The organism is Vibrio sp. 811, from assembly GCF_033339195.1.
In genome coordinates, this window is the sequence record NZ_JAWOUB010000003.1 from 115,343 (window position 1) to 173,013 (window position 57,671).

At 44.2% G+C, this 57,671-nt stretch carries 54 protein-coding genes (2 of these 54 running past the window's edge); 18 read left to right on the forward strand and 36 right to left on the reverse strand.

Features of this window, described 5'->3' with window-relative positions:
- Positions 1–216, reverse strand: partial view of a hypothetical protein gene (locus R7Q46_RS07400; RefSeq protein ID WP_318077424.1) — the 5' portion only. It extends 60 nt beyond the left edge of the window; the window shows 216 of its 276 coding nt (coding positions 1–216); its start codon is at positions 214–216; its stop codon lies beyond the left edge, outside the window.
- A 446-nt stretch (positions 217–662) separates the two neighbouring features.
- Between R7Q46_RS07400 and dapD the strand changes: the two genes are divergently transcribed.
- Complete coding sequence (gene dapD / locus R7Q46_RS07405) at positions 663–1,694, forward strand: 2,3,4,5-tetrahydropyridine-2,6-dicarboxylate N-succinyltransferase (RefSeq protein WP_025768219.1); 1,032 nt, start codon at positions 663–665, stop codon at positions 1,692–1,694.
- A gap of 70 nt (positions 1,695–1,764) precedes the next feature.
- On the opposite strand, the gene glpQ is transcribed toward dapD, so the two are convergent.
- Complete coding sequence (gene glpQ / locus R7Q46_RS07410) at positions 1,765–2,820, reverse strand: glycerophosphodiester phosphodiesterase (RefSeq protein WP_005380201.1); 1,056 nt, start codon at positions 2,818–2,820, stop codon at positions 1,765–1,767.
- A 56-nt stretch (positions 2,821–2,876) separates the two neighbouring features.
- Positions 2,877–4,241, reverse strand: coding sequence for a glycerol-3-phosphate transporter (gene glpT, locus R7Q46_RS07415; protein WP_005380199.1), 1,365 nt, complete (start codon positions 4,239–4,241; stop codon positions 2,877–2,879).
- Positions 4,242–5,138: 897 nt separating this feature from the next.
- Between glpT and R7Q46_RS07420 the strand changes: the two genes are divergently transcribed.
- From R7Q46_RS07420 to R7Q46_RS07440, 5 genes are all read left to right on the forward strand, one after another.
- A complete protein-coding gene (locus R7Q46_RS07420; RefSeq protein ID WP_005380195.1) occupies positions 5,139–5,993 on the forward strand; it encodes an MIP/aquaporin family protein in 855 nt (284 codons plus the stop codon).
- Positions 5,994–6,052: 59 nt separating this feature from the next.
- Complete coding sequence (glpK, locus tag R7Q46_RS07425; protein WP_005380193.1) at positions 6,053–7,570, forward strand: glycerol kinase GlpK; 1,518 nt, start codon at positions 6,053–6,055, stop codon at positions 7,568–7,570.
- A gap of 159 nt (positions 7,571–7,729) precedes the next feature.
- Positions 7,730–8,521 carry a DeoR/GlpR family transcriptional regulator gene (locus tag R7Q46_RS07430; protein ID WP_005380192.1) on the forward strand — a complete coding sequence of 264 codons (792 nt, stop codon included), beginning with the start codon at positions 7,730–7,732 and terminating at the stop codon, positions 8,519–8,521.
- 175 nt (positions 8,522–8,696) lie between these two features.
- A complete protein-coding gene (gene glpD / locus R7Q46_RS07435) occupies positions 8,697–10,256 on the forward strand; it encodes a glycerol-3-phosphate dehydrogenase (RefSeq protein ID WP_017636005.1) in 1,560 nt (519 codons plus the stop codon).
- A gap of 275 nt (positions 10,257–10,531) precedes the next feature.
- A complete protein-coding gene (locus R7Q46_RS07440; protein ID WP_005391702.1) occupies positions 10,532–11,485 on the forward strand; it encodes a CorA family divalent cation transporter in 954 nt (317 codons plus the stop codon).
- 73 nt (positions 11,486–11,558) lie between these two features.
- Here R7Q46_RS07440 and R7Q46_RS07445 read toward each other — a convergent pair whose 3' ends face one another.
- Positions 11,559–12,743, reverse strand: coding sequence for an NnrS family protein (locus tag R7Q46_RS07445; RefSeq protein ID WP_318077425.1), 1,185 nt, complete (start codon positions 12,741–12,743; stop codon positions 11,559–11,561).
- A gap of 182 nt (positions 12,744–12,925) precedes the next feature.
- On the opposite strand from R7Q46_RS07445, the gene R7Q46_RS07450 reads away from it, so the two are divergent.
- Positions 12,926–13,477 (forward strand): gamma-glutamylcyclotransferase family protein, encoded by a 552-nt coding sequence (locus tag R7Q46_RS07450; RefSeq protein ID WP_213871650.1) that lies wholly within the window; start codon positions 12,926–12,928, stop codon positions 13,475–13,477.
- Between the two features lie 39 nt (positions 13,478–13,516).
- Here the strand turns inward: R7Q46_RS07450 and R7Q46_RS07455 are convergent, their stop codons facing one another.
- Entirely contained in the window at positions 13,517–14,104 is a 588-nt protein-coding gene (locus R7Q46_RS07455) for an outer membrane beta-barrel protein (RefSeq protein WP_005391699.1), read from the reverse strand.
- Positions 14,105–14,532: 428 nt separating this feature from the next.
- Here R7Q46_RS07455 and ebgR point away from each other — a divergent pair, with 428 nt between their 5' ends.
- A complete protein-coding gene (gene ebgR / locus R7Q46_RS07460; protein WP_213871651.1) occupies positions 14,533–15,519 on the forward strand; it encodes a transcriptional regulator EbgR in 987 nt (328 codons plus the stop codon).
- A 169-nt stretch (positions 15,520–15,688) separates the two neighbouring features.
- On the opposite strand, the gene R7Q46_RS07465 is transcribed toward ebgR, so the two are convergent.
- Complete coding sequence (locus R7Q46_RS07465; RefSeq protein ID WP_404764677.1) at positions 15,689–16,606, reverse strand: LysR family transcriptional regulator; 918 nt, start codon at positions 16,604–16,606, stop codon at positions 15,689–15,691.
- A 112-nt stretch (positions 16,607–16,718) separates the two neighbouring features.
- On the opposite strand from R7Q46_RS07465, the gene chrA reads away from it, so the two are divergent.
- Both chrA and R7Q46_RS07475 read left to right on the forward strand, forming a co-directional pair.
- Complete coding sequence (gene chrA, locus R7Q46_RS07470; RefSeq protein ID WP_318077426.1) at positions 16,719–17,858, forward strand: chromate efflux transporter; 1,140 nt, start codon at positions 16,719–16,721, stop codon at positions 17,856–17,858.
- Between the two features lie 113 nt (positions 17,859–17,971).
- Entirely contained in the window at positions 17,972–19,087 is a 1,116-nt protein-coding gene (locus R7Q46_RS07475) for a phosphatase PAP2 family protein (protein WP_154205074.1), read from the forward strand.
- 99 nt (positions 19,088–19,186) lie between these two features.
- On the opposite strand, the gene R7Q46_RS07480 is transcribed toward R7Q46_RS07475, so the two are convergent.
- From R7Q46_RS07480 to R7Q46_RS07545, 14 genes are all read right to left on the reverse strand, one after another.
- Positions 19,187–20,200, reverse strand: a complete 1,014-nt coding sequence (locus tag R7Q46_RS07480) for a tetratricopeptide repeat protein (RefSeq protein WP_005386465.1) — start codon at positions 20,198–20,200, stop codon at positions 19,187–19,189.
- A 20-nt stretch (positions 20,201–20,220) separates the two neighbouring features.
- Complete coding sequence (locus R7Q46_RS07485) at positions 20,221–21,162, reverse strand: type II secretion system F family protein (RefSeq protein ID WP_005386462.1); 942 nt, start codon at positions 21,160–21,162, stop codon at positions 20,221–20,223.
- A 2-nt stretch (positions 21,163–21,164) separates the two neighbouring features.
- Positions 21,165–22,133: a type II secretion system F family protein gene (locus R7Q46_RS07490; RefSeq protein WP_046875024.1), complete on the reverse strand. Its 969-nt coding sequence runs from the start codon at positions 22,131–22,133 to the stop codon at positions 21,165–21,167.
- A gap of 9 nt (positions 22,134–22,142) precedes the next feature.
- The gene (locus R7Q46_RS07495; RefSeq protein WP_005386456.1) at positions 22,143–23,588 is read right to left on the reverse strand and encodes a CpaF family protein; all 1,446 of its coding nucleotides are present in this window, start codon (positions 23,586–23,588) and stop codon (positions 22,143–22,145) included.
- Positions 23,589–23,600: 12 nt separating this feature from the next.
- Positions 23,601–24,809 (reverse strand): AAA family ATPase, encoded by a 1,209-nt coding sequence (locus R7Q46_RS07500; protein ID WP_005386455.1) that lies wholly within the window; start codon positions 24,807–24,809, stop codon positions 23,601–23,603.
- A gap of 4 nt (positions 24,810–24,813) precedes the next feature.
- Positions 24,814–25,347 carry a TadE/TadG family type IV pilus assembly protein gene (locus R7Q46_RS07505; RefSeq protein WP_005386454.1) on the reverse strand — a complete coding sequence of 178 codons (534 nt, stop codon included), beginning with the start codon at positions 25,345–25,347 and terminating at the stop codon, positions 24,814–24,816.
- Positions 25,344–25,808, reverse strand: coding sequence for a TadE/TadG family type IV pilus assembly protein (locus tag R7Q46_RS07510; RefSeq protein ID WP_031781046.1), 465 nt, complete (start codon positions 25,806–25,808; stop codon positions 25,344–25,346). Before R7Q46_RS07510 ends, R7Q46_RS07505 begins: the two co-directional genes overlap by 4 nt.
- A gap of 1 nt (position 25,809) precedes the next feature.
- On the reverse strand, positions 25,810–27,129 hold the full coding sequence (locus R7Q46_RS07515; protein ID WP_137282334.1) for a pilus assembly protein TadG-related protein: 1,320 nt from the start codon (positions 27,127–27,129) through the stop codon (positions 25,810–25,812).
- Between the two features lie 25 nt (positions 27,130–27,154).
- Entirely contained in the window at positions 27,155–27,379 is a 225-nt protein-coding gene (locus R7Q46_RS07520; protein ID WP_031781045.1) for a hypothetical protein, read from the reverse strand.
- 13 nt (positions 27,380–27,392) lie between these two features.
- On the reverse strand, positions 27,393–28,856 hold the full coding sequence (locus R7Q46_RS07525; RefSeq protein WP_005386449.1) for a type II and III secretion system protein family protein: 1,464 nt from the start codon (positions 28,854–28,856) through the stop codon (positions 27,393–27,395).
- 7 nt (positions 28,857–28,863) lie between these two features.
- Positions 28,864–29,619: a Flp pilus assembly protein CpaB gene (cpaB, locus tag R7Q46_RS07530; RefSeq protein ID WP_005386448.1), complete on the reverse strand. Its 756-nt coding sequence runs from the start codon at positions 29,617–29,619 to the stop codon at positions 28,864–28,866.
- Positions 29,620–29,632: 13 nt separating this feature from the next.
- The gene (locus tag R7Q46_RS07535; protein WP_165401630.1) at positions 29,633–30,946 is read right to left on the reverse strand and encodes an AAA family ATPase; all 1,314 of its coding nucleotides are present in this window, start codon (positions 30,944–30,946) and stop codon (positions 29,633–29,635) included.
- Between the two features lie 62 nt (positions 30,947–31,008).
- Positions 31,009–31,497 (reverse strand): prepilin peptidase, encoded by a 489-nt coding sequence (locus R7Q46_RS07540; protein WP_031781044.1) that lies wholly within the window; start codon positions 31,495–31,497, stop codon positions 31,009–31,011.
- Complete coding sequence (locus tag R7Q46_RS07545) at positions 31,497–31,670, reverse strand: Flp family type IVb pilin (RefSeq protein ID WP_031781043.1); 174 nt, start codon at positions 31,668–31,670, stop codon at positions 31,497–31,499. Before R7Q46_RS07545 ends, R7Q46_RS07540 begins: the two co-directional genes overlap by 1 nt.
- A 336-nt stretch (positions 31,671–32,006) precedes the next feature.
- On the opposite strand from R7Q46_RS07545, the gene R7Q46_RS07550 reads away from it, so the two are divergent.
- Together R7Q46_RS07550 and R7Q46_RS07555 are read left to right on the forward strand one after the other, a co-directional pair.
- Complete coding sequence (locus R7Q46_RS07550) at positions 32,007–32,732, forward strand: helix-turn-helix domain-containing protein (protein ID WP_130545037.1); 726 nt, start codon at positions 32,007–32,009, stop codon at positions 32,730–32,732.
- Positions 32,733–32,880: 148 nt separating this feature from the next.
- Entirely contained in the window at positions 32,881–34,572 is a 1,692-nt protein-coding gene (locus R7Q46_RS07555; RefSeq protein ID WP_031779037.1) for an AMP-binding protein, read from the forward strand.
- Positions 34,573–34,640: 68 nt separating this feature from the next.
- Here R7Q46_RS07555 and R7Q46_RS07560 read toward each other — a convergent pair whose 3' ends face one another.
- The gene (locus R7Q46_RS07560; protein ID WP_005380156.1) at positions 34,641–34,850 is read right to left on the reverse strand and encodes a DUF1127 domain-containing protein; all 210 of its coding nucleotides are present in this window, start codon (positions 34,848–34,850) and stop codon (positions 34,641–34,643) included.
- A gap of 97 nt (positions 34,851–34,947) precedes the next feature.
- On the opposite strand from R7Q46_RS07560, the gene R7Q46_RS07565 reads away from it, so the two are divergent.
- Positions 34,948–35,895: a LysR substrate-binding domain-containing protein gene (locus tag R7Q46_RS07565; protein ID WP_213871655.1), complete on the forward strand. Its 948-nt coding sequence runs from the start codon at positions 34,948–34,950 to the stop codon at positions 35,893–35,895.
- A 96-nt stretch (positions 35,896–35,991) separates the two neighbouring features.
- Here the strand turns inward: R7Q46_RS07565 and fusA are convergent, their stop codons facing one another.
- A complete protein-coding gene (gene fusA / locus R7Q46_RS07570; RefSeq protein ID WP_005386444.1) occupies positions 35,992–38,082 on the reverse strand; it encodes an elongation factor G in 2,091 nt (696 codons plus the stop codon).
- A gap of 215 nt (positions 38,083–38,297) precedes the next feature.
- The gene (gene radA, locus R7Q46_RS07575) at positions 38,298–39,677 is read right to left on the reverse strand and encodes a DNA repair protein RadA (RefSeq protein WP_005386443.1); all 1,380 of its coding nucleotides are present in this window, start codon (positions 39,675–39,677) and stop codon (positions 38,298–38,300) included.
- Positions 39,678–39,813: 136 nt separating this feature from the next.
- Between radA and R7Q46_RS07580 the strand changes: the two genes are divergently transcribed.
- Positions 39,814–42,162: a PilZ domain-containing protein gene (locus R7Q46_RS07580; protein ID WP_318077427.1), complete on the forward strand. Its 2,349-nt coding sequence runs from the start codon at positions 39,814–39,816 to the stop codon at positions 42,160–42,162.
- A 63-nt stretch (positions 42,163–42,225) separates the two neighbouring features.
- On the opposite strand, the gene serB is transcribed toward R7Q46_RS07580, so the two are convergent.
- A complete protein-coding gene (gene serB, locus R7Q46_RS07585; protein WP_005386439.1) occupies positions 42,226–43,206 on the reverse strand; it encodes a phosphoserine phosphatase in 981 nt (326 codons plus the stop codon).
- A gap of 91 nt (positions 43,207–43,297) precedes the next feature.
- Between serB and R7Q46_RS07590 the strand changes: the two genes are divergently transcribed.
- Positions 43,298–43,903, forward strand: a complete 606-nt coding sequence (locus R7Q46_RS07590) for a YtjB family periplasmic protein (protein ID WP_005391677.1) — start codon at positions 43,298–43,300, stop codon at positions 43,901–43,903.
- 95 nt (positions 43,904–43,998) lie between these two features.
- Here R7Q46_RS07590 and deoD read toward each other — a convergent pair whose 3' ends face one another.
- The 4 genes from deoD to deoC form a co-directional block, all read right to left on the reverse strand.
- Positions 43,999–44,718, reverse strand: coding sequence for a purine-nucleoside phosphorylase (gene deoD, locus R7Q46_RS07595; RefSeq protein WP_005380140.1), 720 nt, complete (start codon positions 44,716–44,718; stop codon positions 43,999–44,001).
- Between the two features lie 143 nt (positions 44,719–44,861).
- Positions 44,862–46,082: a phosphopentomutase gene (locus tag R7Q46_RS07600; RefSeq protein WP_005386434.1), complete on the reverse strand. Its 1,221-nt coding sequence runs from the start codon at positions 46,080–46,082 to the stop codon at positions 44,862–44,864.
- Positions 46,083–46,150: 68 nt separating this feature from the next.
- Positions 46,151–47,479: a thymidine phosphorylase gene (deoA, locus tag R7Q46_RS07605; RefSeq protein WP_005380134.1), complete on the reverse strand. Its 1,329-nt coding sequence runs from the start codon at positions 47,477–47,479 to the stop codon at positions 46,151–46,153.
- A 97-nt stretch (positions 47,480–47,576) separates the two neighbouring features.
- Positions 47,577–48,353: a deoxyribose-phosphate aldolase gene (gene deoC / locus R7Q46_RS07610; RefSeq protein WP_005380133.1), complete on the reverse strand. Its 777-nt coding sequence runs from the start codon at positions 48,351–48,353 to the stop codon at positions 47,577–47,579.
- A 90-nt stretch (positions 48,354–48,443) separates the two neighbouring features.
- On the opposite strand from deoC, the gene R7Q46_RS07615 reads away from it, so the two are divergent.
- Positions 48,444–48,578 carry a hypothetical protein gene (locus R7Q46_RS07615; protein ID WP_005391675.1) on the forward strand — a complete coding sequence of 45 codons (135 nt, stop codon included), beginning with the start codon at positions 48,444–48,446 and terminating at the stop codon, positions 48,576–48,578.
- A gap of 358 nt (positions 48,579–48,936) precedes the next feature.
- On the opposite strand, the gene R7Q46_RS07620 is transcribed toward R7Q46_RS07615, so the two are convergent.
- The 6 genes from R7Q46_RS07620 to R7Q46_RS07645 form a co-directional block, all read right to left on the reverse strand.
- A complete protein-coding gene (locus R7Q46_RS07620) occupies positions 48,937–50,220 on the reverse strand; it encodes a NupC/NupG family nucleoside CNT transporter (RefSeq protein ID WP_005380131.1) in 1,284 nt (427 codons plus the stop codon).
- 204 nt (positions 50,221–50,424) lie between these two features.
- On the reverse strand, positions 50,425–51,198 hold the full coding sequence (locus R7Q46_RS07625) for a TatD family hydrolase (RefSeq protein ID WP_258497160.1): 774 nt from the start codon (positions 51,196–51,198) through the stop codon (positions 50,425–50,427).
- Positions 51,185–51,382, reverse strand: a complete 198-nt coding sequence (locus R7Q46_RS07630; RefSeq protein ID WP_213912225.1) for a DUF5363 family protein — start codon at positions 51,380–51,382, stop codon at positions 51,185–51,187. The genes R7Q46_RS07625 and R7Q46_RS07630 overlap by 14 nt, the downstream gene beginning before the upstream one ends.
- A 95-nt stretch (positions 51,383–51,477) precedes the next feature.
- Positions 51,478–53,067, reverse strand: a complete 1,590-nt coding sequence (gene prfC, locus R7Q46_RS07635; protein WP_005380123.1) for a peptide chain release factor 3 — start codon at positions 53,065–53,067, stop codon at positions 51,478–51,480.
- A 285-nt stretch (positions 53,068–53,352) separates the two neighbouring features.
- The gene (rimI, locus tag R7Q46_RS07640) at positions 53,353–53,808 is read right to left on the reverse strand and encodes a ribosomal protein S18-alanine N-acetyltransferase (protein WP_005386430.1); all 456 of its coding nucleotides are present in this window, start codon (positions 53,806–53,808) and stop codon (positions 53,353–53,355) included.
- A 12-nt stretch (positions 53,809–53,820) separates the two neighbouring features.
- Complete coding sequence (locus R7Q46_RS07645; protein WP_318077428.1) at positions 53,821–54,219, reverse strand: DNA polymerase III subunit psi; 399 nt, start codon at positions 54,217–54,219, stop codon at positions 53,821–53,823.
- Positions 54,220–54,378: 159 nt separating this feature from the next.
- Here R7Q46_RS07645 and R7Q46_RS07650 point away from each other — a divergent pair, with 159 nt between their 5' ends.
- Positions 54,379–54,825, forward strand: coding sequence for a hypothetical protein (locus tag R7Q46_RS07650; RefSeq protein WP_318077429.1), 447 nt, complete (start codon positions 54,379–54,381; stop codon positions 54,823–54,825).
- Between the two features lie 62 nt (positions 54,826–54,887).
- On the opposite strand, the gene R7Q46_RS07655 is transcribed toward R7Q46_RS07650, so the two are convergent.
- Together R7Q46_RS07655 and R7Q46_RS07660 are read right to left on the reverse strand one after the other, a co-directional pair.
- Positions 54,888–55,391, reverse strand: coding sequence for a GNAT family N-acetyltransferase (locus R7Q46_RS07655; RefSeq protein ID WP_005380119.1), 504 nt, complete (start codon positions 55,389–55,391; stop codon positions 54,888–54,890).
- Positions 55,375–55,902, reverse strand: coding sequence for a ubiquinone anaerobic biosynthesis accessory factor UbiT (locus tag R7Q46_RS07660; protein ID WP_053306794.1), 528 nt, complete (start codon positions 55,900–55,902; stop codon positions 55,375–55,377). Before R7Q46_RS07660 ends, R7Q46_RS07655 begins: the two co-directional genes overlap by 17 nt.
- Positions 55,903–56,265: 363 nt before the next feature.
- Between R7Q46_RS07660 and R7Q46_RS07665 the strand changes: the two genes are divergently transcribed.
- Positions 56,266–57,671: the 5' portion of a bifunctional diguanylate cyclase/phosphodiesterase gene (locus tag R7Q46_RS07665; protein WP_005380112.1), read on the forward strand. Its footprint extends 634 nt past the window's final position; 1,406 of the gene's 2,040 nt are visible here — the first part of the coding sequence; its start codon is at positions 56,266–56,268; its stop codon lies off the right edge, out of view.

The following is a 57,671-nucleotide window of genomic DNA, read 5'->3' on the forward strand; positions in this document are numbered from 1 at the left end:
ATGGGCCTTATTATGCTCCCACCTTATATGTTGATTAAGTAAAAGATCATCTTTGGATATCAACCCTCTCTTATACTTAATAGAATCTATCACTGAACCTGCATAAAATATTTGAAATTGCGAAGCTTGCTTGGAAGCGAATAACTTATCACCAGTCACATTAAACAAATCTCTTTCCAGCTCAGACGTTGTAACCGTAACGACTTTTTTACCCATACTGATCTCATTGAAAATGCTTAAAAACGTAGATCAACCTCAATATGAATAAAGGTGAGTATGAAGAATAATTTATCTCAAAACCGAACTGCCTCAAGCTTGCGCCAAATTTATTTTAACTTATACGACACCTTGTTCTAAACAATTAAAAACATACCTCGGTATCTCGAAAGAACTCGCCAGAATAGGAAAACGCCCTTTCTTTCTAGCTCCGAGACAAGAGACTGCCTTCTATCGTTTCAGCAAAACTCTCCCGATAGACCACCTCGTAGCCACATTTCTCATCAGACAAACATATCTCTAAAAAGACAAAAGGTATCCATCTACAGACTTTCTCCATTTCCCCTCTTTAAACTCCCTAGCACTCTCATTATGATGACTGACAACTTAATTATTTCTTGTCAGTGAACAGACGAGACACAAGACTCAACACATGGAGATCAACTATGGCTTTCTTCTCTCTAGCCTTTGGTACGGCAACTAAAAACCGCGACGGCAAAATCATCGAAGCGTTTTTCCCAAACCCAGTTCTTAACCCAAGCGAAGCGCTTGTTAACGCACTAGCAGCAGTAGCAGGTTACGAGCAAGGCAACCAAGCTATCGAGATCTCTGCAGCACAAAGCGCAGAACTGGCAGCAGCATTTGAAGCAAACGGCGATGCGGCAAACGCATCTTTCGCAGCAAAAGCAGCAGAATCAGCACAACCACTTGTACTGGTTATCCTTGCAACTGACGAGCAGCCACAAAGCGTTGCTGAAGGTTTCCTAAAACTTCAACTTATCTCTAACCGCCTAGTTCAACCGCACGGCACGGTACTAGACGGCATCTTCGGTCTACTACACAACATCGCATGGACTAACGAAGGCCCAATCGACTTACCTGAACTAGCAGAGCGTCAAATCGAAGCTCGCCTAGCGGGTCGTGCACTAAGCGTAGATTGCGTAGACAAGTTCCCTAAAATGGTGGACTACGTGGTACCAACTGGCGTTCGTATCGCTGATACTTCTCGCGTACGTCTTGGCGCACACGTTGGCGAAGGCACAACAGTAATGCACGAAGGCTTCATCAACTTCAACGCGGGTACAACAGGCGTGAGCATGGTTGAAGGTCGTATCTCTGCTGGCGTAGTGGTTGGTAACGGCTCTGACATCGGCGGCGGCGCATCTATCATGGGCACACTATCTGGCGGCGGTAAAGTTGTGGTTTCTATCGGTGAAAACTCTCTACTAGGCGCGAACGCAGGTCTTGGCTTCCCAATGGGTGACCGTTGTACTATCGAATCAGGTCTGTACGTAACTGCTGGTTCTAAAGTACGCATGCTAGATTCTGACGGTCAAGAAGTCGAAGTGGTGAAAGCACGCGATCTTGCTGGTGTTTCTGACCTACTGTTCCGTCGTAACTCTGTAACAGGTCAAATCGAATGTCTTGCTAACAAGAGCGCGGTTGAACTGAACAGCGAACTGCATAAAAACAACTAATAAATAGTTAAGAAAAATCCCCCAGCAGGAAACTGTTGGGGGATTTTTTAGCTTAAAGAAAAATGCGTGATTACTGATTTAAAAAGCTGACCGCTTTATCTGGGAAATCAGTAAACAAACCATCCACTTTTACTTGGTTGTAGTACACATCCATCATGCCTTCAAAGCTGTCAGTGTACGCTGGAATGCGTCCTGGATCGGCGCGGAACGTGTATGGATGCACTTGCAAGCCAGCGTCTTTTGCAGCCTTCATCAACGGCTTGATGATGATATTGTCTTTGGTTGACTTATCATCCACCAGCATCGGCTTCCAAGGTCCAATTCCTTCCGCGTAACTCGCTACTTTCTTCATTCCGTCGGCTTCGAACATCCAGTCATAACTGTATGGTGTTGCCTTGTCGCCTTTGTACACCATAGTTTCGTTCCAGTCCGTGTAAGCCATAAGCTGAACGAGCTTTAAGTCCATGTCCATTGCAGGCATGAGTTCACTGTTGATGCGTTGAAGTTCATTCGCATCAAAACACTGAAGGTAGACTTTGTCGTCTTGAGAGCCGTAACCGTACTGCTTCAAGACTTTAAGTACTGCTTTAGAAATGTCCTTACCTTCATGACGATGGAACCAAGGCGCTTTAATTTCTGGGTAAATACCGATGTCATAACCCAGCGTTTTGTTTAAGCCTTGGATCAGCTCAATCTCTTCAGCAAACGTCGGCACGGTGAAGTCAGATTTCCACATAGGGAATCGGGTTGGATAGCCCGCTACTTTGTTGCCTTTCTCATCGATGTTGAACCCTTCGGTAACTCGCAAGGATTTGATTTCCGCCAGAGTGAAATCAATCGCGTAATAACGACCATCTTTACGTGCACGATCAGGAAAACGCTCCGCAACATCCGTTACGCGATCGAGATAATGGTCATGCAACACGACCAACTGGTCGTCTTTCGTCATTACCACATCTTGCTCTATGTAGTCAGGTTTCATTGCGTAAGCAAGTGCTTTGGCTTCTAGCGTGTGCTCAGGCAAGTAGCCCGATGCGCCACGGTGCGCAATGACAAGCGGCTTCGCAATCGCACCAGCAGAGAGGCTAAGTGCTAAAAAAGTAAGACATACTGACTTTGTTTTCATTGTTATTTCCTTGATAAAGCGAAGAGGCAGTATTCCACTGCCTCTTTAAATAAATATTACGCTAGCGCTTCCTTCTCGCGCTCTTTTTGCTCGTGGTGCGCACGTTCACCTAAGAAGGCGTACATCAAACACACGATAGAAGTAATACAAGAACCCACTAAGATGATAAAGCCACCATCCCAGCCAAAGTGGTCTACGGTGTAGCCCAAAATCGCGTTTGCGGCAACTGCCCCACCCAGGTATCCAAACAAACCAGTAAGACCAGCGGCAGTACCTGCGGCTTTCTTCGGAGCGAGTTCAAGTGCGTACAAACCGATCAGCATAACCGGACCATAGATTAGGAAGCCAATTGCAATAAGCGCCATCATATCTACTGTTGGGTTGCCCGCAGGGTTAAACCAATAAACCATCACTGCAACTGTCACTAGCACCATAAATAAGATACCAGCAGGTGCACGACGACCTTTGAACAATTTGTCAGAGATCCAACCACACAATAGTGTTCCTGGAATGCCAGCCCATTCGTATAAGAAATAAGCCCATGACGATTTATCTACCGAGAAATCCTTCGCTTCTTTTAGGTAAACAGGTGCCCAGTCCAGTACGCCGTAACGAATTAGGTAAACAAATGCGTTTGCAATTGCAATCGACCAAAGAAGTTTGTTGTTGAAGACGTATTTGAAGAAGATTTCCTTCGCTGTCATTTCTTGTTCATGGGACTTGTCATAGTCATCTGGGTAATCGTCTTTGTACTCTTCAATCGGAGGCAGACCACAAGACTGAGGGGTATCGCGAACCGTCATCCAAACAAACACAGCAACCAACGTGGCGAAAAATGCAGGAACATAAAATGCAGTGCGCCAATCATCGTTAAATGCCCATAGGCCAAGAATAAATAGTGGACCAATCAAGCCGCCACCCACGTTGTGCGCCACGTTCCAAACCGAAACGATCTCACCACGCTCTTTACGTGACCACCAGTGCACCATGGTTCGGCCACAAGCAGGCCACCCCATCCCTTGGAACCAACCGTTCAAGAAAAGCAAAATGAACATCGCAGTGACGCTACCAGTCGCCCATGGCATAAAGCCAAAGCAAAACATCACTAATGCAGACATCAATAGGCCGCCACTAAGGAAATAGCGAGGGTTGGAGCGGTCTGAAACGCTGCCCATTAGAAACTTAGAGAGACCATATGCAATGGAAACAGCTGCCAAGGCGACACCTAAGTCTCCGCGGCTAAAGCCTTGCTCGATAAGATAAGGCATCGCCAAACTGAAGTTTTTACGAACTAGATAGTAACCGGCGTAGCCAACAAAGATACCGATAAAGAGTTGCCAACGGAGGCGAGAGTAGGTGCTATCGATGCTGCCAGGGGACAGACGATCAATGTGCGCCTTAGGTTTGAATATTCCAAACATAGGAACCTCATTATTTTGTATGCGATGGTAAAAACACAAAAGGAGCGAACGAAACAAAATAAATCTTCGTTCGAAAGTTCATGAATTGTATGGAGTTAGGATTTTATTTCTGTGACAAATGTTGCACATGGATTAAATATAAGTAAATACAGTAAATTATATGAGCATTAATTAGATCATCGTTCAACTTTACTCAAGATTCGTTAATATGAAACTGATATTCAAACCTCTCACTTGAGCATTCCAATTCGAAACCTTTGAAACAAAGGCTCGAATTAGAACATAAACTAACCGTAAAAAGGGCGATTTACGCCTGCCCTACTCGCTCCGAACCAACTAATAACTAAAAAGCTGAAAAACGATCACGTTTAGCATCAAACGAAATAAAAAAAAACAATTTTTATTTGAATACAAGCCGAAGCAATGATTCACAAACACAAGACATTAACAGCGTTTATTCTCTTCTCAACTCATCCTATTGGTATCAATGGGATGACGATTTTTCTAAAAGTCCAAACATGACAGCGTATTTTTTTATATCACTGCTAGCCCTTGATACATTTGACATTCTCCTACTCCTTTAGGGTTAACTGCTGCACAAGTTCTGTGTAATAAATCTCCAAGCACGTAGCAGCTTCACAAAACTCCTCTTACCAGTTGTGCATTCTTTTTCACATCGGTAATTTGAGCGCTCTCAACACTGGCCTCGTGACAAATAAATTATTTTCGTTGTGTTCTTTTCCGGTTAAAAGATGCGCCATTTAACAAAAACGAAGACTTTGATTAACAAATTTATGCTCAAACGCTCATTTTTAACGCTCGTTTGTTTTCGCAAACGTTTATATATGCACAATAGTATCGTGCTAGACAGGCAAAAATGATCAAAGGACTTTTAACATGACAACGAACAAACACCCCTCTCTGCTTGGAGAATGTTTGGCCGAGTTTATCGGTACAGGACTACTTATTTTCTTCGGCGTAGGCTGTGTTGCAGCCTTAGTTCTAACAGGCGCATCATTTGGACAATGGGAAATCAGTATTGTATGGGGCTTCGGTGTCGCCATCGCTATTTACTGTACGGCTGGCGTCTCTGGTGCACACATCAACCCTGCCGTTACCATCGCACTTGCTATGTTCCATGGTTTTGATAAGGCGAAAGTGGTGCCATACATTATCGCTCAAATGCTTGGGGCATTCTGTTCTGCTGCATTGGTATACAGCTTATACAGCAACCTTTTCACCGACTACGAAATCGCTCATAACTTCGTTCGCAGCAGCCAAGATGCACTAGCAACTGCTGGTATCTTCTCAACCTATCCGCATGCCTCCCTCTCTTTCTTTGGTGCTTTTGCTGTGGAATTCGTTATCACTGCTGTGCTGATGTTTGCGATTCTGGCTCTGGGCGATGAAAATAACGGCGCGGCACGTGGCGCAATGAACCCTCTATTGATCGGTATTTTGATTGCCGTCATCGGTGGTTCACTTGGCCCACTAACAGGCTTTGCGATGAACCCCGCTCGTGACTTTGGACCGAAACTGTTCGCTTACTTCGCAGGTTGGGATTACGCTCTGACAGGTGCTAAAGACATTCCTTACTTTATCGTGCCTTTACTTGCTCCGATTGCAGGTGCGTGTTTTGGTGGTTGGTTGTATCCAAAAGCGATTGCCGCTTACCTTCCACAACAAGGCCACGGTTGCACGATTCCAAACCAATGTGAGACGGAAGAAGAAACAGAAGAAGCTAGAGCTTAAAACTGACGTAACTCGAACATTTACTAAAATATAAATAACGAAACAAAAGGATTCTTACCATGACTGAGCAAAAATACATTGTTGCCCTAGACCAAGGTACAACAAGCTCTCGCGCAGTGATTCTTGATCACGATGCGAACATCGTAAGCGTCGCGCAACGCGAATTTACTCAGATTTATCCAGAAGCTGGTTGGGTTGAACATGATCCAATGGAGATCTGGGCAACACAAAGCTCTACCTTAGTAGAAGCTCTAGCTAAGTCTGGTATCCGTAGCGACCAATTAGCGGCTATCGGTATTACTAACCAACGTGAAACGACCATCGTCTGGAATAAAGAAACAGGTAAACCCGTTTACAATGCGATCGTATGGCAATGTCGCCGTACTGCTGATATCTGTGAAGATTTAAAAGCACGCGGTCTCGAAAACTATGTACGTGACAACACTGGTTTGGTGCTTGACCCTTACTTCTCCGGTACCAAAGTTAAATGGATTCTGGACAATGTTGAAGGCGCACGAGAAGACGCAGAAGCAGGTAAGCTGTTGTTTGGTACTGTCGATACTTGGTTAGTTTGGAAGATGACTCAAGGTCGCGTTCACGTAACCGACTACACTAACGCATCGCGTACCATGCTGTTTAACATCAACGATCTATGTTGGGATCAAAAAATGTTAGATGAGCTTGGCATCCCAGCATCTATGATGCCAGAAGTGAAGCGCTCATCGGAAATTTACGGTAAAACCAACATCGGTGGTAAAGGCGGTACTCGTATTCCTATTTCTGGAATCGCAGGTGACCAACAAGCGGCGCTTTACGGCCAAATGTGTGTTGAAGCGGGTCAAGCGAAAAACACTTACGGTACGGGTTGTTTCTTGCTAATGAATACTGGCCAAGAAAAAGTCACTTCGACACATGGCCTTCTAACAACTTTGGCTTGTGGTCCTGCAGGCGAACCAGCTTATGCACTTGAAGGTGCCGTATTCATGGGTGGAGCTTCTATCCAATGGCTACGCGATGAATTGAAAATCCTAAACGGTGCGGAAGACTCTGAATACTTCGCGACAAAAGTGGATACATCAAACGGCGTTTATGTCGTGCCTGCATTTACTGGTTTAGGCGCTCCATACTGGGATGCCTACGCACGTGGCACGATTGTCGGCCTTACTCGCGGTGTGAATTCAAACCATATCATCCGTGCAACATTGGAAGGCATCGCTTATCAAACTCGTGACGTACTGGATGCGATGCAAGCTGACTCAGGCATTAAGCTTGCGAACCTTCGAGTCGATGGTGGTGCAGTAGCGAACAACTTCCTAATGCAATTCCAATCCGATGTATTGAACACAGAAGTACACCGCCCTCAAGTAACTGAGGTTACCGCTCTTGGTGCAGCCTACCTTGCCGGCCTTGCAGTTGGTTACTGGGATAGCATTGATGAGTTGCAGAATAAAGCGGTACTTGATCGCACCTTTGAGCCACACGATGATGAAGAAAAACGCAATCGTCGTTACAAGGGCTGGAAACGTGCAGTGAAATGTGCGCAAACCTGGTCTGAACTTCACGACGAAGAAGATTAATCTCATCTCCATAAGAAAAAAAGAGCGCCATTTGTGCGCTCTTTTTGCGCTTTATCCCCGATTCCTGAACTCGCTTACTTCTCACAACGAGCAAATTCGAGCACAATAGAGCTTCGAATTTGAAGCATTGGCCGTTACCAATGCACAAGGGAGTGGTAAGTGAAGCAAATACCTCGACACCAGCAGATTGTTGAGCTGGTGAAAAAACAAGGCTATGTCAGCACGGATGAGTTGGTAGAAAGATTCAATGTCAGCCCACAAACCATCCGACGCGATCTCAATGAACTCGCCGATGACAACAAAATTCGTCGTTATCACGGTGGAGCCACTATTCCTCTCAGTTCTGAAAACACATCTTACAACACGCGTAAAGCGCTCAACTTCAATGAAAAAGATGTCATTGCAGACGAGGTAGTCAAACACATTCCAGATGGTGCCACACTATTCATCGATATCGGCACCACACCAGAAGCAGTTGCGCGAGCGCTCAATAAAAACCATAAACAGTTGCGTGTAGTCACCAACAACATCAATGTTGCGACCATTCTTTTCCCTAACCCTGAAATCAAAGTCATTTTGGCGGGTGGAGAAGTCCGCAGCAGAGACGGCGGTATTGTTGGCGAGGCTACCCTCGATTTCGTTAAACAGTTCCGTCTCGACTTTGGTATTCTCGGCATTAGCGGTATCGACTTCGATGGCTCACTATTAGACTTTGATTACCACGAAGTCCGGGTCAAACAAGCGATCATTGACAATAGCCGTAGTGTATTTCTGGCCGTAGACCACACCAAGTTCGGGCGCAATGCTATGGTGAAACTAGGCAATATTGCACAGCTCAACATGATCTTTACCAATAAGCAGCCACCAGAAGAAATCTTGTCAATTTTGAAGGAAGCTTCTATCCCACTTGAAGTGGTTGAAGCTAACGAATCAAACTCCGAAAACGAGTAACATCAATCGTATAACTCCCCTAAAATGACCTCTGTCTTAATTAGACAGAGGTTTTTTTGTGTCTAAATCACACAAAACGCTCACAAACGAAAATAATAGATGATCACAAACGAAACCTGAGCTAGGATTACATTATGTTCTAAAATGCTCGTTCGCTCACCAAGAGGTCAAATTTATGAGTATACAAAATAATGCTTCCACTACTAGCTCATCCACTACCTTAGACTTGATCGTAATCGGTGGCGGCATTAACGGAGCTGGTATTGCAGCAGACGCAGCTGGCCGAGGTTTGAGTGTTGGCTTATACGAAGCAAATGACTTCGCATCTGCGACTTCTTCAGCAAGTTCTAAACTGATACACGGCGGTTTACGCTACCTTGAACACTACGAGTTTCGTTTAGTTTCGGAAGCGCTCGCAGAGCGTGAGGTTATTCTTCGTAAAGCACCACACGTCGCATTACCAATGCGTTTCCGTTTACCGCATCGCCCATTCCTACGCCCAGCTTGGATGATTCGTTGTGGCCTTTTCCTTTACGATAACTTGGGTAAACGTACGACGCTGCAAGGCAGTAAAACCGTCAACCTTGCGAAATCTGGCTTGCTAAAACCAGAAATGAAAACGGGTTTCGAATACTCTGACTGTTGGGTTGATGATGCACGTTTAGTATTACTGAACGTTCTTGCGGCTCGCGAAAACCATGCTGAAGTACGTAACTACTGCCGCGTGGAAAAAGCACACCGTGAAGGTGGTATCTGGCACGTTACTATTCACGATGTGATGACAGACCAACGTTTCGAACGTAAAGCGAAAGCGTTAGTCAATGCTGCGGGGCCTTGGGTAAAACAGTTCTTTGATGATGGATTAGAGCAAGCCTCTCCTCGTAACATTCGCTTAATCAAAGGCTCGCACATCGTTGTTCCTCGTATCCACAACGAACCGCAAGCCTACATCCTTCAAAACAAAGACAATCGCATCGTATTTATGATTCCTTACTTAGATAAGTTCTCAATCATTGGTACAACAGATGTGGAATACAAAGGTGACCCACGTGAAGTGTCGATCTCAGATGACGAAGTCGATTACCTCATTGATATCGTAAACCAACACTTTGTCCACCAGTTGACTCGCGAAGATGTAGTTTGGACATACAGCGGTGTTCGTCCTTTATGTGACGATGAATCTGACTCTCCGCAAGCAATCACACGAGACTACACGCTAGAGCTCGATGCGGAATACGACCATGCACCTCTGCTTTCTGTTTTTGGTGGTAAGTTAACGACCTACCGTAAGTTAGGTGAAGCAGCAATGAAAAAGCTAGCTCCGTTCCTACCTGAAATGGGTAAAGACTGGACGGCCAACCAAACCCTTCCTGGTGGTAACTTCAGCTGTAGTCGTGAACAATTAGCTAAACAAATTCACGCTAAATACACTTGGGCGCCAGAAGCATTGATTCTTCGTTATGTCACACAGTTTGGTACCCAAACCTGGAACTTAATGGAAGGCACAACAAGTGAAGCTGACTTAGGACAAACGTTCTCGGCACAAGCAGGTGGTGTTTACCAACGTGAGATCGATTACTTAATGAACCATGAAATGGCAATGACCGATGAAGACATTTTATGGCGCCGTACTAAGCTTGGTCTTTACATGAACGAGGAAGAAAAACAGGCCTTAACGGACTATTTAAAGAAAAAGCTACAACAGAAAGTGGTTAATCTTTCTCAAGTTGGCTAACAGCTCCCCTCCCTCCCCCACAATAAAGCCTGCTTAGTTGCAGGCTTTTTGTTTTGTTGTTTAAGCACAACACCTTGGTGCGCTCCACTCGATTGCAAATAAGAACAACTATTCATAGACATTTGGCGTTAAATACAATCATACTCATTTGAAAAATAATGCATCAATGACTTCAGAGTACCGTACTCAAAGTATTGCCTCTGTATGGCAAGGCAATTCTCGCGAAAGAAGTATCTTGAGGTTATTTGGGTATCGGCTCAAACAAGGAAAAGAAAATGGGTTTTATGATTGAACATTGGGACTTCTCAACCCCAGAAGCAACTCAACAATCCACCACGGCAGAGCAAATTCAAGCTAAGCATTGGTACCATTGCGAACGGCTGCATCCTGATATTCGTGGTTGGCTGGAGCAGAACCAAGTGCCTCGTGCAACGGTTGATCATCTATTAGCCGACGAAAGCCGACCATCTTTCCATCCTTTAGATGACGAGAACTTCATGTTGATTTTACGAGGCGTCAATATGAACGGCAATGCATCACCAGAAGATATGCTTAGTATTAGAATTCTCTACTTTCAAGGCGCACTCATTTCAACTCGTAAAATTCCATCACGCGCGATCATGGAGATTCGCCAAGCATTAGCGGAACACAAAGGCCCAAAAAGTCTTGCTAGTTTACTTCATCAGATCATTGAAGGATTAAACAGTAAAATAGACATTTACCTTGATACAATTGAAGAAACACTAAACCAGTTCGACGTGAATGATGAATCGACGTACAAACATATGGCGACTCAAAAAGCGCTGATTTCTATCAAGCGTTTTATTCGCCCTCAGCAGTACGCTATCCGTGATCTTGTGGAGTCAGAATCAGAATTGATTGCTTTGAGACCTCATCAATATCGCTTCGCACACAATAATATTACGCGCATAAATGAAACACTTGAGTTTTATCTTGGAGAAGTGGCGCTTTTCCAAGAAGAGATCAAACATCATCGTGATGAGAAAACCAATAAAAACAGTTATCTGTTTACTTTGGTAGCAACGATTTTTCTACCAACCAGCTTCTTAACAGGTTTACTCGGCATCAATGTTGGTGGAATGCCAGGTGTGGAATCCACCATGGCATTCACCTGGTTCTGCATCGCCTTAATTGTCATTTTTGGTCTAGAGTGGTGGCTATTTAAACGATTGGGGCTCACGAATAAAGCGGACGACGAAGACGAATAAACACTAAACCTATAAAGAACAAAAACCAAAAGAGGAGCACGCGGCTCCTCTTTTCTCTACTCACATTAGAATCTTATCCGGGGTGACCATCCACACGAGGGGTCACAAGCATCACACCAAAGCGCCACACAAACATCCCAAACGCAACAATCCATAATCCGCCGCTGATATCAATCCACAGCATCATGTTCGCTGGATCAACGATCACGGCGAAACTGCGAACCAAAGCTGCCGCGGTAATCGCTGCAAACGCAAGGCTCATGTTTGGCCCTTTGTAGATCATGCGACCAGTATGTCCCATCGTCACCCGTGCAATCATCGCTAAAATCAAACCGCCTAACGCACCTATCGCAAACAGGTGAATGAGGTTATGGCTGGCAAATGCATCTCCCCAGACGCCTCGCAAAATTAAGCTTAGTGGTAAACACAAATACGCAGCATGCAGCGACCACACTAAAGGCTCGCTCAGGGTTAACCAAGGTTTCCAGCGAACAAAACGCACCAACTGAGCAACACCTGCAAACAGCATCAAAGGACTACCTAGTTCTGCAAACGTCACAGGGAAAAAGCTCAGCACAAATAGCATTACCAACGGCAAGTTCGCGAACCACTCTAACCAAGCCAATGGTTGCACTTTTTCGAAATTAAATCGACGCGCAGTAAAAAATGGAATCACACGTCCGCCCATCACTGACAACAGCAAGGTAAACCACCACAGCATTGCTTGCCACACCGCTGACGAGCTAAACGGCGGCATACCTTTTATCGTTGCGTAGCTTGCAAAGTTCGCAAAGATGGCTAAAAGAAACAGTGGAACAAAAAACAAATTACGCCAACCTTTGGCTCGATACACACGAATGCCCACCTCATAGGCGACAAACAGCAAAAATACCGCTTCGATACTACTGGTTAACCACAACGGTGCTTGTGTCCAAAGCAAGATGCGGGGCACTAACCACAAGCCAAATAAAGCCAGAAGCATGTAATGCTTGGTACCATTAATGCCAGTCCAGTTTTGTACCGCGGTCAGTACAAAGCCAACTACGATTGCCATCGAAAAACCGAACAACATTTCATGTACGTGCCACCACAATGCAGGCACGGCCAATGCGTTTGGCTGTCCACTTTGGAACATCCACACCCACAACGCAATCGCAACAATGGCATAAATCGACCCAAACAGAAAAAACGGCCGAAAGCCTAATCGCAGCCATGCGGGGATTTTTTCTTCTACTTTTTTATCGGTGATATTCAGCATTATCTTGCCCTCAAGCGTCTCTCGATGCTGGTTAACTCAACTACATATTGATGCTACCATAAACATGTATAAAAAATACATGTTTATAATTAAGATTATACTTAAGAGGTAAAGTTGTGCTTCAGATGCGGGTTAGGTATAAACATGAGAGGCACAACTATCAGTTAAGGGATGCAACGACAATGTACATATTTGGCTATGGCAGTTTGATTAATTCTGCGTCACGTAAGTTAACCGGACAAACGGGAGAAGCCATTCCCGTCATAGCACATGGGTTGGTTCGCTACTGGGGGAAGATTGACGACAGCTACAGCCTCTCTCCATTAGTGGTGAACCAAGGCGATGGACAGGTTAATGGCGTTTTACTCGAAGTAAATGAAGAAGCGCTCGCAGAATTCGACCGCCGTGAGCGAGGTTATCATCGTATTCAACTTCAGCCAGATCAAATCGAAACAGATACGAGTTTTAACCAAGAACATGACATTTGGGTTTACGTAAAAGACGAGCCACTACCACCATGCGCAAAGAGCCCAATCATGCAAAGTTATGTTGATACCGTGCTGGCAGGTTGCTTGGAAGTTTCCCACGCGTTTGCAGAGCATTTTGTGCGTCACACCATTGGCTGGCAACACGCGAAAGAAAATGACCGCCACCAACCCAAATATGGCAACCTTGCAGGCGTACAAGAGCACCATTATGAGTTGATTGATAATCTGATCAAAAAAGGAGCCTAACGGCTCCTTTTTAGTATCTATATTTTTGCTTACGCGATCTTAAAACTTGTAATCAACGCCAACGTACAGGCTGTCAAAATCAAAATCTTCGCTGCCACCGTTTTCGGCATCAATACTTACCGAAGAAGCACGGTAGCCACCAGATACAACCAAACCTGAAGAAAACTCATAACCAGCCTCAACACCGTAGTTAAAGCCTACATCACGACCATCATCGGTAACAGTGCTAGATGATTTCACTTCATAAGAAACACTCATTACACCAAGGCCAGCAATCGCACCAACATAGAAGCCTGTACCTGCAAATTGGTATTTAGGCTTCGCATTGAAATTGAACGCAGAAGCATCAACACTAAATTTAACCGGCCACCCCATGTAAGAAAATGTTTCTTCAAAGTCGCCAAAGTATATGTACTCACCTTCAAAAGCTAGTTTGAAGTTTTCTGAATATTGAAGCTCTTTACCTACAGCCAGGCTAAGACCTGTCGCAGAAAAATCTTTTGACAAGCTTTTAACTTTAAGATCTGAATTTACCAAATCAGCACCAACATACCAGTCACCTTTTGCTTGAACTGATGCTGAAGCAACCACTGCACCTAAAGCCAATAATGGCAATACTTTTTTCATTATAATTTCCTAATTTTTCATACTGTTAGACAGCTTTTAAAAGCGCGGAGATTATAAATAGAGTCGAATACTTTCCTATTGATTTGTTTATAACAATGAGACACAAAACATAAACATGAACAATAAAACGTTTGCTTGGTTAAACTCTAAACGGCTCGAGTCCTATTAAGTACTAGAGTTACCACAAGTAGCAAGTTTCCAAACCAGTCGCGTTTTTCAGTATTTTTACAGCAATATAATCCTTACGTTTACAGCTTTATTTATTACTCAATAGAGTGTATTTCATGAAAACAAGTTGGCTTGATATGCTGATTTAAAGTGTTTAGGACTGTCTTACTAAAGGTTTGTGCATCTCTAAGTAGCTGTTTAAAATAGTCAGATTATTGAGCTCACACTTGGGCAGTGAGCAGTGCCGACGGGAAATTTACATGGCAAAGCTAAAAGATATCGCCATTGAAGCGGGCGTCTCACTTGCAACCGTATCGCGGGTTTTGAACAACGACCCAACGTTGAGCGTTAAAGAAGAAACCAAATACCGCATTTTGGAAATTGCAGAAAAACTGGAGTACCGCACCAGTAGCTCGAAGAAAGGCATCAAAGAAGCTAAGCAAAAACATCACTTTTTAGCCTTATATAACTACAAACAAGAAACAGAGGTAAATGACCCTTACTACTTATCAATTCGTCATGGGATTGAAACGCAATGCGACAAATTAGGTATTACGCTAACCAATTGCTATAACAGTGAAATTGATGTTGAAACGAAAAAGATAACAGGTGTCCTTTTAGTCGGAAATGTCGACCAAAAGGTAGTAGATAAATTACCTAAACGTCTAGCCGATAGCATCTGCTACATAAACTTTTCAGATCCAACCTGCCCTTATGATTGCGTTGATGTCGACCTTATTCGAATCAGTAGGCAAGTAGTTGATTTTTTTATACAACGAGACCACCGCCGCATCGGTTATATTGGCGGTCAAAACAAGCCCGACGCAGCTGACATTCGTGAAAATGTGTTTTTGGACTATGGCTATCTAAAAGGCGTGGTCGCAGAACAAGATATACACTATTGTGCCTGCTCTAGTTTGTCCGGTTATAACTTAGCGAAAGAGATGCTAGCCAAAGGTGACTTCCCGAAAGCAGTATTCATTGATTCAGACTCCATCGCGATTGGCATAGTACGTGCAATCCATGAATTTGGCTTAAAGATACCAGAGGATATTACGTTGATTAGTATGAATGATATTCCTACTGCTCGCTTTACCTTTCCGCCGTTGTCTACAATTCGTATTCACTCTGAGTTGATGGGAACTCAGGGAGTGAACTTACTGGTGGAAAAATACCGAGATGGACGCTTACAACCTCTTCATGTATACGTGCAAACAGAGCTTAAACTACGTGGTACAACTCAATGATACCTTTTCCATTAATCTCTTTTATGAATTAAATCTGGAACATCCCCCCCAACCAAAGACACTCATTTTGCTCAATCAGTACTGTTTCGGTATAACGCCGATAACTCAGCGGGTAGTAAGAAGTTCAACAACAAATAACTCTAAGCACCATGAATGCCCCAAATGTTTATCATTTAGAGGTGATGGTCGAAGAAACCAACTCGCGTAGCCAAATGCCTTTGTCTTCATTGTTTCGGCTGGAATGCCACAGCATAGCAATATCAAAATCCGCAACGGCGATCGGCGGCTTAACAGTAATGAGATCGTCCGAAAAGCCCTCCGCCAACGCCATTTTTTCTGGCACGATGGCAATGAGATCGCGCTTTTTCAACAGATGCCGAATAGTGAGAAAGTTGCGCGACGCCACGGTGACTTTGCGGCTCAAGCCATGTTCTGCGAGCTTTTGGTCTACTTGTGTCTTTAAGCTCCCATCGGGACTTACCAGAGCTTGCTCTATGTTCGCGAACGCTTCCAGAGACAGCTGTGTTTCCCCTTGCAATACCTGTTTATCACACATGCACACGTGCTTTTCGGTGTACAAGTACAAGCTCTCAAAGTTGTCATCCAACACCGGCATGCTGCCAATAATGACATCGAGCTTTTCATGCTCAGTTAATGCCACGTAGTTGCTACGATTGACGTTAATAAAACTGATCTGCGCCTCTGGGGCGCGCTGGCGTATTTCGTCATAAAGCCGAGGAGCAAAGATAAACTCGGCATAATCCGTTAACCCGATGCGACATACACCCGCATAATTTTTAGGTTGGAAGGCAGACTTAGTGAGCAAGTCTTTGGCGATAGAATCCAACAAGTGATGCACAGTTGGCGCGATGTGGTGAGCGTGCTCGGTGGGCTCCATCTTGTGCCCTTTTCGCTCAAAAAGCGGGTCGTCAAACAACAACCTTAAACGAGACAAACTATGACTCATCGCCGACTGGCTAACGTAACTTTTCTCTGCCGCGACGCTAACGCTTCGATAGCGATACAAGTAGGAAAACGTCACCAATAAGTTCAAGTCAATGTTGCGCCACTGAATGTCCTCTTTCACTCCAACATCCTCATCCCATTTCATTCATAGATGAAATTAAAATCATCAATTTGAGTCATTTTAGAGCATTCGATAAATTAGCAACAATGCTTTTTAGATAAACAGGCTCGACATGTTCACCATATTCAAAACTTTTTTCTGGCTGGGTTGGTTCAGCTTCGGCGGCCCGGCGGCTCATATTGGTTATTTTCGCCAAACCTTTGTTGAGAAACTGAAATGGCTTGATGACAGCGAGTACGCGCAAATTGTCGCGCTCAGTCAGTTTTTGCCGGGACCGGGCTCAAGCCAAGTTGGCTTTGCTTTAGGCTATAAACGTGGCGGTTTAGGTGGCGCATGCGCAGCATTTGTCGGATTCACGCTTCCTTCAGTGGTCATCATGTTGGCGCTGGCGATGGTGAGCAGCCAAATCACCGACACCGCAGTGTTCCAAAACATCGTTCACGGCCTAAAACTGCTCGCAGTCGTCGTCGTGGCGGATGCGACTTGGGGCATGTACAAAAACTTCTGCCAAAGTAAACTGACCGCGGGTTTGTGCGTCGCGACTGCGATTGCGTTGCTGGTGGCACCAAGCATCATGACGCAAATGTTCGTGTTGCTCGCAGCAAGTTTTGTTGGTATGCGATATCTGAAGAAAGACTCCGCGTCATCAGCCGAGTCGTTTAAACCGTCTATCGCGCCATTGGCTCTATTTGCGGTGCTTTTACTCGGCTTACCGTTAGTGGCTCATACGTTACCTTTGCTTGGACTGTTTAGTGATTTTTTCCAAGCTGGTAGCTTAGTGTTTGGTGGCGGTCATGTGGTTCTGCCGCTTCTGCAAAACATTGTTGGCGACCAGCTCAGCCAAGATGCATTTTTAACAGGCTACGCCGCTGCACAAGCTGTACCGGGGCCAATGTTCACCTTTGCGACTTTTATCGGTTATGAGCTTTCGGTTACGCCAATTTTAGGTGCGCTGCTCGCAACGCTTGGCGTATTCCTCCCAGGGTTTCTTTTACTACTTGGCGTTCTTAAAAACTGGCAAGCACTGGCAGGCAAACCGCTGGTCTCCGGCGCCATCAACGGTGTAAATGCCTCGGTAGTAGGGTTACTACTCGCGGCACTTTACCAGCCAGTATTTAGCAGCGCAGTTGTTGCTCCCATCGACATGGCGTTAGTGGTTGCAGGTTTTTATCTACACAAAAAGCTCAACCTTTCGGTTCTGTGGATGATCGTGTTTTTTGTGGCGGCAGGCCTTGTCACGGGCATGATGTAGCCTGCTGATACGCCAACTATTGAATCTAGATAAACCACGGGCACTCAAATACGAGTGCCCGTTTTCTCAACTAAGCTTAATGATATTGGAAGGATAGAGATGACGGATCATCGATGGAACAAGACAACAATTACGAGCTCAACCTTAGCTGGCAGCAAAAAGCATCGGCTTTACTCACATCAGTAAAGAATGAGTTATTGAACGATAGGATTTTCTACACCTATTGCTTTATCTCGACTGCTGTCATTTATCTTTGTTCTTTGTATCTCGATTTCCCTATCGATTACTCTTTTACCACTTACCTTGAAACACTCATACAAGCTTTGTATGTCACAGGTTTAAGCTGGTGTATCTACTATTATTTCTATCTCATACTGCGCAAAGAAAAACAGCCAGCAAAGCGCTTCATACGAAAACTGAAGCATCTTATTTTTCCGCTGTACCGACCTGTATCAGTGTTTGTTTCGATGATGGCACTCAACCTGATTTTCTCTAACCACACGTTTTTGAAATCGCTGATTCCAATCATCAATCCATTCAAGTGGGATCTGACCTTTGCGAATATTGATTCGTTGCTACACTTCGGGTTTGCTCCGTGGGAGTTGACCCATGCATTATTCTCCAATGCTTGGGCCTCATTAGGGCTAAATGTAGCCTACAACGCATGGTTTTTTTGTATGTGGGGCATACTCATCTTTTTCCTTATCTACAAAAAATACCCGTTGGTAAGGCAACAGTTTTTACTCACGTTCGCACTGTCTTGGATGATTCTTGGTGTCTTCTTCGCCACGTTGCTTTCTTCAGCAGGCCCATGTTATGTAGAGCTTATCACTGGAGATGAACAGTTTGTTCCTCTGATGAAAACGCTCGAAGTCCAAAGCCAATATCTTACCAATGTGGACGCTGGGCAATTGTGGGCATTGCCTACACAGCAATATCTTTGGGATGAGTACATCGCGAATGCCAATGGTATTGGCTCTGGCATTTCGGCAATGCCGAGTTTGCACGTTTCCATTGCTGTTTTGATGGCGCTATCAATTTATAGACTCAACAAAACCATCGGCTACTTTGCTTACGCTTTCGCAGTCATCATTCAAATCGGTTCGGTACATTTAGCTTGGCATTATGCGATTGATGGCTACCTCGCAACACTCTTGACGGTGATGTTATGGAAGATAGTTGGTTGGGCTTTACGGCGCTATGCTTCTTACCCTGAAAGAAGCGAATGACGGCTAATTGAACAAACACCTTTGCAACGGACTACTCCCCATAAATGAAAAAGCCACTCTATCTTGCAGAGTGGCTTTCTTTTAAAAGGGTCTTCAAATTTATTGGAGAAGCGCGGTAGAGGTATCCCCTCGCTCTCTCACCATTGCCAATGCTCGTTCTAGGTTTTTATTTGCCAGTTCATAGTAGGCAGGGTTCTTATCAATAGCCTGTTGTAAATAAGGAATCGCCTCTCCTGGTTTGCCTTGAAGGATCAAGAAATAACCAACATTGTTGAGCGCTTCGGGTTCTGTCATGTGTCGGCTAAAAATACTCAGAGCTTGTCGTGGCTGATCTTTAGCTAAAGCAATGAGACCTAAATTATTGATTCCTCTCTCATCTCCTGGCTTGATACTTAGTGCGGCTTGAGTAAAGTGCGCCGCTTTTGAGTAAGCTTTTTCCATGTAGTAGGAGTAGCCAAGGCTGACCAAAGCGTTTACGTTTCTTGAGTCAATATCCAACGCTTTTCGAATTAACGCCTGCGCAATATCGTGGTCGCCACGAATGTCGTAAAGCACACCTAGACCGGAGTAAGCAGAGACTGGTGATTTATCATCATAGCGATATGTTGCAACGCTCTCTGCAGTAATGTTGTCTTTAGTGATGGTAGGATCGCCATCCATGCGAATTTGGTCAGCATTCAAAGCGCGTATGTAGTAGCTTTTCCCAACGTCCTTTTCTCCACGTTTCGTGTATAAAGTACCTAGCTCAGTCAGGGAACCAATATGATCGGGGTTCTCAGCCAAAGATGCTCGAAATGATTTATCGGCGAGCTCTGAATTCTCCCTAGCTAAATGGATGCGACCCACGGTGTACAAGGTTTTATCTTTATGGACTGCATTCGGGAAAGAGAGTGAGCGAATATATTCATACAAGGCTAAGTCGACATTTTTGTTGCTTAATGCAATATCCCCTCGTGAGATTGCCTCTTCCTCTGTTTTGGGAGGTTCATCATTAGTGAGAGACTCAACGGGCTTACCTGAGTACAGCGTTGAATCGAAATCTGATGACTGTTCAGTTGTTGAACATGCGGTAAGCACCAACAACGAGATGATGACGTATTTCTTAATCCACATAACGATCCCTATTTTGCTTTTTAATTAGAAAATGCCTCAGCCAATGAAATTAACGCAGGTCCGATAGCCACTATAAAAAAGCAAGGCCAAATAAATAGCACCATTGGAAACATCATTTTGACTGGGATTTTTGCAGCAATTTCTTCTGCTGCTTGTTGACGCTTATCCCTGTAGTCTTCGGTATATTCACGCAAGGAGTTGACTAAACTCCCCCCTATTCGAGAGGCATGGCTAAGCATACTTACCAGCCCCATTAATTCTTCTAACCCTGTCCTTAATACTAGCTCCCTCAGCGCTTCTGGCATTGGTTTGCCCGCTTTAATTTTGTTGCACACCGTATCGATTTCATCAGCAAGCTCTGGGTGAGAGATAACCAATTCATCAGCAACCCGACGCAACGCTGCATTAAAGCCAAGCCCTGATTCGGTACAAACCACCAGCAAATCAAGCATGTCGGGCACACCTGCACGAATCGCTTGCTGACGCTTGTTCACCATTCGACGCAAAATAAAATCAGGAAATAAAAGCCCAATAAACACGGATAACGCCATATACGTGTACAGGTATTTAGATTCCGGAACCGAGAAATACACCAGTGCCGCCACCATCACACCTAAGATCGTCGTGACCGATTTAATGGCATAAAACATCGATAATGCATTGCTTTCATGAAACCCAGCATGCATCAGTTTATTGCGTGTCGTTTGGCGCTCTTTTTCACTGGTTGGGGAAGTTAAAGGCGCTAACGACTCCAAGGTGTCTGACATTTTTTTGTTGTGATGAGAGACTTCTTTCTTATCACCAGACAATTCGGCTAACTTTCGTTTAATTGGCGAGTTAACCCCGATAATTATCGAGCCTAACGTCATCACAACCAACACTGTAGTGATGAGGATCAACCCCATAAGCAGTGTTTCTTGGCCGACAGCAAAATCGTTTAACCATCCTTGAATACTTTCCATGGCTACACCTCAATATTGACGATTTTACGAATCCAAAGCGTGCCGATAAACAACGCTACCATCCCACCAATGACCATTTTGATCCCCATTGGATGCGTGTGGAGTAACTCAATATACTCAGGTCGAACAAGGGAAATGATGACGTACAAACCAAAAGGCGCTAATACTAATACCCATGCCGACATTCGAGATTCCGCCGAAATGGTTTTTATTTTTCGAGCGAGTTTGAAACGAGCACGTAGGATATGGGAGAGCTTCTCAATGTTTTCGACTAAGTTACCACCCGTTTCCTTTTGCAGTAACACCGCACTGGAGAAAGCAAGCATAGATACGGTAGGAGTTCTCTCCGACATTTGCATAATCGCCAAACGGAGGTCATAACCATAGTTGAGTAAGTTAAAGGTATTCATGAACTCAGGACCAAGCGGTGCACTAACCTCTCTGCCTACTTCTCCAAACCCCTGCGTAATTGGCTGCCCTGCCTGCAAAACTCGCTTGATGATATCGAGAGCCTCTGGCAGTTGCTCTTCAAATTTCATTAAACGATCAGCAATCCTTTTCTGTATGTAGAAGTAAACAGACACCCAGCAAGCAAACGCAACACCAGCACAGAGGTACCAAACTTGCCCGAACAAGAACAGAAATAGACCAACCGCAGTCCCTCCGAGGAATGTGAGGAAAATAAACCGACTGAACCCCATGTGTATCCCAGCCAGTTCCAACTTCTTCTTAAAGTTATCGAACAGGCTAAACCTCACAAGCCATCGCTCTAATGGCGATAGATTCTTGAGCGAGTTTTCCCTTAATAAAGAAATACTCTCTTGATCAATATGTTTATGGCTTTCGTGTATCCGCTTGATTAATTGCTTATGCTTAACCTTTTTACCCGCAGAAGGCAGAATTAACGCTTGGCTAATAAAAAATACGGACAAAAACAGCAGTACAAGAAAAAGGGGGAATTGACTATCCATAGCAATCTCCTAACGGGCTTTTTCATTGAATATTTCAAATGGTACGTCTAAGCCTCGTTTTACTAATTGGTCATGGCAGCTTGGTACAATCCCTGTAGCCATGTAATCACCTAACACATTGCCTTCTTGATCGACCCCTCTTCTTTGGAAGGTGAAGATCTCCGACATGGTAATAACGTCACCTTCCATGCCATTAATTTCTTGTACGCTAACCATGCGACGTTTACCGTCTTCCTGACGATCCATTTGCACAACAATATTGATGGCAGACGCGATCTGCGCTCTCAAGTTTTTTGTCGACACATTCCACCCTGCCATCGAGAACATATTCTCAATCCGGCTCAGCGCATCTCTTGGTGTATTCGCGTGGATAGTAGCCAAAGACCCATCATGACCCGTGTTCATTGCGGATAGCATATCCACCGCTTCTGAGCCACGAACCTCACCAACAACTATCCGATCGGGACGCATACGTAGTGAGTTTTTTACTAAATCACGCTGAGAAATTTCACCCTTACCCTCGATATTGGAAGGACGTGTTTCCAAACGGATAATATGTGGCTGTTGGAGTTGTAACTCTGCCGAGTCCTCAATGGTTACAATGCGTTGGTCGCTAGGAATAAAGCTCGACAAAATATTTAGCGTGGTTGTTTTACCAGAACCTGTACCACCAGAAATCAGGATATTCATTTCCCCCACAACCGCCGCATTAAGAAACTTCGCCATTTCAGGAGACAACGATCCAAGTTCTAATAGGTTATCCATATTCAAACGTTCAACCGCAAAACGTCGAATAGAAACTGAAGGCCCATCAATAGCAAGAGGAGGTATAATCGCATTAAAACGTGAGCCATCTTTGAGTCGAGCATCCACCATGGGTGAAGCCTCATCGATCCTTCGACCCACTTGGCTTACAATACGGTCGATAATGTTGCGCAAATGGCGTTCGTCTAAAAAGGTGTGCGGTGTTTTCTCCAACTTACCAAAACGTTCGACGAAAATATTTTTCGGGCCATTTACTAAGATATCTGAGATTGTTTGATCTTCAAGAAGTGGCTCAAGAGGCCCCAGGCCGAACACTTCATCTTCAATTTGATGTATTACGCGGTTTCGCGCTTCTGAACTCAATGGGTGTGTTTGATCTTCCGCAATGAGCTGAACAACCGCTTCGCGCAACTCCTCTTTCGCGCGATCTTCTTGCAAGTGCGATAGAAGCCCGAGATCCAAGGTATCCAGTAGTTTCTTGTGGTAGTAGTGTTTTATCGAGAGATCTTGTTCTAATTGCTTTTTCTGCTCCTCGATCGCTTTCATCTTGGCTTCTACCGGCGACAAAGACTTTTGCTCATCTGACGAGTCTTCATCAGATTTTGCCAACTCGACATTCACAACTTTGGATTCTTTTGTTTCATCTACGGAATTGAAAGAACTCCCGACGCCTTTCCGTTTGAAAAACATAACTCCCCCTTACTAAGAAAATAGTTTTTTTATCCAACTTTGATTCTCTTTGGTCGGACTTTCTAATAAGTGCGATATTTCAGCCAAAGACGCTTTCAGCGCACTATTTTTCTTAGATTGAACAATTGGGTTGCCCAAATTAGCGCTCTCGATAGCAATAGCAAAGTTATTAGGTACTAAGTGTATTGCATGTCCACTAACCGCATTTTCAATGTCTTTCAACGATATTGTCGATTTCTTTTCAAAACGATTAACAATTAGTTCAACCTGATGACTACTTAAACCATAGTCTAATTCTAAAGAACGTATATAACTAACAGCATGCTTCACCGATGTAACATTCTGTTGCAGAATCAAAAAAACATGTGTTGCCGGAGAGACAATTTGTTGATAAACGTGCTCAACGCCATGAGATAAATCCACAATAATATGTGAGTAAAACTGCCTCAAAATAGGTAATAATTTACTAACTTGAACCGCATGCTTGTAATTACCTTTAGGATCATTTTGGTTAAAACACAAATAATTCAAACCTGAAGGATGCTGGTAGACTAGTCCTTCTAGTGATAATTCATCTAAATCATTAACAGAATCAATCACATCATTAATATTGTATTTAGGCTTACAGTTTAAATAATCAGCGGCATCACTAAACTGCATATCCAAGTCAACGAGCAACACTTTACTCTTAGCATAGCTTGATAATTCTATTGCTGTATTAATAGCCAAAGTGGTTGCTCCAGAGCCACCTTTTGTATTAATAAACAATGTTAGATCGCCCATTTTCTTATTGGCAATCTTTTCATCCGCGGTAGATTTTAATAAAGGATATAGTTCGCCAAAATCAACCGAACGAGACAAATAATCTGTTGCCCCAAGCCTTAATGCCATTTTAAGGGATGCAGTATCGTTCTCGTCGCCAAATACAATCAAAGCGGTATGATTATGCTGTAAACTGCTGTCACTAGAATAAACATGAGCCACTTTCTGAGCCCAGCTTTCACCGGTTTCAATATAAATGAGATCAGGAACTTGCTTATTTTTCACAAAGTCCAAGTTAAAGGTATCTAGCTCTATCCAATCAATATTTAGATTTACACACCTTGATAGTTCATCAGCAATGTGAATTTTAAAATTTGATGTAGAATAAACTATCCAAATAATCAAGTTAGTTTTTAAACTTTTATGTGTTTCATTATCCATTTTGACTGGTTTCAACATAAAGCTACTCCGCGGAACAATCCGAATAAACAGCAGGGTTATCAGCTTCAGGCTTTAATACACCTAAGCTTTCTGCCGGCAATACAGTTTCAAAAGCAGGCGTTTTTCCTACTGCACTAATAAGCGCAGCTAACACAAAAAACTTAAATTCATAATCAACTGCTCTTGCTTGAACATATTTTATTTTTGAAAACTGAGCATCTAACACTGTAGATGCTGCAGGTGGAGTACTCAAAAAATCCGACACATCAACAGTTGCACCTGTATCGTCTAAATATTCGATTTGTAAATTATTAGCGGTAAAACCTGAAGGATATAGACTCTCCAAAGCTTGATGATTAGGTATTTCATCACGTTCAGAAATAAAACAAACCGTGGCAAGTCGTGCCGCTCGCCTGGTAATTTCGTTGACCATTTGCACTGAATAAAAGTAGATTGCAAACTCAATAATCATGAACAGTACTAACATTACCGCAAGTGCAATTAACGAAAACTCAACTTGGGTCAGTCCTTTCTGTTTCCTTATCCATTGTTTCATGGGCTAGTCCTCATTGACGCAGAAGAGCCAATACTGAAAGCCAAAGAGGTTCCGGTAAAAGGTAAGGTTGAGAAAATAGGCTCATAATTATAAGTAGCCGATATGGTGACAACCTTATTGGTGTCCGTTGGTTGAGTCACAATAATGTCAGCAGCTTCAATATAGTCGATTACCGGCGTACCAACGCCACTCGGCGTGCCATAGATCACCACATTTTTAATATCAGATTCTTCAGCTATACCTTCAAAATCTAACGTGCCATAAGTATCAACCACGGCATACCGTGCGCCATTTTGCAACGCTTTGTTGACCTCTGTGTATTGAATAAAAGCTCGGCTCACGTCGATAACTAATACGGTCAGCATCAGTAGCACTGGCAATGCAAGAATAAACTCTATAATTGCCAGTCCTTTCTGGTTAGCCATCTTTTTCATCTGATGCTTTCTATTGGAGTACATCATATTAAGACCCTCCACTTGACGGGTCTTTGTATAGAACGATTTTGTATGGCCCAACTCCATCTTCATCCGGATCTACCCCAGACGACGCATTTTTTACCGTACAATCCTCTAGAAACTGACCGAATATTTCCGATTCATTCCCCTTGTTTTGCACTTCCTGAGTAACAAAAAAGCATCCTAGGCCCAGTACTTCTAAATCCATCTTGCCGCCTTTTTTTGGAGCTTCATCACAACGAACGATCGGCACTCGTAATACCCTTCGATCGGTTTTCCCATCCGCTCGGTAATATTGCGACTTGCACGCGCCAGGCCCCCCCGTACAAGCGGCTAACCCTTCGACATAATCGGCATAATAAAACGCATCGTTATCAACGGCCGGATCTTCCGCATCCTGATATTGTTGTTGGTAATTGTCGTATGTTACGTTGGACTCTTCGATGTACTTATCTGAAGTAATGCCTTCATCTGGCTTACCCCCATCAAATCTCGTATTTAGACCTTGAGCTACTGGTCCCGTACCTTTACCAGTCTCTGTTGTGACTAAATCACCGACTGTTATGCACTCCTCAGTATCCCCTGCCAGCATTTCTCTTACTGTATTTTTACCGGAACCAAAGTCTAAAAGGTGGTAGTTACCCGAACCAATGCCACCATCCGTGTGCCCTGATGGTTTCAATACATGAATAGTGTCAGCATCTCGATCTTGTGCGCCATTGTAGTTTGGGTTTGAAGAAGGAATGTATCCCCACGCCAGATCAGCTGAGCCTACATCGCCACACATAGCAATAGGCGACACGTTACATGTAGTAATGCTTGGCGCACTTGGTCCTGCGACAGCACTTGCTGACACCCCTTTGTCGAGCCCAAACATGCCACTTAAATACTGTGTCAAAAGAACATTACTAACGGCAACACGAACATAGATGTCGCTGTCACTGCCCAAAGAGAACTCTCCAGCTTCAACAAATGAGCCTTTAGCGTTCGAATTTGAGAAAGTTACATCTATGTTTTCCCCCGTGTAAACTAATTCTTGGTTACCATCAGACGCAGCAGAATGAGTCAGAGCATCATTCGCCGCCTGCGTCGCTAAACTAAGCCGCTCAGCCAAATCTGCCGCGTCGGTCCTTTCATCGACGACAACCGCAGCCGCTAATGCAGCGGAGTCGACCGCGTTTTGTAGTCTTGTTTTATTGAGTACTTGGTGATTCAAATCAATACCAAAGGCTGCAACGCCAAGTAAAAATAATAAAACTAAACTAATTAATACCAAGGTAATCCCTTTCTGAGCTCTCCTTGGCGCTATATGCATATTCCTTCGCATAGCCCCTCCTAAGTGAACGTATCACTTAATCATCTTTGGCTACCCCATTGTTGTTATATACCTCTAAGCTAACTTGTGTGCGCTCACCACTACCTTCCGGTAAGTAGCCCAAATTCTCATACCAGGCTTCTGGATTCAGAGTTTGTTCAGCGCGCAGCTGGCTAACCGAGATACCAAGCTCGGGGTCATTCGCACAGCCAAACAAGCCGAATGATGTGAAACAAATGGTCATTATCATTATGCTTTTCATCTTGTTCTCCCACTTATAGACTGTGCCCAAACTTGCCCTCAGAGCCACCTTCTGACGAACCGTATTGAATAAAATTGTTGTTAGTATCTTCTTCACTAATGTCGTTTAGCTGGTACCTATCGAAATCCAACTCAGCACCTTTACCAAGCAAATAGAACTCCACATCGTTTGGAGCAACAAAACCATCTGTTGGTAGCGTGATTCGACGTCGATCAATTGGGGTTGCTAATCGAGGAGTAACCAGAATGACTAGTTCTGTTTCCCCAGAGGTAAATTCTTCACTCTTAAACAAGCGGCCTAACACAGGTAGATCACTCGCACCAGGTATACCATTCGCAACGTTACGCGCGTTTTCACTCAATAGCCCCGCAATACCAATGGTTTGACCATCTGCTAGCTCAATCGTTGTACCAGCACTTCGTTTTGTGATTGGTGGAATAAAGAAAGTGGCATTCACTTCGTTTGGATTAAACGTCAACACACCAGAATTGGAAATTTCACTCACATTGACGTTCAGTTTGAGATTGATTCTCTTATCGCTCAAAATAAACGGAACAAAGTCGAGTTGAACACCGTACTCTTTGTAGTCGATGGTAATGCCATCTTCATTTGGTACTGGAATTGGGAATTCACCACCAGCGACAAACTCGGCTTGCGTACCACTTAATGCGGTAAGGCTAGGCTCTGCCAGCACTTTCGCTACGCCGTTTTGCTTCGCCACATCAAGCGCAAAGGTAAATAAGGTATTGCTGTCGATAAACGATCCGAGAAAACCGAAATCTTCGACTGTTGGGACGTTCAAAATCGGTCCAATGCCATCAATACCGCCACCAGCAGTCGTACCACCCCAAGTAAAGTCCCCACTTCTTTGGAAAAAGTGGAAGTTTGAGTCGAAGCGTCTTACAAGTGTGCGCTGTACTTCGGCAACGGTAACTTCTAGCGTCACCTGCTGAGCACCACCAATAGAAAGTAGATTGATGACCATACTTTCATCATCTTTAGAGCTATCATCTTCTTCATCTGCCGCTTCACCCAAAGCAAAGGTTTCAGCAATTTTGACTGCAGTGTCCATGTTTTGCTGACTGCTGACCAAGCCTCTAAGTACCACTTTTTCTTGCGCACTGTGCACTTCGATATTTTCATCCGGCAAGAACTGATAAAGCTTCGACTTAAGCGTATTTAGATCATGCGTGACTTCCACGTTAAACTGCTCAATTAATCGGCCTCTGCGATCCCACACCGACACATTCGTGGTACCTAACTTCTTACCAATAAGAAACAGCTCGTTCGATCTGAGCACTAAAATATCCAAGACTTCTGGATCCCCTAACGTCACTTTCTTTGCTTGGCCTGATATCATCAATTGAGTTGATTGGTGATGTGCAACGGTTACGACTTTTCCTGACTGCGCCGTAGCTGCGTTAACAGACAAGCTGACGAAAAGTAACTGGCTAACAAGTAATATTATTGTTTTCATAATTCACCTAATTGCTGACTCGGACACTGGATGCCTGAGATCCCTTAATAATGGTCACACTAGGTCGTGGCGTGTATTTTCTTGCTACAACAGGTTTATCCACTTCATGAGGGTTGCGCAGAGCAAGCTGTATATCGCCTTTGCTGTTCGCCGATAAGAGCTTTTCTGCCTCTTTCGGTGTTACTTCTAAAGTCACAGCGCGTACAATCACGGGTTTGTTATCATTCGTTTTGGCTGTTTGGTCCACCGCAAGAACATTGATATTTTTAAGCACTGTTTTTGTTGTGGCGTTTTTACCTTGTCCATAACTCACTGTATTCAGGACATCGACCTTGTTGCCTGGTAACAAAAAACCTGCCACACCGATAACGTCATTTACGCGAATAGTGATTGCTCGCTTGTTTTCTGGAATTAATGCAGCAAGTGTTGCGCCTTCACCAGGTAGGGCAAGGCGATGAGGGTTAACAAGTTCACCCGCGTAAATAGTATTGGCAACGATTCTTCCCAATGCCTGTTCTTTTACTTTCAATGTTTCATCATCTATCCAGTCCACTTCCATGAGCTTAGTAGACAAATGTTTCTCAGAGAGAATAGTTCCTGGTTCTAGCTCCATGGCGGCAACTAAAACGGGATGCCTTTCGACCTCTTCTAACTCGACTGTTGGTTGGTTTCTGCCATCCATCCATTGTTTAGCTATCAACACGGCAGCAAGGCCGAAAACAATGGAGAGTAGCAATAGCATGATGACTTGAGTCCGACTCATAATTTAGATCTCCCTATTCATCCACTGTGAAATACAGTCCCCAGGCACGAGTTAAAATGTCTGATGAGACGACTTTTCGTTTTCCTTCAAAAACGAGAACGTCCCTGCTAATGCCCAAAAGATCTTTAGGTAAGCATGGATAATTAGGCATTTTATTTTCACGGTGCAATTGATTTAATGTGTCAAAGAATTCAGGCGACAACGCGAGTTGCAAGTCTTTGGACAGCGATAACCAAAGCGCTTTGTAGTCATCATCACCAAGTGGCTTAAACTCAATTTTGTACCCCAGACGGCGTAAAAAAGCAGGGTCAGCAATTTTGCTTGGTGCAAAATTGGATGAGAATGCCAAAGTAAGCATAAATGGCACCGTTACTTGTTGACCATTTGGCAGCGCCAGATGGTCAAATAAGTATTCCATTGGAACGATCCATCTATTTAGCAAGGCATCAACAGGCATTGACTGACGACCGAGATCATCAATCACTAAGATTCCGTTGTTAGCCATCATTTGAAGTGGCGCAATCCATACACGATTATGCTCGCTGTGGTTTACCTCAAGCATCTCCAATGTCAGCTCACCGCCCACTTGAATGTTTGGTCTTTCACAAAGAACCCAGCGTTTGTCGTAATGGGTTTCCAACTTAACGAAAACCTGAGAATGGGAGTTGTCTAAACGACGGTGATGATGCTCTGAGAACACTTTGATGATGTTGCCATCGGCATATACGGCGTAAGGAATAAACACCGAAGTGTTCATTGCATTGAGCACTCTTGATGCAACGTAACTTTTACCAGTACCCGCGTGGCCGTAAAGCAACAAAGCTCGTCCAGAGTTGATAGCAGGTCCGAGAACAGGAACTAAGTGATCCGAGCCAAAAACATCAGATAATGCACGCTCTACATCGATACGGGTAACAGGGTTTTTGCGTAGATCTTGTCCTTCAACAACGGTCCAATACTCTTCCAAAGAAACTGGAACAGGACCGATATACGGATCTTTTCTATATGCAATGTCTGCTTCCGCAAGTCCTAACTCCGTTAGACTATAACGAATGTTCGAGTACGAATGGTTTAGCTTCTCAGATGTAGGCTGATATACCTCAACCCAGCTTCGTTTCCTCAACTGCGCCAAAGCAAGTTCAACAATATTTGAAACCACACATAACCGCTGTGTTAACTCGATCAAATCACATTTCGGATAAGCTGACAGGTGTTTCAACACTAAGTTTTCAACGACTGAAGCAGGTATGCCAAGACCTTCTACCGATGAAGGTACTTTTGGTGGATTTATTTGTGGCACGAGTTTTTCCCAATACACAGAGCCCATCACACTTCCCCTCCTTGAAGTTGCTTAGCCAACTGATGCTGCATGCCATTTATTATTTTTATTTAGTGGGTATAGGAAAAATAAGCTAATCCAATTACGATTATCGGCGCGAATGGAATGACCAACGGCTTACTGGACCTAAAACCTGGTGTTACTTTTTCTAAGCAATACCCTTTAATCTGATGTGATAGAGCAACACTAGTCGATGACACATGTAGCATTAGATAAAAAATGCCGACAATGCCTCCAGCGAGTATTATCCCGGTAGACGCTTCCCCAAGGTTACTCAATCCCAACCATGCCCCTATGACGGCGAGTAACTTAACGTCTCCTCCAGCCATTACTTTGAAAAGATACAGCGCGAAACACACCGCAAACGCAACCAACCCACCATATAAATGATCCAAACCAGTTGTGGCTGGGTTGTAAATTACGTTTGCAGTTACTGCAACCAAAAGCATAAGTACCGCTTTATTCGGTATTCTGTGTTTCTGTGCGTCTGAAACTCCAATCGCAATAAGTAATGACCAAATAATTAACTCGCTAACCATTACGAAGAGCTAATACGACCAGCTACTGAAGTGAACTTGTTAGACAAGGTTGTCCAGAAGCCTGAAGTCAAGAATGCAGTAACAATTAGTGCCGCACCTAGGATATACTCCAAAAGTGTTAGCCCCTCTTCGTCTTCCATGAAGTCCTTGATTAGATTACGAAAGTTATCCATAAGATTATCCCCTTTATTTAACCAAATCTCGCTTGTCCATGACGCAGGTATCATATACACCCGAATCATGCTTAAACATTAGTCATCAAGAATTAGGGGGGTTAGGACTTTTTTGCCAAAGGTTAGTACTTTCTTGCCTGTCTGCGCTTCAGAGACGAAATGTATCATAAATAAGACACATCACTGTAAGCTATGTGACACATTTCACACTTGCAGTATGACTATATAAGCCTAAGCTTAATAAACGAAAGGGTGAGGTCTGAAGCTCAAGGAATGAGGCTCGACTGACCTCAATGCATACTAACATTGGTGTAGTACGTACTGAGCAGGATTCATATGGATAAACAGACCAAAGCTTACTGGATAGGAGAGACCCTTTGCTCGCTGCCGGAACAATTTCGTTGTGAGTTTGATGGGTGCTTTGACATTATGGACTGCAGTAAAGATATCTCAGTCCTCAGTGATAAAGAACATAGCTATTTCTTTTACTACATAACCTGTGATCATCAAGAGCACTTGAAAGGTGTTATAACGCTCTGTAAAAACCTCGACAAAAAACTAATCGTCGTATCTCCAAAAGATACGGCTCCTCACTTGCCGCCCAAGCATATTTGTGCGGAATATTATAAGTTGAACGAGCTCACTCTTCCTATCTGGCTTTCACAAATAAAATTGAAATACTTTTTGCATAGTAAAGTAGACGAAGAACAAATCTCGGTAGATAAACTTTTCTCTCGAAGCGGCAAGTCAAACTTTTCAGACGTAGTCCATTACATCGCCAATAACGTTCATAAGGACCTAAGAGAAGAGGAAGCAGCCGCTCTTTGTCATTACTCGCCGAACTACTTTTCCAAAGTTTTCCACCGTAAAGTGGGTATGTGCTTTCGTGATTATGTCACGGCGAAACGCATTTCATTAGCTAAGAAAATGCTAATTGAAAATGAATCGATGAAAATTGCTTACATTGCTTATCAGTGCGGGTATCGAGACGTTTCTTACTTTTCTCGAATTTTTAAGAAAAAAACAGGTCTGTCTCCAGCAAATTATCGACAGCAGTTTTAGGCTTTATTTGTAGCAACTGTCAGAACAACTAACGCTATCTTCCCCACATATTTCATCAAAATGCATTCCCGTGTCGCGATTTAACATGCTAAAGTTAACAATGCGTTAACAATTATAAATACAATGAGAAGACATGGAGTCACTTAAAATGAATCAGCCGAATCTAAATAGCGCTGCTGGTTGCGCTCTCCCACCACCAAATGAAATGATCCTCAAATGGGCTCAAGAGCGTCCAAATGAGGTCTACCTAAAACAAATTATTAACCGACAGTTTGTTGAGTACACATTCTCTGATGTTGCAGATCAAGCCTTAAAACTTGTCAGCGCACTACGCTCGCTTGGTGTAAAGCCTGGCGACAAAGTCGCGTTAGTATCTAAAAACTGTGCAGAATGGTTTATTTGCGATCTTGCTATGATGCTTGGTGACTATGTCAGTGTGCCAATCTTTCCTACCGCCGGTGCAGACACCATCGAATACTGTGTGACTCATAGTGAAAGTAAAGCGATCATTGGCGGAAAACTCGATGATCCCAAAGCAACTCAGCAAGTCATTGATGCTATGCCTGAACTCATTAGCATCGCTCTACCTTATGACACGGCACCTAAGTGTAAGCACGAATACCAAGCGCTCATTGCTGATGCAGTGCCAAGTGAAGAGCGTCCGCAGCATTACGATGACAAGCTAATGTCGTTGGTGTATACCTCAGGCACATCAGGGTTACCGAAAGGCGCGATGCTAACTTACGGCGCATTCAGTTGGTCTGTTCAGCAACTTATCAATCATATTGGTATCCAAGAAAACGACCGATTGTTCTCTTATTTACCGCTCGCTCATATTACAGAGCGTGTTTATATCTTCGGTTCATCGATTATGGGTGGCGTGCCAACAGCATTTCCAGAATCACTGGACACTTTTATCGAAGATGTGAAGATGCACCGACCAACTCTGTTTATCTCCGTCCCACGATTATGGACGCTATTCCAGCAACGTATTCAAGACAAACTTCCACAGAAGAAGCTCAATATTCTGTTGAAAATCCCATTCGTCAATTCTTTGATCAAGAAAAAGCTAGCAGATGGTCTAGGTTTAGATCAGGCTCGAGTATTAGGCTGTGGCTCCGCACCTGTATCGCCAGCGCTGTTGGAATGGTACCACTCAGTGGGCCTTGATATCACAGAGGCTTGGGGGATGACGGAATCATTTGCCTACAGCACGCTCAACTACCCATTTAGAGCTGACAAAATCGGTAGTGTCGGTAATGCAGGGCCAGGCATTGAGTTAAAAATCGCAGCTGATGATGAAATCATGGTGCGTGGCAAAGGGCTATTTTCTGGCTACTACAAAAATGACATTGCCACCCAAGAGTCTTTTGATTCAGAGGGCTGGCTACACACAGGCGATATCGGCGCTATCGACTCAGATGGTTATCTAACGATTCAAGGCCGTAAAAAAGATAACTTCAAAACCGCCAAAGGTAAATTTGTCTCTCCGGTTCCTATCGAGAAAAAGCTTTTCGAGTACAGTCGCGTAGAGATGATGTGTCTCATCGGTTTAGGGCTACCCGCTCCGATTCTTTTGGTTGTGCCACATGACTTCCCTAACTTTGATCGAGAGCGATACGCACGTACCACACGTAAAGTTATTGCCAGGATGAATCAAGAACTCGCCTCTCATGAGCAAATCAAAGGTGTGTTAATGATTAAAGAACCTTGGAGTATAGAAAATGGCGTACTGACGCCAACGCTTAAAATTAAACGTCATGTGCTCGAACAAAAGTATCATGAGATAGGCCACAATTGGCCAAAAGATGAATTGGTCGTGTGGGAAGAAGACTTGTAATTTTGCTTGCACTCCTCAACACCATTGGGGAGTGCAACTTAACTTTGAGCTTGAATCAAACTCATAGACTACTCTCTCCAGAATGGCTTACTCACTTCACAACTAATCTCCCTTTCACCTAATCCAATATCGTCCCAAAGGTGCTTTGGTAACTCTCTCAAGTGACGACGTGTCTTATAGTTCCTTCTCCAAGCCGCCAGTTTAGAATAAATTAACTGTAACCCGCTCTGATGGGCAGTAGGTATAGTACGCTCACAAGTGTGTGTCATGTTTTCCATTTCAAAGATCCCTATACAATGTTGACCACTTAATAATCAGCGACTACGCTGATATCCTCAAACGATAGAATCTGCCATAGAGTTAAGGAAAACTAATGTGAAAGATCGAATGCCTCCCTTACAGGGCTTGTATTACTTTTTCGTTGCAGCAAAGGAAGGAAGCTTTAAAACGGCAGCAAAAGAACTGTTTGTTACGCCAGCGGCCATTAGTCAGCAAATTCGTCATTTAGAAGAGTTCTTAGGCACGGACCTATTTGTTCGTCAGCACAGAAAAATCGTGCTCACACCTGAGGGAGAGCTACTGTTTACTCAGGCAGAAAGAGGGTTTGCTCATTTGCAGCAAGGGGTTAGATTAGTCAATCAAGATCCAAACCCGAACCACCTTTCGATATCAACACTCCCCTCTTTCGCTCATCATTGGTTGGTCCCGAAAATTACGGCTTTTCGCCAGCGTCACCCTGATATCGCCTTGCTATTAGAACCAACCAATGATTTGGTGTCTTTTCAAGATAGCCAGATAGATTTATGTGTTCGTTACGGTTTAGGAAAATATCCCAATTTAGAATCACAATGGCTGATGGACGAAGCTTTTTATCCTGCTTGTCATCCGGTGTATCAGAAAGAGCACGGGATCTATAACATCGAGGATTTAAGCAAAGCTGAGCTGATTGAAGATGTTTGGCCTGATCTTGATTGGAATATGTGGTTAGCAGCCTTGGGTCACAGCGCAGCAAAGCCTACCTTAAAATACAGTGGATCACATCTCGTGCTTGAGGCTGCACTATCACTTCAAGGCGTCGCATTGGTAAAACACAGTTTAGCTCATCAATATTTTCGTTCTGGCAAATTGGTCCGAATTGGAGATATCGCTATCAAGCCCAACTTTGCGTATTACTTGTGTGCGCCAAAAGGCTACTTAAAAAGACCTAAAGCTCAATTGTTTGCGCAATGGTTGAAGGAAGAAATAGAAATATTTGAAAAGTCAGTGGTACCAGACTTTAAGACCATTGACCTAAAAGGCAACAGTACTAGAACGGCATCATAACAATCATCAAAACAAACACGCTCTGCGTATAAGACTGCTAGATACAAAAAGCCCCGCACTAAGCGGGGCTTTCAAGTTATAGAGTTAACTTAAGAATTACTTCTTAGCGTTACGCTCTTTAACGTCAGCAATTACTTGCTCTGCAACGTTTGTTGGACATGGTGCGTAGTGTGAGAACTCCATAGAGAACTGACCACGACCAGAAGTCATAGTACGTAGAGTACCGATGTAACCAAACATTTCTGATAGAGGTACATCACCCTTGATACGTACGCCAGTAGACGCTGCTTGTTGGTCTTTGATCATACCACGACGACGGTTAAGGTCACCGATTACGTCACCAACGTGATCTTCTGGAGTGAACACGTCAACTTTCATGATTGGCTCAAGAAGTTGCGCGCCAGCTTTAGGCATAGACTGACGGAATGCACCTTTCGCTGCGATTTCGTAAGCGATAGCTGAAGAGTCAACTGCGTGGAAACCACCGTCGAATAGTTCAACTTCAACGTCTAGAGTAGGGAAGCCAGCTAGAACACCGTGCTCCATCATTGACGCAAAGCCTTTCTCAACTGCAGGCCAGAATTCTTTAGGTACGTTACCACCAACAACTGTTGATTTGAACGTGAAGCCAGAGTTTGGCTCACCTGGTTTGATGCGGTAATCGATCTTACCGAACTGACCAGAACCACCAGACTGTTTCTTGTGCGTGTAGCTATCTTCGATTGCTTGAGTGATAGTTTCACGGTAAGCAACCTGTGGAGCACCAACTTCTAGCTCAACGCCGTAAGTACGCTTAAGGATATCTACCTTGATGTCTAGGTGAAGTTCACCCATACCTTTCAGGATAGTTTCGCCTGAATCTTCATCAGTCTCAACTTGGAATGATGGATCTTCTGCAACCATTTTACCGATCGCGATACCCATCTTCTCAGAACCGCCTTTATCTTTAGGCTTAACTGCGATAGAGATTACTGGATCTGGGAAGATCATTGGCTCAAGAGTACATTCGTGCTTAGGATCACATAGAGTGTGACCAGTTTGAACGTTCTTCATACCAACTACAGCGATGATGTCACCAGCTTGTGCTGAATCGATCTCGTTACGCTCGTCCGCGTGCATCTCAACCATACGGCCGATACGCTCTGTTTTACCAGTTGCAGAGTTAAGGATTGTGTCACCTTTCTTCATCTTACCAGAGTAGATGCGGATAAAGGTTAGAGCACCGAAGCGGTCATCCATGATCTTAAATGCAAGAGCACGTAGTGGCTCGTCTGCAGATACAGTCGCAACTTCACCAGTTGGCTCACCAGTCTCTGAATCAGTTAGAGGCTGTGGATCAACTTCTGTTGGAGATGGTAGGTAATCAATTACCGCGTCAAGAATAAGTTGGATACCTTTGTTCTTGTACGCTGAACCACAGTAAGTTGGGAAGAATGCTAGATCACGAGTACCTTTACGGATACAACGTTTGATGTCTTCTAGAGATGGCTCTTCGCCTTCTTCTAGGTAAGCCATCATTAGATCTTCGTCTTGCTCTAGAGCAGTTTCGATTAGCATTTCACGGTATTCAGCAGCTTTTTCTACCATGTCTGCTGGAATATCTTGAACTTCGTAGTTCTCTGGTTGGCCAGACTCATCCCATACGTAAGCTTGTTGGCTTAGTACGTCTACAACACCTACGAAATCTTCTTCGATACCGATAGGTAGAGTCATAACTAGAGGTGTAGCACCTAGTACGTTCTGTACTTGATCTACAACTTTGTAGAAATCTGCGCCCATACGGTCTAGTTTGTTAACGAAGATCAGACGTGATACGTGTGATTCGTCAGCGTAACGCCAGTTAGTTTCTGACTGAGGCTCAACACCACCAGAACCACAGAATACACCGATACCACCGTCAAGTACTTTTAGAGAACGGTAAACTTCGATAGTGAAGTCAACGTGTCCAGGAGTATCGATGATGTTTAGACGGTGATCGTTCCAGAAACAAGTTGTTGCTGCAGACTGGATTGTGATACCACGCTCAGCTTCCTGCTCCATGAAGTCAGTAGTAGTTGAACCGTCGTGAGTGTCACCGATCTTATGGATCTTACCAGTTAGCTTTAGGATACGCTCTGTAGAGGTAGTTTTACCCGCGTCTACGTGAGCAAAAATACCAATGTTTCTGTATTTTGATAAATCAGTCATTGTCTTACTCTGTTAATAAGGTATAAAGTGCGCGCAGAGTATATCACATTCTGTCAATACTGATACCCTTGCGTGCGGATGGAAGAAAAAAAATTTTAACGTGAAATTTCCGTCCCCAAAGCATAGTCAAACACAGCAATTTATGTACTTTATTCGCATTTTATTGAGGACGGATAGAACAGTTTGTGATTGCACAAATACCATTCTTATGAGCATTACAGCTCGTCAAAAGCCTCTATAGCTTCCGACAATTTCTTAACGCCGTGAATTTGCATGCCAGGGATGCCACCTTTCGGCATGTTGGCTGCTGGCACGATGGCTTTCTTGAAACCATGTTTGAACGCTTCATTCAAACGCTCTTGCCCACTTGGCACTGGACGGATTTCGCCCGCAAGCCCTACCTCACCAAAAATCACCACATCTTTAGGGAGTGGACGGTCACGAAAACTCGATAAAAGCGCCATAACTAAAGCAAGATCAGCGCTCGTCTCCGTCACCTTAACACCGCCAACCACATTAACAAAGACATCTTGGTCTGCCATTTGTAAGCCACCATGCTTATGCAACACAGCGAGCAAAAGTGATAGGCGGTTCTGCTCCAAGCCGACCGCAACACGACGAGGGTTGGCTAACTGCGAGTAATCCACCAGCGCTTGAATCTCTACTAGCAGAGGGCGCGTGCCTTCCCAAACCACCATGACGGAAGAGCCTGATGTTTCTTCTTCACCACGAGAAAGGAAGATCGCTGATGGGTTACTCACTTCTTTCAATCCTTGGCCTGTCATTGCAAAGACACCAAGCTCATTCACAGCGCCAAAACGGTTTTTATGACTACGCAAAGTGCGGAATCGGCTATCCGTTCCACCATCGAGTAGTACCGAACAGTCGATAATGTGTTCAAGAACTTTGGGGCCCGCAAGGGTACCATCTTTTGTTACGTGACCAACAATAAATACCGCAACATTATTCTGTTTTGCGTATCGTGTCAGAGCCGTCGCAGATTCACGTACCTGAGCAACACTGCCAGGCGACGATTGAACATCAGAAACGTGCATCACCTGAATCGAGTCTATTACCATTATACGAGGCTGCTCTTTTTCGGCGATTTGGCAAATTTTGTCGACGTTCGTTTCCGATAGCATTTTTAAATGATCTTTCGGCAAGCCCAATCGGGAAGCACGCATTGCCACCTGCTGTAATGACTCTTCACCGGTTACGTAAAGCGTTGGCATTTGCGCAGATAAACTACACATGGTTTGCAACAGAAGGGTTGATTTACCAGCGCCAGGGTTACCACCAATCAAAATTGCGGCACCTGGTACAACACCACCACCCAACACGCGGTCAAGCTCTTTAAACCCACTGGTGAAGCGAGGTACTTCTTGCAGATCAATTTCGGATAGCGTTTGAACCGTAGCTTCTGTTGCGGAACCAGCGTAGCCGCTTAAGCGTTCATTGCGAGCAACGGTTGGCGATGCTGCGATACGTACTTCTGTTATCGTATTCCATGCACCACATGCGTTACACTGCCCCTGCCAACGGGGAAAGTCCGCGCCACAATCATTACAAACATACGCTCGTTTTGCTTTCGCCATGATGCCTCAATTTTTTCTACAAATGTGACTAAGCACAGCCAAGTCAGACCTGAACTGAAATGAACTATTGATATACTTAAGTATTACTTCGCTTAGCCGATACAATTTAAAGTAACGACATACTCTAACAGAAATAATGCAGCAATCTGAAATTCTCTCGCTCGCAGAACGACTCATTCCCGTTTACGGTACGAATGACTTTGACTTTGTCCTTGGCCAACTGACCGAGGAAGAGCCGCCTTCGGCCAAAATTTTGGTTAAAATGGAACTTAACCGCTTAATGGCTCCATGCAAAAAAAGCATTGATTTGCGAGGTCGCGTTCAAGGCGAATGTCGCGAGTATATTTTGGATGGCATTCCACATTGGTTGGATGATGTTGCTTTCAACGCTTACCATAAAAACATCAAAAAGTTTGGCTGCTACACGGAAGGAATGTGGGAAGCATTGGTCAACACGCGAAATAACTTTCGCGTAATGAGCAAGCGCCTTACTCAGCAAAAAACGCAATCGTTAACGGATCCTAAAAGCCCGTTCTTAGCAGAACCCGTTCACCTAGGCTACGATTTAAAGCGCCAAGAAAAACGCTTGAAAGTCCAATCTCAAGTTGAAATTTGCCGTTCTAAAGGACAGCTTCTTCATGGATTAAGCATTGATTTATCTAGCTCTGGCGCAAAGTTTAAAGTCCCTAGCGCATTTAAATATAACCTTGGGGAAATTATTCAGGTCACGTTTACTGAATTTGCCAGCAAATCTAACGTTGCAGGTATAGAGAAACCGCTTGCATACCGCATACTCGCGGTTGATAACTGTTACGAAAATGACTCAGTTCGATACCTCAGAACCATACGCTTAACTGATACCAATGTCGTCACCAGAGTGATAGATGAAGCGCTCAACAGTGCTGTTAAAAGGGCTCGTCATGACAATCAAGACAAGATTATTCGAGCTCGAACTCGCGGTTATGAGCACATCGCACTAAAGCACACCAGCAGCTTGCCTCTATTCTTTGATGGTAGTGACCTAAAATTAGCAATGTTAACGCCAAACAATCAAAAGCTTTGGCAATACTGGCACGATGAGAGAAACCAGCAAATGTTTGGTTCCTTATTCAACGAGCAACGCATCGCGTCACTCATTAAGCCTGGTGTTAAAGGAACAACCAATGTCCTTTATTCATTTACTCACGAGCACGAGAATCGAACCTATTTCTATTCGATGTTTCGCCCAGAAGCAACTCGCGAACAGCGCCAGCTATTTTGGCATTTAGGTGGCAAACGAGAGAGTTGGCGCGCCTTTAGAATTTCAATCTTTGAACTATCAGAGCAAGAACAGGAAGACCTAGCAGCATTCTCTCCAGAGTTGGCAGAAACGTCTCAATCACTGACTCATATTGGTATTTTGCAAGAAATTGCTGACGAAAAGTCAGGGCAGGATTACCTGCTAACTGAAAAGCCGCGCTTACCCGCTAATACATTAAACGCGTTTCGCCATCCGAGAAGAGTTATCGGCAATCCAAAGGGCATTTATTTTGATGCAAAGTCTCGTCGAAAAGAGCCTCGTTATCGTTTTAAAACACCTTTAGAGTTGTACTCAGGACAGACTAAAACAGGCGGCAGTACTGTTGACCTTTCCAAACGAGGACTCGGAATTAGGCTAAGTGAGCCCACGATGTTACGTTCTGGGCAAGAGGTGAGAATCAACTTTCGAGAATTACAACTCTACGATAAAAAATTGCCGTTAATGTCGGTGCCATACCGAGTAATTCGTGTAAGCCCAGACGGTTGTAGCGTGCAGCTAGTTATTGATGAAAGCAGCCAAACCATGAAGGTAATCGCTTTTTTCAACAGCATTATCGAGCACAATCAAGACAAGCTAATCCCGCAAAAAGAGACGCTACCAAGTAATGCTCTACTTGAAAGGCTGCATTGCATGTTGCTCTCGCGTACGCTGAGCACGCCCATTTTTATCAGTAAGAGTACGTCATCTTCAATAAAAACCCCCGTTATCGGGGTGAACTTGCCGCTACCTAAACACATTGAGCTTTTTGCCCGTCTTGGGCATGACCAACTGTTGTCACTTGAACCTATCTTTAAAGGCCGGACAAGCACATTAATCGCAGAGCCAATAAAACGTGTAGAAGGTGCTCAAGCCAGACATCAGGATATCTACATAAGCGCCGCAAAAGTAGGCAATAAAATTACAGGCATTGAGTCAAAGCTTCATCAAGAGTTCAACAGCGTAAAAGAGCGGATTCAATTTATAAAGAAAGCGCGAATGATGGGTGACTTTTACGTGATTCGCCTTTCTACTGCGCCAATTTTCGATCCGATGACATCATTACTGCAACAAGATTTAAGTGACTTAACCCAATTTGGTGTACATCAAGCAAGCAAGTTAGAAAAAGAGTTGACGGCGCTCGTTGGTTACAGTGAATTTGAAGACATTACTGAAGAGGTAGTAATTAGATTGGAGTTAACCGAGTAAATTCAAAGTCATACCAAATTGAAAAAAAACACCGCCTTTCTGGCGGTGTTTTTGAATGGATGGTTAAGGTTTAGCTTTCCAGCTGACCTTTTGCTGCTTCACCAATGCGCCAGATAAAATACAGAGCACACCGCCCAACCCTGCAAAGCGAATCGCTGATTGCGCTTGAGCTTCCACTTTTGGTTTTGCGTGATACGCAATCCCTAATCCTGCCACCGACATCATCACAAGATCATTAGCGCCATCACCGACAGCAACCGTGTTGTGCTGCTCAATTTCATATTCATCCGCCAGTTCCACTAGAATGTCAGACTTCATCTGCGCCGTTACCACATCACCAAGTACGTTACCCGTGAGTTTGCCGTCAATAATTTCTAATTGATTGGAGCGAGCAAAATCTAAGTCGACTTTATCTTTGATGTAATCAGAGAAGTAAGTAAAACCACCGGAAGCAATCGCTGTTTTCCAGCCCAAGGCTTTCAACGTCGCAATTAGCGCTTCAAAGTCCGGCATGAATGGTAACTGGGAACGAACTTGTTCAAGAATTGATTCATCGGCACCTTTGAGCTTACCAACTCGCTGACGTAAACTTTGCTCAAAATCCAGCTCACCTTGCATGGCACGTTCAGTGACTTCAGCGACCTCATCCCCTACTCCTGCCAGTTTCGCGATTTCATCAATACACTCTATCTGGATCGCCGTTGAATCCATATCAAATACAATCAACCCTTGGGTTGATAGATCGGGCACTTCATTAAGCGAGGCGTAATCTAGGTTGAGACTTTGTAAGATCGTTTCATGTTGAGGAGTTAATTCTCCGGCCATCAGGGCTACTTCATATTGGCCAACTTTCCACGTTTCTAGTATCGGGTTGTAAAAGCCGGTGAAGAAATCAATGTCTTCGAAGTGACTTGGCGAAAGGTACTCAGCAAATACGATCCAGTTTGCTTTTGCTTTATCTAATTGGGAGGCAAATCGAGTCTCGGGTAATCGTTTTAAAAGTGTCGTATGTTTTCTGATAGGCAAGCTTTTTGACGCGTCCATGTATATAATCCCTTATGACTTTGCTAAAACGTTACCTCAACAAACTAAAAAGGCAAGTCTTTGTTTTATTTTAAATGGATGAGTAAAGAGCATGAGTGAATCTTTGTTCTCAGTAAGGAATGCCCTAAGAATTCTGGCACTAATCCTACTGTGTGTGATGTTGTTTATCACAATAAAAAACAGTGTTGTGATCAGTAAGGGTAATGAGAAAATTCAAGCACAACAGCTTGAAACACTCACCAAAGTTTTGATTTCACAGGCGTCTCTTTCTGCCAGTGAGATGATTTTAACTAAAGATCAAGAACGATTACTTCAGCTAACAAACCAACTAGCACAAGACCGTTTAGTGTTTGATGCAACAATCTACGATGCACAGGGTGTACGTTTAGCGTCTAGTGAAGAGGCATTATCGGTACGCGAAGTTCTTGGCCTAGATACGCCTTTGGCAACAGCTTCCATTGGTCGCCAGCAGTTGGTTGAACCAGTTTTTGCAGATGGTGCGCTTATCGGTTTTGTTCGCGTGACCTTTGAGACGGGCCGGGTGACGGCTATTTCTGACCACCACTATCGCAAGAGCGATCGTTATATGTACATGATGGTCTTAATGAGCTTTGTCTGTGGTATGTTGTTCATCTTGATTTTACGTCGACAACCGATACGTCGTAAAAAAGCGCCAAACCTGCTGCTAACCAAGTAACTAGGTAGCGCTAACAACTCATATAAAAACAGCCCGCAATGTGCGGGCTGTTTTTTTAGCTCTTGAGAGCGAAAAATAGAATGACTCTTCGTCGCTTACTCTTCGTCACCAAGCAATACTGAATCTAGTGCGATTAGCATCATGTCGTTGAATGTCGTTTGACGCTCGTCAGATGTAGTCTGTTCGCCAGTCTTGATATGATCAGAAACCGTACAGATTGTCAGAGCTTTTGCACCGTATTCTGCCGCAACACCGTAAATACCAGCAGCTTCCATTTCAACACCAACAATGCCGTACTTGTCCATTACATCGAACATTTCTGGATCTGGCGTGTAGAAAAGCTCTGCTGAGAATAGGTTACCAACTTTAACGTCAATACCGCGAGCTTTTGCAGCGTCTTCTGCCGCACGAACCATGTTGTAGTCTGCGATTGCCGCGAAGTCATGACCTTTAAAGCGGATACGGTTCACTTTAGAGTCAGTACATGCACCCATGCCGATCACAACATCACGCACTTTGATGTCTTCATTCACTGCGCCACAGCTGCCAACACGGATGATTTTCTTCACGCCGAAGTCTTTGATTAGTTCAGTTGCGTAAATCGAGCATGATGGGATACCCATACCGTGGCCCATTACCGAGATCTTACGGCCTTTGTATGTGCCTGTGTAACCAAACATATTACGAACGTCACACACTTGAACGACATCTTCAAGGAAAGTCTCTGCGATGTATTTGGCACGTAGTGGATCGCCAGGCATCAGTACGACGTCTGCAAATGCACCCATTTCAGCATTGATATGTGGAGTTGCCATTTTCTTTTCCTTAACCTTTCTCTAGCGCTCCGCGCTTAAGGCGATATAAGCCAGAGTATTATCATTTCCGACAAGCAGCATTTACATACTGCAAACATAAAACTAGGAGCAATCAAGCTCCTAGTTTTCAAAAACCTAACTAATTATAGGAAGTTCTTACCGTAATCCATTGGAGAAGTACCGAAGTAACTTGCCAATGTTTGACCGATATCTGCGAATGTTTCGCGGCGGCCAAGAGAACCAGCTGGTACTTTTTGACCATAAACCAATACTGGGATGTGCTCACGAGTATGGTCAGTGCCTGGCCATGTTGGGTCACAGCCGTGGTCTGCCGTTAGGATAAGCACATCGTCTTCTTCCATAATCTCTAGCACTTCATTGATGCGACCATCGAAGTACTCAAGTGCCGCTGCGTAACCCGCTACGTCACGACGGTGACCGTAAGCTGAGTCGAAGTCTACAAAGTTAGTGAATACGATCGTGTTGTCGCCCGCTTCTTTGATTTGCTCTAGCGTTGCTTCGAACAATGCAGGGATACCTGTCGCTTTCACTTTCTTAGTGATACCGCAGTTTGCGTAGATATCAGCAATCTTACCAATAGAAACCACGTTGCCTTGCTTCTCTTCAACAAGTTTCTGTAGAACCGTTGCTGATGGTGGCTCAACAGAAAGGTCACGACGGTTACCGGTACGCTCAAATTGACCTTTACCAGCACCAACAAATGGACGCGCGATAACACGACCAATGTTGTAATCTTCTAGCTCTTCACGTGCGATTTGGCAAAGCTCTAGTAGACGGTCTAGACCGAAAGTCTCTTCGTGACATGCGATTTGGAATACAGAGTCAGCAGAAGTGTAGAAGATTGGTTTGCCAGTCTTCATGTGCTCTTCACCAAGATCGTCAAGAACTTGAGTACCAGATGCGTGGCAGTTACCCAGGAAACCGTCAAGACCTGCACGCTCAAGAATGCGGTCAGTCAATTCTTTCGGGAAGCTGTTTGCTTTGTCAGTGAAGTAACCCCAGTCAAACAGAACAGGAACACCTGCGATTTCCCAGTGACCAGACGGCGTGTCTTTACCTGAAGAAAGCTCTGCTGCATGACCGTATGCACCAATAATTTCAGCGTCTGCGTCTAGTCCAGGTGCGAAGCGACCTGTCGATTCTTTATGCGCCATTGCCAAACCAAGTTTCGATAGATTTGGAAGGCGAAGTGCACCTTGGCGATTGTCGTTATCTGCTAAGCCTTTTTCACATTGGTCAGCGATGTGACCTAGTGTGTCTGAACCTACATCACCAAATTCTTTAGCATCGGCAGTTGCACCGATACCGAATGAGTCTAGTACTAAAATAAATGCTCTTTTCATTGCTCGTTCCTTAGGCCCACTCGGCTTTTTATTATGGTTGAGTAGGCCTTGTGTAATTACTTGTTCTATTAGATATCTTCTGCACGAATTTGGCGGTAAACCTCTGGAGTTGGTGTGTATTCACCACCTACTTTGATTGCACTGCGCAGTGCTTTTGCCGCTTCTTCCCATTGCTCTTCAGTGCGAGCGTGGATGACCGCAAGAGGTTTATCACTGTCTGCGACCTCACCTAGGCGGATGAACTCGTCGAAACCAACTGCGTAGTCGATTTCATCAGTAGCAACTCGACGACCACCACCCATAGCAACCACAGCCATGCCGATAGCACGTGTATCCATTGCAGAGACAATGCCCGTTTCTGTTGCGTAAACTGGCTTGATGATTTCTGCTTTTTCTAAGTAGTTGTCGTAGTTTTCTACGAAGTCTGCTGGGCCGCCTAAGCCGGCAACCATCTTGCCGAAGCACTCAGCCGCTTTGCCGTTATCCAGCACTTCCATCAGTTTTGCGCGTGCGTCTTCTGTGTTCTCAGCAAGCTTGCCAAGTACTAACATTTCAGCACATGAAGCCATGGTCACTTCAAGTAGACGAGGGTTACGGTATTCACCCGTTAAGAAACGAACCGCTTCACGAACTTCCACTGCGTTACCCGCTGAAGACGCCAATACTTGGTTCATGTCCGTAAGAATTGCCGTAGTCTTAGTGCCAGCACCGTTTGCTACCGCAACGATTGATTTTGCTAGCTCTTCAGACGCTTCGTAAGTTGGCATAAATGCACCTGAACCCACTTTTACGTCCATCACTAGCGATTCCAGACCCGCCGCCAGTTTCTTAGAAAGGATCGACGCCGTAATCAGGGAGATATTGTCTACCGTTGCGGTAATATCACGAGTCGCGTAAACACGCTTATCCGCAGGAGCAAGGTCACCAGTTTGACCGATGATCGCCACACCAGCGTCTTTGGTTACTTGACCAAAAACATCGTTGCTCGGCGTAATGTTGTAACCAGGGATAGATTCAAGTTTATCCAGCGTACCGCCTGTATGACCAAGACCGCGGCCAGAGATCATAGGTACGAAACCGCCACACGCTGCCACCATTGGGCCAAGCATTAAAGAAGTTACGTCACCCACACCACCGGTTGAGTGTTTGTCGACAATTGGACCACCGAAGTTCATGTGGCTCCAGTCGATAACCATGCCCGAATCACGCATTGCACACGTTAAGGCGATGCGCTCATCCATGGTCATTTCATTAAAGAAAATCGTCATAGCAAACGCCGCAATCTGACCTTCAGATACCGTGTTGTTCGCTACGCCTTGAATAAAGAAGTTGATTTCGTCTGCGGTAAGTACTTCACCGTCACGTTTTTTACGAATGATTTCTTGTGGTAAATACATTAGTGCCTCCCAAGCTCTTTTGAGCCATGGTTGTAGTAGGATAGAAGAGGTTTGGTAGCACCCGTTTAGGTGCTACCGTTCAGACGTATTATTGGAATTAGTACGCTGTTGGATCAGCGACGTCGTCCGATACTTCTAATGTATTTAGTAGGTTGGTTAGCAGGCTAGACGCACCAAAACGGTAGTGACGAGCATCAACCCAGTTGTCACCTAGGATTTCGTCAGCCATTGCTAGGTATGCTGCTGCGTCTTCAGCAGTGCGCACACCACCTGCTGGTTTGAAACCAACAGTTTCTGCAACACCCATGTCGCGAATAACTTCAAGCATCATGCGAGCGTATTCTGGTGTTGCGTTTACTGGCACTTTACCAGTTGAAGTTTTAATGAAGTCAGCACCTGCTTCAATACAGATTTGAGATGCTTTCTTGATTAGTGCTTCTTCTTTTAGTTCACCTGTTTCGATGATCACTTTAAGAAGAATGTCACCACAAGCTTCTTTACATTGCTTAACTAGTTCGAAGCCTACTTTCTCATCACCCGCCATTAGCGCGCGGTAAGGAAAAACTACGTCAACTTCGTCTGCACCGTAAGCAACCGCCGCTTTTGTTTCAGCAACTGCGATTTCAATGTCGTCGTTACCATGTGGGAAGTTCGTTACTGTTGCAATACGAACCTCTGGCGTACCTTGCTCACGAAGTGTCTTCTTAGCAATAGGAATAAAGCGAGGGTAAATACAAATTGCAGCTGTGTTGCCTACTGCTGTTTTCGCGTCATGACATAGTGAGATCACTTTTGCATCAGTGTCATCGTCATTCAACGTAGTTAGGTCCATAAGTTTAAGTGCACGTAGCGCTGCTGCTTTTAAATCGCTCATTTCTATCTCCGATCAATATTCAAAAAATTCACTACTCAGCCTTACATCACGTCTTTAACTATAATCAACAAGTCGAGACAATGTGAGTAAATGGCTAAACAGTCTATTAATGAACGGACTTGGTTCCCTGAAGACTCGGCATATACAGCGAAAATTTATCATATGCCAATTGCTATCCTTGTCACCGCACAGTACCAGTTTGGCCTATGGCACAACAATCTATGATTGCGGTGTCTTTAATATCACATCACAAAGCAAAACGCCTATTAGATCTGATATTGCAGGGCAATTCATTTGCCCATCGATTATGTAATATTCATTACGTGATTAAGAATCAAGCTTAACCACTATCCTGTGATTAATACATTATAGAGTTTCACCGCAAAACTGTAGCACCAAATAGAGCGCAAACGGTTTGTATCTCAAAATTTCCTAGCCCCTATTCCATTGACTGCGTAATACCTCGACTAAGGCAAACACCCGATGAAATTTTGGAGCCCGAAAAACGAAAAATGCCCCGCAGCAATCTCTTGCTACAGGGCATGATGTAAAACGGCGTCTATATATTAAGAACCGATTCTAATTATAGTGCTGCAAGGCTTAAGCAGAAGCCTGCAATTGTCGCTGCCATAAGGTTAGACAACGTACCTGCAAGAACTGCTTTAACACCCATGCGAGCGATGTCACTACGACGGTTTGGTGCAAGGCTACCTAGACCACCAAGTAGAATCGCGATAGAAGAAAGGTTCGCGAAACCACATAGTGCGAATGAGATGATAGCTGTTGTCTTCTCAGACATTACTTCACCAGTTGCCGCGATTACTTGAGCGTTTTCACCTAGGTATGGTGTGAAGTTCAAGTAAGCAACGAATTCGTTCACTACGATTTTCTGACCGATGAATGAACCAGCTGTTACAGCTTCTGCCCATGGAACACCGATTAGGAATGCTAGTGGAGAGAACGCGTAACCTAGGATTAGCTCTAGTGTTAGTTCTGGCATGCCGAACCAACCACCGATGCCACCTAGCATACCGTTGATTAGCGCGATTAGACCAACGAATGCGATTAGCATTGCACCTACGTTAAGCGCAAGTTGTAGACCAGAAGCCGCACCGCCCGCAGCTGCGTCGATTACGTTAACTGGTTTGTCGTCACCGCCGTCCATCGCTTCTTCGATACTTTCGTGAGGCTGGTCAGTCTCAGGGTGAAGGATTTTAGCGAACAGTAGACCACCTGGTGCTGCCATGAATGATGCCGCAACTAGGTACTCTAGTGGAACACCCATAGATGCGTAACCAGCTAGTACACCACCAGCAACAGAAGCTAGACCACCACACATTACCGCGAATAGCTCTGATTGAGTCATTTTTGGAACGAATGGACGAACAACTAGAGGTGCCTCAGTTTGACCTACGAAAATGTTAGCTGCTGCTGACATTGATTCCGCACGCGAAGTGCCTAGCGCTTTTTGTAGTGCGCCACCAAGAATCTTGATAACCCATTGCATAACGCCAATGTAGTAAAGAACTGAAATCAGTGCAGAGAAGAAGATCAGTGTAGGAAGAACACGGAATGCGAAGATGAAACCGCCGCCGCCGAATACTTCGAACATCTTGTCAGAAACAAGACCACCGAACAGGAATGATGAACCATCGTTACCGTAGTTGATAACGTTAGAAACACCTGAAGAGAAACCGTTTAGTAGATCACGGCCCCAAGGTACATACAGAACAAATGCACCTAATGCGAATTGGATAGCGAATGCGCCACCCACAGTTCTAAAGTTGATAGCTTTTCGGTTGTTAGAAAATGCCACTGCAATCGCAAGAAGCACTACCATACCGATTAGGCTCATAAACAGGCTCATAGTTTATGACTTCCTTATAAGTTATTTATTGGCGTGTTACAAAATGGAGCTATAAAGCGGGGGCAATTATACTCATGCAGAATCAATTAAAGTAATGCCAGCCTCACACTTTCCTATAAGATTCATGATTGATTCAACCAGCTTTGTGAGTTAATTCACAATAAGCAGGAAAACGTTTTCGATTTCAAACCACATCTTTAGATTTTATTCACATATCGAGAAAGCAAAATTGCTATTTTTCCACAGTTGAGAGGCAATCGATTGCTTTCGGCCGTTATGCAACTCTACGAGCTCATTAAAGACGTGAATGAGTTTGGCTGGGTGATTTGACTCCCCTTGATATCCAAGTATAGGCATATCTGGTGCGTCTGTTTCGATTACTAGGTTTTCGAGTGGTAATTTTTGAATTGCGTCGCGTGTTTTCTTGGCTCTTGGGTAGGTAATCGTTCCTCCTACACCGATAAAAAAACCTAATTTGACCCACTCCATGGCTTGCTGATAACTCCCAGAAAAAGCGTGTAGCACACCACCTCTAGGGAGATTCGCCGCTTTCACCATTTGAATGAGGCGATTGTGCGCTTTTCGGCTATGTAAAATAACTGGGAGTTCGAAGCGTCTAGCCAGCTCAAATTGAACTTCAAGTATCTTTTCTTGCAACTGTGGATCAACATCAATGGCAAAATCTAAACCACACTCTCCTATTGCCACGCACTGCTGCCCTTTTTGATTTAGATAGCCTTCTAGCTCTGTAAGGTTCTGCTCAACGTTATCTTCAAGAAAATACGGATGAAAGCCGAGCGCATAATACAAATTGGTATGTTGCTCTGCCAAAGTTTGAATACGAGCCCAGTTTTGCGGACCGACGGAAGGAATCAAAATTCTTGCGACGCCTTGCGTTTGAGCAAGCTCAAGTTGATGCGCAAAGTCATCTTGAAACACATCAAAATCAAAGTGGCAGTGCGTATCAAAGAGCTTCATCTTGACGCTTTTTATCTGTATCTGCGGGCAGAAAACCAGAGGATGGTTGGGCTTCACTCTTCTCTTTAGTTTGATGGGCAGGGTCTTTTCGATATGGGACACAACTGCGTTTCTGATCGGGAGTTAGCCCCATCTCTTTACACCAGTTGTCGTAACGCTTTAGCCCACGTTTAAACCAATTCATATCTTATCCTTATATAAAAACGCCCTTGGCTAAGTTTATAGCCAAGGGCGTTTTAAAATCTAGTTTGCGTTACGGCTTACCCTAACCGCGCCAAATTAGTGCTCACGCGTCGCACGGAAATCAACGTCAGGGAAACGCTCTTTCGCTAAGTTTAAGTTAACCATTGTTGGAGCGATATACGTTAGGTTATCACCACCATCCAATGCTAAGTTCGCTTGATTCTTGCGTTGGAACTCATCCAGTTTCTTCGCATCACCACACTCAACCCAACGCGCAGTTGCAACGTTAATGCCTTCATAAATCGCTTCAACGTTATACTCAGACTTCAAACGAGCCACAACAACATCAAACTGAAGTACACCAACGGCACCAACGATCAGATCGTTGTTCTGTAGAGGACGGAATACCTGTACCGCACCTTCTTCTGATAGCTGAACCAAACCTTTGAGAAGCTGCTTCTGCTTTAGTGGATCTTTCAGGCGAATACGACGGAATAGTTCCGGAGCGAAGTTCGGAATACCAGAGAACTTCAGTGATTCACCTTGAGTAAAGGTATCACCAATCTGAATAGTGCCGTGGTTATGTAGACCAATGATGTCACCGGCGTAAGCGTGTTCTGCACGTGCACGGTCACCAGCCATAAAGGTTACTGCATCAGAGATACTCACTTGCTTGCCAAGACGAACGTGGTTCATCTTCATACCTTGCGTGTAAGTGCCAGATACAATACGCATGAATGCGATACGGTCGCGGTGTTTTGGGTCCATGTTCGCTTGGATCTTAAATACGAAACCAGAGAACTTCTCTTCAGTCGCTTCAACTTCACGTTCAACCGCTTGACGAGTTTTCGGCGCTGGAGCCCATTCAGTTAGACCGTCTAGCATATGATCCACACCAAAGTTACCTAATGCAGTACCGAAGTAAACTGGCGTCAGATCACCTGTTAGGAACATTTCCAAATCAAACTCAGGGCAAGCACCCATAACAAGCTCAAGCTCTTCTCGAACACTTTCCGCAAGGCCTGCACCAACTTTTTCATCAAGCTCTGGGTTATCGAGACCTTTGATGATTCGAACTTCTTGAATCTCATGACCGTGACCTGATTCGTATAAAATCGTTTCATCACGGTGAATGTGGTACACACCTTTAAATTCTTTACCACAGCCGATTGGCCATGTAATTGGCGCACACATCATGCCCAACTCGTTTTCTACCTCGTCCAATACTTCCATTGGATCACGAACGTCACGGTCAAGTTTGTTCATGAAGGTTACGATTGGCGTGTCACGCAGACGCGTTACTTCCATCAGCTTACGTGTACGATCCTCGACACCTTTCGCCGCATCGATAACCATCAAACACGAGTCTACTGCCGTTAACGTACGGTATGTATCTTCCGAGAAGTCTTCGTGTCCAGGCGTATCAAGTAGGTTTACCAGACAGTCATTGTAAGGGAACTGCATTACAGAAGTGGTTACCGAGATACCACGTTCTTTTTCCATTTCCATCCAGTCTGATTTTGCGTGCTGTGCGTTACCACGACCTTTAACCGTACCTGCTTTTTGGATCGCGTTTCCGAATAAAAGGACTTTTTCAGTAATGGTGGTTTTACCCGCATCCGGGTGAGAAATAATAGCGAACGTTCTGCGCTTAGACACTTCGCCTAAAAAAAGGGGATTTGACATTAGTTAATCTTCTAAATTACTTTCATGCTCACAAAATAGGCAAGCATATCTACTATTCGATATTGTGCGGTATTCTCGCTTATTATCGCTGTGCTAGCAAACTGGAAAGACATGAGCTGAATTTACTCGGCTCACCAGCCTTTACCTGCAACTAACAAGGGAAAGCCAGCTCCACACAAAGAGATGTAAAAATTCAAAAAATTATTATTACATATTCAAAAGCCTCGAATCCGGATACGCATTTAAAGCATAAGTGTTGATGAGGTAATTAGTAACGGCCTAAAACTAACTCAAAAATAAGTAACTCATGATAATGGCGTCTTCCTTACCATTTCCCGATTTAGCTGGGTAATAGTTGTAACGACGGTCCACTTCATTAAAACCTGCTTGCTCATAAATATGGATAGCTGGGTGATTACTTTCACGCACTTCTAACCAAGCACTCTCTGCTTTGGCTTGTTCACAGTGTTCAATAAACGCGTCCAGCAATTTTTGCCCTAGCCCTCTGCCCTGTTGAGAAGGCGCTACTGCAATATTTAATAGTGTCACTTCTCCAACAATATTCTGTCCATAGAAGTAACCAACCACTTGAGAGCCTTCCAGCATCACATGATGGCAAGCACCGCGACTGGATAAGTCACGAACCAAAGATTCGGCCCAAGGGTGAGAATGTGCTTGCTGCTCGATTTGCCAAACTTGGTCGAGGTGCTCTGCACGCATCGGCGTAATTTCAATTGTCACGCATTAGCTCCGTTAAGAGTACGAACAGATTTGTTGCCACAATGCGCGGCGCTGTTCGTTATTACCATCAATATCTTGTAATAGTGGCGAGGTCAGGTGCTTTGCCTTGATGCTTTGATCAGCCTCACAGCCTGCAAACCACACCCACTCTAGCTGATGTTCACCCAGCATGGATAAGCGCTCAGGCTCTAGGTATAGCGCATCATCAAGCGTGAGCTTAATGCTTTTTAATACGCGCTCAAACATCAATGCCGTCTCGTTTTCTGGACATATTGGCGATACCAATAGGAGTTTACATGAACTTTGCAAATCCAATAATGGCGATTGATAGCCTTCCAGTCTTTCAGGGTGTACCAGCTCCCATGTGCTGATCCCCATTTCACGTAAATACTGTTTCTCGTTAATTGACATTTTCCGTCACCTATTTGAACGAGGGCAATCCTATCAAATTATCGCGATTATACCTAAAGGACTTCAAGGAACACCTGAACACAATGAGATGATTTGGATATTCCTGAACATAGCGTTTTGCCAACGGCCACACATTGGGTATGACATATGAGGTACATTATGAAATTCTTAAATACGCTACTACTTTGCACACTGGTAGCCGCCACCAGCGTGAGTGTTTTTGCTAATAACAGCGATGAGTGGGAGCTGATTGCAACGAAAACCGTTAACTTTCATACAGAAACAGATACCGTGACACCAAATATCCTATTCCGAAACCGAAGCTTCAGTAAAATAAAACTAAAATGTGTGCAAGGAACGGTAGACATGAATGGTTTAAAAGTCGTCATGACAGATGGTAGTGAGAAAAAGCTTTCCTCTATGGGCGTACTAACAAGCGGATTGTCGACTCGTGCCTGGAGCCTTCCAGGTACAAAAGAAGCCAAGCTAAAACGGATTGAAATGACTTACAGTAGCTGGGGAAGCACAAAACTTAGCCTGCTAGGGGTAAGTAAAAAAGCGAAAATAGAGGTCTGGGGCAAAAAGAAAAGTAACCAGTCATCCTAACCTCCCTATCTCAGTTTTCAGTGAATAAGAAAGAAGCCCACTTAGTCGTGGGCTTCTTTCATTTACAGTTCAGAGAACTCTGGCGCATAGTCTATGCGTCCGGAGCGTCCAGCACATTGACCTTCGACCAACTCTGCGACTCGAAATGCACCTTTAGGGACATCCCAAGCACATTCAAAGCCCATCTCGTCGCATGATTGAAAACCCTGGCGCGCGTAATAATCAGGATCGCCCAACACCACACACACTGGGTAACCAAAATCACGCAGTGAATCAAAACCTTCTTTGATCAACTCTGCAGCGATGCCTTGGCGACGGTAATCTTCATGAACAGCTAATGGCGCTAGCCCTTGCCATGACAAATCTTCACCATTTAAGGTCACAGGGCTAAATAAAGCATGGCCTATCACCTCTCCCTCATCTGTACACGCGACTAAGGAAAGCGTGAATTTGCTGTTTTCGCGCAAACGCATCACAAGCTCAGCTTCAGCTTCCGTCGGGAAGGCGTGTTTCAATAAGCGGTCAATGGTAAGAATGTCCGCTGGGGCTTCAGTTCGAATAAGCATTCGCTACTCCGGTTGGTTGTGCAGGCGCTTGAACTCCTTTCTGAACAAAATCAGCCAATTGATTCAAAGCGACTTGCATTGCTTTCGGTAACTGCTCTAAGTCGACACTGTCCATTAAGTTTTTCACTTCTAAGCCAAGCTCAGTATCACCTTCAATTGAAAGGCGACGTTGGAAGAACAGTGTGTCAGGGTCTTCTTTACGACCAGCAATCAGTACTAGGTCGTTTAGATTACCACTAAAACTCACATCTTCCTGAACTGGTTTTTCAGCTACCACCAATTTTTCGTCTTGATAGCTGATGTACCATGCTAAGTTCAAGTCTTTAATCGCAACTTTTAACCACTTGTCTTCAAGGAACTCAAAGTCACCATCTTCCAAGGCTTCTTTAAACACCATTTTTAGCCCTTCCAGCAACGCTTTTTTCTGAATTGGCTGTGGTAATAACTGGACTGGAGAACGCAAAATGTTAGCTGCGTTCTTTACTAGTTGACTGCGAATCTTGTTTAACACGTTCATTATCCGTTACTTTGTCATTAGGTTGCTTATATTAAGCAATCGTGGCGATGAGATTACTGTTATGTATCAATAAAGTGCTTATTTTAGATTGGTGGTTTATTGTTCACTAACGCTTCTTTTTTTGAACTTACGTGTATTATTGATGCGAACAGGTGGATAAACACTTTTACAACCGTATTTTCAAAGTTATAGTTATCTGAGCGTATCCATGTGATTGTCGACTGCACAGCTAAAACCGCGAGCCCTTTAATGGCAAGTAACACTTTGGTTTGGTGGTAGACCGCCGCAGGCTTATCAGGGTGTCGCTTTTTATACACGGACGAATAATCTGGCTCATTGGAGATCGGTAATACCCTAATGCCTTCCCAGCAATTAAAACATTGGTTTGCCACGCTAACCTCAAATAGCCCTTTCTTCTTTGCCATTCTTGATAAAAAACACAATTATCGAATGGTAAGTGACCGTTACTGCGATATCGCAGGTTTAAGTCATGAGGAAATCGTCGGCTTAAACGATTGCCAAGTGCTGGGTGAACAGTTTTATAAGAAGCTTGCACCATACTATCAGCGCGCGTTCAAAGGGGCACATGTCGAAGCCGAAATCACGCTCGATGAAACCGACCTTGAAACCAGTCTTCACTTTAGTCTTTCGCCAGTTTTTGAAGGTAACGACATTCGCTTTGTTGTTTTTCACGCTGTCGATACTTCAGAAAAGCAGATACTCGTTCGCTCCTTAGAAGAGTCCGAAAGTAAGTTTGCGAAGTTAACACAACTGCTACCAGACGGCTTACTGCTTATCGAAGATGATATTGTCATCTCTGCGAACCCCGCATCAGCGCGCCTTCTCGGACTTAACTCTCCTCATGAATTGTTGGGCGAAGAGCTAAGTCGTTTATTCATCGATGAAAACAGTAAAAAGGTATTTAGTCATCGATTGAGTACTTTAATTTCTGACAAACCTTTTGTCTGCTTAACCAGCGCAAGATGCGGCTTTGAACGGAAAGTTCAGCTACACGCGGATTCCACGGCGATATTAGGTAGCGAATCTCAAATTATCCTAATCCAAGATGCTGATGATGCGCCCAAAAACCTGTCTTCTGCATCGAATGAAGACATACACATTGACTCGCTCACCAAACTCTACAACCGCTTTGGCTTCACCAAACGTTTGGAACAGCTGATCAAAAAGCAAACACCGCTTCTGGTGTTCTATTTGGATATCGATAACTTCAAAAACATTAATGACTCACTTGGTCACCATATTGGCGATAAAGTGATTCAAGAGGTATCGGCCCGTCTTAAACGGTTACTACCAAACCAAGCGATTATTGGTCATTTGGGTGGCGATGAGTTTGGCGTCATTCTGCCGGAGCCAGAAAATACCCGCATGGCTGAAATTTTGTCCGATCGCATTATCTCGTTGATCAACCAACCTTTCGACTTGCACCACTTCAGCAAACGCCTTGCCTGTTCAATTGGTAGCGTTCGATACCCTGAAGACGGACAAGATGCACGAATCCTACTACAAAATGCCGATACTGCGATGTATGAAGCCAAAGATCGTGGTAGAAATCGTCTGATCAAATTTAACGATCAAATGAACAAAGAAGCGCGTATGCGTTTGTGGCTTGAAATCGAACTGCAAAAAGCATTGCAGCAGAACGGTTTGGAAGTGTGGTATCAACCTAAGGTTAACGCGCGAGACTTCAGTATCAACGGCGCAGAAGCGCTCGTTCGTTGGAAGCATCCAGTCGAAGGGTACAT

Coding starts and splice junctions, on each gene's coding strand:
- dapD (WP_025768219.1), top strand. CDS start 663: ATGGCTTTCTTCTCTCTAGCCTTTGGTACGGCAACTAAAAACCGCGAC.
- glpQ (WP_005380201.1), bottom strand. CDS start 2,820: ATGAAAACAAAGTCAGTATGTCTTACTTTTTTAGCACTTAGCCTCTCT.
- glpT (WP_005380199.1), bottom strand. CDS start 4,241: ATGTTTGGAATATTCAAACCTAAGGCGCACATTGATCGTCTGTCCCCT.
- R7Q46_RS07420 (WP_005380195.1), top strand. CDS start 5,139: ATGACAACGAACAAACACCCCTCTCTGCTTGGAGAATGTTTGGCCGAG.
- glpK (WP_005380193.1), top strand. CDS start 6,053: ATGACTGAGCAAAAATACATTGTTGCCCTAGACCAAGGTACAACAAGC.
- glpD (WP_017636005.1), top strand. CDS start 8,697: ATGAGTATACAAAATAATGCTTCCACTACTAGCTCATCCACTACCTTA.
- R7Q46_RS07440 (WP_005391702.1), top strand. CDS start 10,532: ATGGGTTTTATGATTGAACATTGGGACTTCTCAACCCCAGAAGCAACT.
- R7Q46_RS07445 (WP_318077425.1), bottom strand. CDS start 12,743: ATGCTGAATATCACCGATAAAAAAGTAGAAGAAAAAATCCCCGCATGG.
- R7Q46_RS07450 (WP_213871650.1), top strand. CDS start 12,926: ATGTACATATTTGGCTATGGCAGTTTGATTAATTCTGCGTCACGTAAG.
- R7Q46_RS07455 (WP_005391699.1), bottom strand. CDS start 14,104: ATGAAAAAAGTATTGCCATTATTGGCTTTAGGTGCAGTGGTTGCTTCA.
- ebgR (WP_213871651.1), top strand. CDS start 14,533: ATGGCAAAGCTAAAAGATATCGCCATTGAAGCGGGCGTCTCACTTGCA.
- chrA (WP_318077426.1), top strand. CDS start 16,719: ATGTTCACCATATTCAAAACTTTTTTCTGGCTGGGTTGGTTCAGCTTC.
- R7Q46_RS07475 (WP_154205074.1), top strand. CDS start 17,972: ATGGAACAAGACAACAATTACGAGCTCAACCTTAGCTGGCAGCAAAAA.
- R7Q46_RS07480 (WP_005386465.1), bottom strand. CDS start 20,200: ATGTGGATTAAGAAATACGTCATCATCTCGTTGTTGGTGCTTACCGCA.
- R7Q46_RS07485 (WP_005386462.1), bottom strand. CDS start 21,162: ATGGAAAGTATTCAAGGATGGTTAAACGATTTTGCTGTCGGCCAAGAA.
- R7Q46_RS07490 (WP_046875024.1), bottom strand. CDS start 22,133: ATGGATAGTCAATTCCCCCTTTTTCTTGTACTGCTGTTTTTGTCCGTA.
- R7Q46_RS07495 (WP_005386456.1), bottom strand. CDS start 23,588: ATGTTTTTCAAACGGAAAGGCGTCGGGAGTTCTTTCAATTCCGTAGAT.
- R7Q46_RS07500 (WP_005386455.1), bottom strand. CDS start 24,809: ATGTTGAAACCAGTCAAAATGGATAATGAAACACATAAAAGTTTAAAA.
- R7Q46_RS07505 (WP_005386454.1), bottom strand. CDS start 25,347: ATGAAACAATGGATAAGGAAACAGAAAGGACTGACCCAAGTTGAGTTT.
- R7Q46_RS07510 (WP_031781046.1), bottom strand. CDS start 25,808: ATGATGTACTCCAATAGAAAGCATCAGATGAAAAAGATGGCTAACCAG.
- R7Q46_RS07515 (WP_137282334.1), bottom strand. CDS start 27,129: ATGCGAAGGAATATGCATATAGCGCCAAGGAGAGCTCAGAAAGGGATT.
- R7Q46_RS07520 (WP_031781045.1), bottom strand. CDS start 27,379: ATGAAAAGCATAATGATAATGACCATTTGTTTCACATCATTCGGCTTG.
- R7Q46_RS07525 (WP_005386449.1), bottom strand. CDS start 28,856: ATGAAAACAATAATATTACTTGTTAGCCAGTTACTTTTCGTCAGCTTG.
- cpaB (WP_005386448.1), bottom strand. CDS start 29,619: ATGAGTCGGACTCAAGTCATCATGCTATTGCTACTCTCCATTGTTTTC.
- R7Q46_RS07535 (WP_165401630.1), bottom strand. CDS start 30,946: ATGGGCTCTGTGTATTGGGAAAAACTCGTGCCACAAATAAATCCACCA.
- R7Q46_RS07540 (WP_031781044.1), bottom strand. CDS start 31,497: ATGGTTAGCGAGTTAATTATTTGGTCATTACTTATTGCGATTGGAGTT.
- R7Q46_RS07545 (WP_031781043.1), bottom strand. CDS start 31,670: ATGGATAACTTTCGTAATCTAATCAAGGACTTCATGGAAGACGAAGAG.
- R7Q46_RS07550 (WP_130545037.1), top strand. CDS start 32,007: ATGGATAAACAGACCAAAGCTTACTGGATAGGAGAGACCCTTTGCTCG.
- R7Q46_RS07555 (WP_031779037.1), top strand. CDS start 32,881: ATGAATCAGCCGAATCTAAATAGCGCTGCTGGTTGCGCTCTCCCACCA.
- R7Q46_RS07560 (WP_005380156.1), bottom strand. CDS start 34,850: ATGGAAAACATGACACACACTTGTGAGCGTACTATACCTACTGCCCAT.
- fusA (WP_005386444.1), bottom strand. CDS start 38,082: ATGACTGATTTATCAAAATACAGAAACATTGGTATTTTTGCTCACGTA.
- radA (WP_005386443.1), bottom strand. CDS start 39,677: ATGGCGAAAGCAAAACGAGCGTATGTTTGTAATGATTGTGGCGCGGAC.
- R7Q46_RS07580 (WP_318077427.1), top strand. CDS start 39,814: ATGCAGCAATCTGAAATTCTCTCGCTCGCAGAACGACTCATTCCCGTT.
- serB (WP_005386439.1), bottom strand. CDS start 43,206: ATGGACGCGTCAAAAAGCTTGCCTATCAGAAAACATACGACACTTTTA.
- R7Q46_RS07590 (WP_005391677.1), top strand. CDS start 43,298: ATGAGTGAATCTTTGTTCTCAGTAAGGAATGCCCTAAGAATTCTGGCA.
- deoD (WP_005380140.1), bottom strand. CDS start 44,718: ATGGCAACTCCACATATCAATGCTGAAATGGGTGCATTTGCAGACGTC.
- R7Q46_RS07600 (WP_005386434.1), bottom strand. CDS start 46,082: ATGAAAAGAGCATTTATTTTAGTACTAGACTCATTCGGTATCGGTGCA.
- deoA (WP_005380134.1), bottom strand. CDS start 47,479: ATGTATTTACCACAAGAAATCATTCGTAAAAAACGTGACGGTGAAGTA.
- deoC (WP_005380133.1), bottom strand. CDS start 48,353: ATGAGCGATTTAAAAGCAGCAGCGCTACGTGCACTTAAACTTATGGAC.
- R7Q46_RS07615 (WP_005391675.1), top strand. CDS start 48,444: ATGGCTAAACAGTCTATTAATGAACGGACTTGGTTCCCTGAAGACTCG.
- R7Q46_RS07620 (WP_005380131.1), bottom strand. CDS start 50,220: ATGAGCCTGTTTATGAGCCTAATCGGTATGGTAGTGCTTCTTGCGATT.
- R7Q46_RS07625 (WP_258497160.1), bottom strand. CDS start 51,198: ATGAAGCTCTTTGATACGCACTGCCACTTTGATTTTGATGTGTTTCAA.
- R7Q46_RS07630 (WP_213912225.1), bottom strand. CDS start 51,382: ATGAATTGGTTTAAACGTGGGCTAAAGCGTTACGACAACTGGTGTAAA.
- prfC (WP_005380123.1), bottom strand. CDS start 53,067: ATGTCAAATCCCCTTTTTTTAGGCGAAGTGTCTAAGCGCAGAACGTTC.
- R7Q46_RS07645 (WP_318077428.1), bottom strand. CDS start 54,219: ATGTCAATTAACGAGAAACAGTATTTACGTGAAATGGGGATCAGCACA.
- R7Q46_RS07650 (WP_318077429.1), top strand. CDS start 54,379: ATGAAATTCTTAAATACGCTACTACTTTGCACACTGGTAGCCGCCACC.
- R7Q46_RS07655 (WP_005380119.1), bottom strand. CDS start 55,391: ATGCTTATTCGAACTGAAGCCCCAGCGGACATTCTTACCATTGACCGC.